Raw genomic sequence first — 57090 nt, 5'->3', positions numbered from 1 at the left:
CTGCCCGGGTCCACGGCGGCACTGAAGGACAAGGCGCTGACCACCCGCAGCCTGGACCTGCTGCGCCAGGACGTGCTGGACGGCACGCTGCCGCAGGTGTCGTGGATCTGCGCCACCAAGGCCGGATCCGAGCACCCCAGCCCGTCCAGCCCCGCCCAGGGCGCGGACTACACGGCCCGTGTGCTAGACGCGTTGACGGCGAATCCCGAGGTCTGGAGCAAGACCGTCCTGCTGCTGATGTTCGACGAAAACGACGGTTTCTTCGACCACATGCCGCCACCGGCGCCGCCATCTCGCGGCGCCACGGGCGAACTGGCCGGAGCCTCCACGGCCGACACCCGCGGCGAATACCACGAGCACATCGCGGGCGTGGAAAAGGACGACACGGCGGCGCACCTGCACGGCGCCTATGGCCTTGGACCCCGCGTGCCCATGTACGTGCTGTCGCCCTGGACCAAGGGCGGCTGGGTCAATTCCCAGGTCTTCGACCACACCTCGGTGCTGCGTTTCCTGGAGCAGCGTTTTGGCGTGGCCGAGCCCAATATCTCGCCCTGGCGTCTGGCCGTGTGCGGCGACCTGACGTCGGTCTTCGATTTCGCTGCGCCGGACCACCAGGACCGCCTGCGCGACCTGCCCGCCACCGCCGAGCGCGCGGCCCGTGCCGCCGCGCTGCCCGGCACCGTCAAACCGCCGGCGCCGCTATCGCCGGCCCTGGCCCGGCAGGAGCCCGGAACCCGGCCGTCGCGCGCGCTGCCCTATGCGTTGCACACCGATGCCCGCATACAGGACGGCGCCGTCTTGCTGCGCTTCGAGAACACAGGCACGGCCGGCGCCGTCCTGCATGTCTACGACCGGCTGCATCTGGAACGCGGTCCGCGGCGCTATACCGTGGAAGCCGGCAAGCAGCTTGACGGGTCCTGGGAACCCGCCAGCGACGGCCGCTATGACCTCTGGGTGCTGGGCCCCAACGGTTTTCACCGCCACTGCGCCGGACGCATCCCGCAGGCGGAGGCGCCGCCGCTGGAGGTCGCCGCCGGCTACGAAGGACCCGGCGTCCCGCTGCGGCTCTCGCTGCGCAACCAGCAAGCGCGGCCCCGCGCATGCCGCATCGCCGCCAACGCGTATGGCCTCCCGCGCGCGGCCGATGTCGAGGTGGCCGCCGGAGAGACACTGATCCTGTCCTGGGACATGGCCCAGACGGGCGGCTGGTACGACATCAGCGTGCACGACAAAGACGACCCATCCTTTCTGCGCCGGCTGGCCGGGCGCATCGAAACCGGTTCGCACTCCACGTCGGACCCCGCGATGGGACAGGACCTGATATTGCAGTGGACGCCCCAGGCATGAAGCCGCCCGCCCCTTACGAACACGCCGTGACCTTCCAGTTCGGGGATTCTCCCGAATTGGCCGACGAATTGCTCGCCCTGGTGCTCGCGGGCGCCAAGACGGCGACCTGCGGCGCGGTTCGCGACTTCGGCGGCCAGGAGCCTTTGCCGCAAATCGGCCGGCGCGACGTGGTGCTGGACGGACGGGGACAGCCCGCCTGCGTCATCGAAACCACCGGCGTGCTGGTCCAGCGCTTTGACCAGGTGGACGAGGCGTTTGCGCTGGCCGAGGGCGAAGGCCCGTACGCCGCATGGCGGGACGCGCATATTGCCTACTTCGAGCGCAACGGCGGGTACGCGCCGGACATGATGCTGGCGTGCGAGCGCTTTCGCGTGGTGCACGTGTTCGACCGCGGGACATGACAGGGGCGGTGCCCGCCGCGCCTTGCTTGCGGCCGGCCCAAATGAAAAACGCCGGCGCCTTGCGGCGTCCGGCGTCCTGGCGCGCGGGAGCGCCTGGGGGTCAATCGGCCGGGACGGCCTTGCCCAGGCCCAGATAGCTTTCGATGACCTTGGGGTCTCCAGCCAGCTCGCGCGCCGGGCCGTGCAGAATGACTTCGCCGGTTTCCAGCACGTAGCCGTAGTCGGCCACTTGCAGCGCCGCGCGGGCGTTCTGTTCGACCAGCAGGATCGCCACGCCGGTTTCGCGCAGGCGCGCGATGATGTGGAAGATCTCGCGCACGATGCGCGGCGCCAGGCCCAGGCTGGGCTCGTCGAGCATCAGCAAGGTGGGCTTGGCCATGAGCGCACGGCCCACGGCAAGCATCTGGCGTTCGCCGCCGGACAGGGTGCCGGCTTGCTGGGCGCGCCGTTCGCGCAAGCGCGGGAAAAGGTCGAACACTTCGTTCAGCGTGTCGCGCCAGCCGCTTTCGCGGGCCCGGTAGCGGCGGAAGCCGCCCAGCAGCAGATTGTCTTCCACAGACATGGTGCCGAACAGCTCACGGCGCTCGGGCACGAGCGACATGCCGGCCGCCACGCGGCGTTCGACCTGCCAGCCCGACACGTCGTTGCCCGCGTACTGGACGGTTCCGGCCGCGTGGCCGGTCTGGGGCAGAGATCCCATGATGGCGTTCAACATGGTGGACTTGCCGGCGCCGTTGGCGCCGATCACCGTGACGATGCTGCCAGCCGGCACGACCAGCGTGGCGCCCGCCAGCGCGCCGACCTTGCCGTAGCGGGCCGACAGCTTGCTGACTTCGAGGACGGGGGGAAGGGTCGTGCTCATCACACACCTCCCGCAGGCACGGACCTGGCCTGGTCCGCTTCGGGCAAGTCGTCGTCGATGCCGCCCAGGTAGGCTTCCAGCACCGCCGGGTTCTTTTGCACGTCGGCCGGCACGCCTTCGGCCAGCTTCGTGCCGAAATCCATCACCACGAGGTGGTTGGTCAGGCGCATCACAAAATCCATGTCATGTTCGACGAGCAGAATGCTCATGCCCTCGGCGCGCAACTGCTCCAGCACGCGCGCCAGGTCCTGCTTTTCCTTGTAGCGCAGGCCGGCGGCCGGTTCGTCCAGCAACAACAGCACCGGATCGGAAGCCAGGGCGCGGGCGATTTCCAGGATGCGCTGCTGGCCCAGCGCCAGGTTGCCCGCCTGCTCATACAGGTACTCGCCCAGGCCGACACGCTTGAGCTGCTGGGCGGCTTCGTGCAGGAGCTGGGCTTCGCGGGCCCGGTCCGTGTGCAAGGCGCCGGCCAGCACGCCCACGTCGGAGCGCAAGTGCGCACCCAGCGCCACATTCTCGAGCACGGTCATGCCGGGCAGGAGCTGCACGTGCTGGAACGTACGGCCCACGCCCATCTTGGCGATCTCGCGCGCCGAACGGTTGTCGATGCGCTGGCCCATGAAGGTGACGTGGCCGCGCGTCACGGGAAGCACGCCGCTGATCAGGTTGAAGGTGGTGCTCTTGCCGGCGCCATTGGGTCCGATCAGGCCCATGATCTCGCCGGAGCTGACCTTGAAGGTGATGTCGTTGACGGCGACCAGTCCGCCGAATTCCTTACGGATGGCGTCGACTTCAAGCACCACCTGACCGGGTTGCGGGCGCTCGCGCGCCGGCAGCGCGGGAGCCGGTGCGGGCGGCGCCAGATTGCGCCGCGATCCGTCCGCGCCGGTGATGCTGCTCCACCAGCCCGCGAGGATCGGCCACAGGCCGTTGCGGGCATACTGCAGCATCAGGATCAGCAGCACGCCGAAGACGATCATCTCGAAGTTCGCGTTCGTGTCCAGCAGCTTGGGCAGCAGGTTCTGTAGCTGGTCCTTCAGCACCAGGATGACGCTGGAGCCGAGCAACGCGCCCCAGACATAGCCGGCGCCGCCCACGACCGCCATGAACAGGTATTCGATACCGTAGTTCAGGCCGAAGGGGCTGGGACTGACGGCGCGCTGCATGTGGGCATACAGCCAGCCCGACACGCAGGCCAGCAGCGCGGCCCAGACGAAGATCACGATCTTGTAGGCGGCGGTGTTGACGCCCATGGACTCGGCCATGCCCGCCCCGCTCTTCAAGGCGCGGATGGCGCGGCCCGGACGCGAGTTCAGCAGGTTGCGCGTGGCCCACAGCGCCAGCAGCACAAACACCCAGATCAGGTAGTAGATGTGGCGGCCATTGGCCAGCGACATACCGAAGAGGCTGATGGGCTCGATGCCGGCGATGCCGTCATGCTTGCCCAGCCAGTCGATGTTGCCGAACAGGTAGTACAGCGACAAGCCCCAGGCGATGGTCCCCAGGGGCAGATAGTGGCCCGACAGGCGCAGCGTGATCGCGCCCAGCAGATAGGCCACGACCGCCGTCAGCACCAGGCCCGCGGGCAGCGCCAGCCACGGCGACACGTCGTACTGCGTCGTCAGGAAGGCGGTGGTGTAGGCGCCCAGGCCGACGAATGCCGCCTGGCCGAAGGACGTCAGGCCGCCAACGCCGGTCAGCAGCACCAGCCCCAGCACGACAAGACTGGCCAAGCCTATGTAGTTGAGTTGCGTGACCCAGAATTCGGGCGTGGCCGACACCAGCGGCAGGCCAGCCAGAACGACGAGGAATACGGCAAGCAGAATGCGGTTCATGGCGGTTATTCCTCTTCGTCCGCGTGATGGGTGCTGAACGAACGCCAGACCAGAACCGGGATGATCAGGGTGAAGACAATCACTTCCTTGTAGGCGCTGGCCCAGAAGGACGAGAAGGATTCCAGCACGCCGACGAGCAGCGAGCCGGCCGCCGCGATGGGATAGCTGGCCAGGCCGCCGATGATGGCGCCCACGAAGCCCTTCAGGCCGATCAGGAAACCGGTGTCGTAGTAGACGGTGGTGATGGGTGCGATCAGCATGCCGGACATGGCGCCGATGCCCACGGCCAGCGTGAACGTCAGCGAACCGGACATGTTGGTGCTGATGCCCACCAGCCGCGCGCCGCGGCGGTTCACGGCGGTGGCGCGCAGCGCACGGCCGTACAGCGTCTTGCCGAAGAACAGCCACAAGGCCAGGATCAGCAGCGCGCAGGTGGCAACGACGAACAGGCTTTGCGCCGACCAGGTCATGAAGCCCAGGTCGATCTGGCCGCTGACGAACGCCGGGGTGCGCCAGCCCTCGGCGCCGAAGAACACCAGCGCAAGGCCCATCAGCGCGAAGTGGACGGCCACGGAGACGATCAGCAGCACCAGCACGGTGGCTTCGGCCAGCGGCTGATAGACGATGCGATAGACCATCGGCCCCATCGGCACCACCAGGAACAGCGTCAGCAGCATGTTCAGCCACAGCGAATTGTCGGCAGCGGCATAGCTCTTGGTGAGCCAGAACAGGGCCAGCGGCAGGACGACGCAGGTGAGCAGCGCTTTGGGCAAGCCGGCCGCGCTACGGGCGCGCAGGGCGCGCAGCAGTTCGAGCGCGAGGCACACGATGCCCAGCAGCGGCAACAAATAGGCGGTGCCCGGCACCTTGCCGTCCACCAGCATGGCCAGGGTCAGGGCGCCGAACGCCACGAACTCGCCCTGGGGAATGAAAATGACGCGCGTAACGGCGAAAACCAGCACCAGAGCCATGCCCAGGAGGGCATAGATGGCGCCGTTGACGACACCGTCTTGCAGCAGGATCAGCGCAATTGATGAATCCATCTAACAACTACCTTGTGGTTTCTTTGTGTTCCGGCCCCACCCGGAACACTGATACGACACACCGGCCGGAAAGGCCGGTGCGAAGCACTGCTCGGGGGCCGCGCGGCGGACGCTTTACAGGCGCCGCCGCGCATCGCGCACCCGTGGATCGGGCAATCCTGGGGAATTACAGGCCGGGCTGATAGACCCACTTGCCGTTTTCCACCTTGACCATGACGCGCGAACGCTCGTCGAAGCCGGCATGATCGGTGGGCGACATATTGAACACGCCTTGCGAGACAGCCAGATCCTTCACGCCTTCCAGCGCGTCGCGCATGGCGGCGCGGAACTCGGGCGTGCCGGGCTTGGCGCCCGTTTTCAGGGCCACCGGCAGCGCGGCGACGACCAGTTGGCCGGCATCCCACATATGGCCGCCGAAGGTGTTGGTGGAACCCGCGCCGTTAGCCTTCTCGTAGGTTTCGACGTAGGCCAGGGCCGACTTCTTCACCGGATTGCTGTCGGGCAACTGGGCCGCGACCAGCAGCGGACCGGCCGGCAGGAGCATGCCGTCGCAATCCTTGCCGCAGACGCGCAGCACGTCGTTGTTGGCGGCGCCGTGGGTCTGGTAGATGGTGCCGCCGTAGTTGCGGGCCTTCAGTTCCTTTTGCGGCAGCGCGGACGGGGTGCCCGCGCCTGCGATCAGGATGGCGTCCGGCTTTGCGCCGACCAGCTTGAGCACCTGGCCCGTCACGCTGGTGTCGGTGCGGCCGTACTTTTCGACGGCGACGATCTCGATGCCCTTTGCCTTGGCGGCCTTTTGCATCACATCCAGCCAGCCGTCGCCGTAGGCGTCGGCGAAGCCGATGAAGCCGAGCGTCTTCACCTTGCCCTTGGCCATGGCGTCGGCCAGGGCGCCGGCCATCAGCGCGTCGTTCTGCGGGGTCTTGAAGACCCAGCGGCGCTTGTCGTCCACGGGCTCCACGATCTTGGCGCTGGCGGCCACGCTGATCATCGGGACCTTGGCCTCGGCGGCCACGTCCACCATGGCCAGGGATCCGGGCGTGATCGACGTGCCGATCAGGACGTCAACCTTGTCGTCGGAAGCGAGCTTGCGCGAGTTCTTCACGGCTTGCGTGGTGTCGGTGGCGTCGTCCAGGACGATCCATTCGATCTTCTGGCCGGCCACTTCCTTGGGAAGCAACGCCACGGTATTGCGTTCAGGAATACCGAGCGACGCGGCGGGGCCGGTGCTGGCAACCGTGACGCCGACCTTGACCTGTGCGCTCGCCAAGAGCGGCAGAGTCAGGGCTACAGCGGCAGCCGCCGCGGACAAGCCGAAGTGCTTGCGCATATTTTTGTCTCCTGTGGTGGCTCTTATGTGCCTCGAGCGAGGCGAAGCGAGCCTGTTTAAAGTTATACAGAAAAAAATATTATATGGTTAAAACAGTATCAGATGACTTCGCGCAACTACGGTAATTCCCTGATGTGCTACGGAAATCATGTTTCAGCGAACGCATTTGTTAATGGCGAACTTGTACTTGAAAGGGTGGCGGGCGTCAGTTGGGGGATTCCCTTGGGGACGGGCTGCGAAGCGGCTTGGCAGCCCAGCGATGCGTCAGCGGCCCAGCACCGGCCACACGCGCTCCACGCGCGAAGCCACCCAGGCCGCCACGACCGCCTTGATCAGGTCGCCTGGCAGAAAAACCGCCACGGCCATCGCGGCCTTGGCCAGATCCATCTTTGTCACCGCCGCCAGCCAGGGCACGCCGAAGGCATACACCACCGCGATTCCGCCGATGACGCAGGAGGCCACATAACCGGCCCACGCCATCCAGGAGCCCGAGGCGCGCACGGCCAGCCGGCGCGCCAGCCAGCCGGTGACGAAGGCGCCGGCCACCATGCCGACCAGAAAGCCGCCGGTGGGCCCAAAAAAGGCGCCAAGCCCGCCGCGGCCGCCGGGCAGCACGGGCAGGCCGACGGCCGCCAGCGTCAGATACAGCAGGCAGGCCAGCGCACCCCGCAATGGCCCCAGCATCGCGCCGGCCAGCATCGCGCCCAGCGTCTGCAAGGTGATAGGCACCGGAATGCCGGGCAACGGGATCGGCGGCATCAGGCTCAGGACGACGATCAGCGCTGCAAACAGCGCGACAAGCACCGTGTTATTGGATTTCATGGTTTCCCCCCTTCATTCAAGACCGGACGCGCCGCCGTCAGGGGCTGCGCGCGTCGATGGCTTCCGAGACTTCCTGGGCCCGCTTCAAGGTCAGCACGATCAGCGGCACGATCAGCGCGACGGGGTTGGCGCCCAGGCCGCGCGCGGCCTGGGCTTCACGGATTTCCTGGAAATTGCGCCAGATTTCAGGCACGAAGCGCAAGGTCAGGGCCAGCGCCAACGCCACTTTGCCTGCATCCAGCAAACCGATTCGCTCAAACGGCGCCAGCGCCCTCTCGCATACGGCGATCAGGTCAGACGTCCGGGTGGCGAGCGTCACCGCCAGCGCCAGGCCGACCATCGCCATCACGCGCAGCACCACGGCAAGCGCCTCGCCCACGCCCTGAAACCAGCCCGTGAACAGCGCCACGGCCAGCAGCACCCAGACCAGCCCCCGCACCTGGCGCCACACGGCCGCCCCGCCCACGCCCGTGGACCACACCAGCGCGGCCGAAACGGCGAATGCCAGCGCCAGCCAGCGCGGGTCGCCGAGCATGAACAGCCCCGCTCCCGCCGCCATCAGCGCCAGGAGCTTCAGCCCGGGCGGCAACCGGTGCAAGGGCGTGGCGCCCGCGACATACAACGGCTCCATCATGCGCAATGCTCCCGGTACCAGCGCAGGGCCGCGGCCGGCGTGTCGTCGGCCGCGATAATGCCGTCGCGCACGACCAGCACGCGGTCGAAATCGTCCAGCAGCTCCAGATCGTGGCTGACGACGATGGCGTCATGAGCCAGTCCGGCAATCGCCTCACGCACCCGGTTGCGGTTGCGCAGGTCTAGCTGGGTGGTGGGTTCGTCGAATACGATCAGCGCCGGCTCCATGACCAGCACCGCCGCCAGCGCGACCAGTTGGCGTTCGCCGCCGGACAGCGTATGGCTGCTGCGGTCGGCCAAATGGCCCACGCCCAGGCTGCCCAGCCCGGATTCGATCCGGGCCTCGCGCTGCTGCCGGTCTGGCGCCAGACGCTTCAGGCCGAAGGCCAGGTCCTCGCGCACGATGGGAAAGACGATCTGGTTTTCGGGATTCTGGAACACAAAGCCGACGCGCCCGCGCACGGCCTTCAGGTCGCGCCGCGTGTCCAGCCCATCCACCCGGACGCTGCCCGAGGACGGCATGACCAGCCCGTTGATCAGGCGCGCGAGCGTGCTCTTGCCGGCGCCATTGGGACCCACGATGCCGATGCGGCGTTCGGCCAGGGTCGCGCTCACCCCGCGCAACACTTCCGCCTGGGGCGTGGACACTACCGCCTGGTCAAACTCGATTAACATGGGGCGGGATTATGCCCGAACCAATTCGGGCATCGGGACTCCAAGAGCTCATATGGAAAAAGTACGCAAATCCGACGCCGAATGGCGGGCCCAGCTTTCCCCGGAAGAATACGTGGTCACCCGAGAAAAGGGTACTGAACGCGCATTCACGGGGCGCTACTGGGATACATTCACGCATGGCATCTACCGCTGCGTAGGCTGCGGCACGGCGCTGTTCGCTTCCGACACCAAATTCGACGCCGGCTGCGGCTGGCCCAGCTACTTTCAGGCGCTGGATCCCGAACTGGTGCGCGAAGAGCGCGACGTCACCCACGGCATGGTCCGCACCGAAGTCCTGTGCAACGTCTGCGACTCGCACCTGGGACACGTCTTTCCCGACGGCCCGCCGCCTACCGGCCTGCGCTACTGCATCAATTCCCTGTCGATGACGTTTGAACCCATAGAAGACTGAATGAAGAAGTTTCTGTTCGACCTGTTTCCGCTGTTCCTGTTCTTCATTGCCTACCGGTTCACGGACATCTTTATCGCCACGGGCGTCGCCATGGCTGCCGCGGTGTTGCAGATCGTCTGGCTGAAGGCGACCGGCCGCGCGACCGAAGCCATGCACTGGGTCAACCTGACCGTCATCCTGGTATTCGGCGGCGCGACCATCTGGCTGCACAGCGACGTCTTCATCAAGTGGAAGCCCACCGTGCTGTATTGGATGTTCGGCGGCGCGCTGGTGTTTGCCCGCGTGCTGTTCGGCCGCAACCTGATCCGCCGCCTGATGGAAAAGCAGATCCAGCTTCCAGACGCAGCCTGGGACAAGCTGAACCTGGTCTGGGCCGCCTTCTTCCTGGTTGCCGGCGCGCTCAACCTGTATGTGGCGTTTTCCGGCCATTTCACCGAGTCGCAATGGGTCAGCTTCAAGGCCTTCGGCCTGATGGGCCTGATGGTCGTCTTCGTGATCGGGCAGTCGCTGTGGCTGGGCAAGCACATCCAGCCCGAGGAAAACACCCCTTCTGGCACGGGCTCCACCCCGCCCGGCAAGCCCTGAGACCCCTTCCATGGCGCGCCAGCCTCCAGGCCGGCGCGCCGGAACTTCCCCCCGCCCGCCATGTCTGAATCCACCGACCGCATTACCCTGATCCGGGAACGGCTTGCCGTCCTGGAACCCGTCAGCCTGGACATTCTGGACGACTCGCATTTGCATGCCGGCCACGAAGGCAGTAAAAACGGCGCCGGCCACTATCGCGTGATCATCGTAGCGCCTTGCTTCGCGGGGCTCTCCGCCGTTGCGCGACATCGGCTGGTGTATCATCATTTGCAAGATTTGATCCCTTATCCGATTCATGCGCTTGCGCTAGAAGCCCAGGCTCCCAAATAGAAAGTAAAAGGATATTCATGAAACGCATCGTCATGCTGGCTGCGGCCTGCGTCATCGCCGTGCCTGCTTTTGCGCAAAACGTGGCCACCGTCAACGGCAAGGCCATTCCGCAAAAGAGTCTGGATCAATTCGTCAAGCTGCTCGTCGGCCAGGGCGCAACCGATTCGCCGCAACTGCGCGAACAGGTCAAGCAGGAAATGATCAACCGCCAGATCTTCGTGCAAGCCGCCGAATCCAGCGGAATCGCCAAGCAAGCCGACGTCCAGACCGAAATCGAACTGGCTCGCCAAGGCATCCTGGTCCGCGCCCTGATGGCCGACTACCTGGCCAAGAATCCGGTATCGGACGCCAAGGTCACGGCGGAATACGAGAAGATCAAGAAGGAACAGGCCGGCAAGATGGAGTACAAGGTCCGCCACATCCTCGTCGAAGACGAGAAGAAGGCGAATGACCTGTTGGCTCAGGTCAAGAGCAACAAGGGCAAGTTCGACGATCTGGCCAAGAAGAACTCCAAGGACCCCGGCAGCGCCGAAAAGGGTGGCGACCTGGGTTGGGCTCCCCCGACGAACTACGTTCAGCCGTTCGCGCAGGCCGTGACGCAGCTGAAGAAGGGTGAACTGGTGGACAAGCCGGTGCAGACGCAATTCGGCTGGCACGTCATCATGGTGGACGACACCCGCCCGGTGGAATTCCCGCCGCTGGATCAAGTCCGTCCGCAACTGGAAGAAATGCTGCGCCAGCAAACGCTGGCCGACTACCAGAAGCAGCTCCGCGACAAGGCCAAGATTCAGTAAGGCCTGACCAGACCCGAAACTGCCCGCGATTGCGGGCAGTTTTTTTTGGCGGAGTGGCAAAAGAAAAAGGGTGCGCTATTTGTCTCAGGGCGGCCCGGCCACAAAAATGGGCTGCGCGCCATCAGCGAGCAGCCCTCTTTCGTTTCCGTGGCGGGGAACCTAGGACAGGCCCAGCAGCGCCTTCAGGGCGTCCTCGTCCAGCACCGTCACGCCCAGTTCCTGGGCCTTGACGAGCTTGCTGCCCGAGTCCTCGCCGGCCACCAGGTAGGCCGTTTTCTTCGATACCGAACCGCTGACCTTGCCGCCGGCCGCCTGGATGCGCATGGACGCCTCTTCGCGCGTCCAGTTGGGCAGCGTGCCCGTCAGCACGAAGGTCTTTCCGGCCAGGGTCGTATCCTGCGGCACGGCTTCGGCAACCGGATTCACGCCCTGCGCCTTCAACTGCCCGATCACGTCGCGGTTGTGCTGTTCGGCGAAAAAGCGCCGGATCGATGCGGCCACCACCGGCCCCACATCGGGCACCGAGGACAAGGCGTCCTCGTCGGCGTCCATGATGGCGTCGATGCTGCCGAAATGACGCGCCACGTCGCGCGCCGTGGTCTCGCCCACGTGGCGGATGCCCAGCGCGAACAGCAGGCGGCCCAGTCCGGGCGCCCGCGCCTTTTCAATGGCGGCCACCAGATTGTCGGCGGACTTCTGGCCCATGCGGTCCAGGCCCACGAGTTCCAGGGGACGCAGGCTGTACAGGTCAGCCAGCGACTTGACGCGGCCGCTGTCGACCAGCTGATCCACGAGCTTTTCGCCCAGGCCTTCGATGTCCAGCGCCTTGCGGCTGGCGGCATGCCACAGCGTCTGCTTGCGCTGCGCGGCGCAGAACAGGCCGCCCGTGCAGCGCGCGATGGTCTCGTCTTCCAGGCGCTCGATGGCCGAGCCACAGACCGGGCAGGATGAGGGCATGACGAATTCCCTGGCGTCGTCCGGCCGTTTTTCCAGCACCGGCCCCAGCACCTCGGGAATCACGTCGCCGGCGCGGCGCACGATGACCGTGTCGCCGATGCGCACGTCCTTGCGCCGGATCTCGTCTTCGTTGTGCAGCGTGGCGTTGGTGACGGTGACGCCGCCCACGAACACCGGCTTCAGGCGGGCGACGGGGGTGATGGCGCCGGTGCGGCCCACCTGCACCTCGATGTCCAGCAAGGTGGTGGTGGCCTCTTCGGCAGCGAACTTGTGGGCCAGCGCGAAGCGCGGCGCCCGCGCCACGAACCCCAGCACCTTCTGGGCCGGCAGCGAATCCACCTTGTAGACCACGCCATCGATGTCGTAGGGCAAGCCGGGGCGCATCGCGCCCACCTTGGCGTAGAAGGCCATCAGACCCTCGGCGCCGGTGGCCCGGTGATTGTGCACCACGTTGACCGGCAGCCCCATCCCGGCCAGCCACTCCAGCATGGCGCCGTGCGACTTTTCAGGCAGTTGCGAGGCTTGCGCCGCGCCCGCCGAGGCTTCGTCGAACAGACCGCTCTGGGCGCCGGGCAATCCCTGGACCTCGCCCCAGCCGTACGCGAAGAACCGCAACGGCCGCTTGGCCGTGATGCGGGGATCCAACTGGCGCAGGCTGCCCGCCGCCGCATTGCGCGGGTTGACGAATACCTTCTCGTCGCGCTTGGCCTGGGCCTGGTTCAGCTTTTCGAAGTCGGCGCGGTTCATCAGGACCTCGCCGCGGACTTCCAGCACCTTGGGAACGGCGCCCTTCAACTGCAGGGGAATTGCCTTGATCGTGCGGATGTTGGATGTGACGTCCTCGCCCGTTTGACCGTCGCCCCGGGTGGCGGCCTGCACCAGGCGGCCGTCCTCGTAGCGCAGGCTGATCGCCAGCCCGTCGAGTTTCAGTTCACAGAAATAGTCCGGCTGCTGCGCTGGTCCCAGCAGACCGGCGCCGCGCAGCGTGTCGGAGACGCGGCGATCGAACGCCGCGACCTCTTCCTCGTCGAAGGCGTTGTTCAAGGACAGCATGGGCACGACGTGGCGCACGCTGCCGAAGGCGGACACGGGTGCCGCGCCCACCCGCTGCGTCGGCGATTCCGGCGTGACGAGTTCGGGATGCTCGGCCTCCAGGGCCTGCAATTCCCGCATCAGCCCGTCGTACTCGGCATCCGAAACGCTGGGCTCGTCGTAGACGTAGTAGCGGACGTTGTGCTGTTCGATTTCGGCGCGCAAGCGCGCCGCGGCTTGCGCCGCGTTGCCGCCACCTGCCTTGCTCATCACGCAAACACCCGTTGGGCGCGCTCGCTGCCGGCGGGCAGGCCCGCTTGTTCAAGCTGGCCGAACAACACCTGCAGGCGTTCGTCGATGACGGTTTCGGAACCGTCGGCCAGAGGCTTGCCCTGATCGTCGACCAGTTCCGCGCGCAGGCGCGCGGCCAGATCGCGGCCCACATCGACCATGCGCCCGAAGGCACGGCTGTCGGCCGGGCTGCACGGCACGTCCAGCAGCAGGTACAGACGTTCGATGCCGCCCATGCCGGCGTCGAAGGCGGCGCCGTCGGCGCGCGCCAGCGTGAAGCGGGCGACGCCATTTTCGGCGGGCCAGGCAAGGCGGTTGCCGTCGGCGACAAAGCCCGTATCGCGCGCGACCGACAGTACCTCGGCCGCGGGCTGGGCCGCGCCCAGCAGCAGGGTCAGGCCGACCTGGGTATCCAAGGCGGCGCAGGTGTCGTCCAGGCGGGCGCCCTGCTCCAGGACCGCCTGCTGATCAGGCCCTTCGATGGTGGCGTCGAAGCGTTCCGCCATGTCCTGGGCGCGGGCCCAGGCCTGCGACCACTCGATCGCGGTGAGCGGACCGCTGCGGTTGGCCAGCAATACCGCCAGTTGCATGGAGCCATAGGATTCGCCGGCGTGGATGCGCGCGCGGTGGCGGCGCTGGTCGGTTTCGGCGAACACGCGCATGGGCTTGCGCCCGACGCTGCGCAGGCTCTGCATATAGGGCAGCAGGTCGGCGCCGCGCACGGTTTCCGCGAAGTTGATCTCGATGACCACTTCGCAGGCGGGATCGGGTTCTTCGGTGTCGTCGGCATCGCTGCCGGGATCCACGGGCGCGGGCTGTCCGGACTGCGCGCGGGGCGCATCGCCGCCCATGCCGGGCTCGCGGCGAGCGGCCGCGGTGCTGGCGGTGACGCCCGACGCCGCGCCGGAGGAGGCGCCCGCGCCCAGCAGCGGATCCTGTTCGGAGGTGGGGAAATGGCTCTGCATCTTGCGCCGGACACGCCGGTCCTGCCACCAGTTGAATCCCAACACCAGCAGTATCAGCAAGACGCCCAGGGCTATCAGCCCGATCTGCAAATCACTCATGTGTAAATCCCGCGCCAGAAGGGCGGCGCCTTTCTAAATATTGGGTTTATGCCGCTTCGGAGGCCATCATTTGCACGGCCGAATCTATGTCTACCGCAACGATACGCGAAACCCCCTGCTCTTGCATGGTCACGCCGATCAATTGCTTGGCCATCTGCATCGCAATCTTGTTGTGCGAGATGAACAGGAACTGTGTCTGTTCGCTCATGTTGGCAACAAGATTCGCGTAGCGCTCGGTATTGGCGTCATCGAGCGGGGCGTCCACCTCGTCGAGCAGACAGAACGGAGCGGGGTTCAGCTTGAACAGCGCGAACACCAGCGCGGTCGCCGTCAGCGCCTTTTCGCCGCCCGACAGCAGGTGGATGGTGCTGTTGCGCTTGCCCGGAGGCTGGGCCATGACCTGCACGCCCGCGTCCAGGATTTCCTCGCCCGTCATGCTCAGCTTGGCCTCTCCGCCCCCGAACAGCTTGGGGAAGAGCTCGCCGAAGTGCCCGTTGACGATGTTGAACGTCTCTTGCAACAGTTCGCGCGTTTCGCGGTCGATCTTGCGGATGGCGTCTTCGAGGGTTTCGATGGCGGTCATCAGGTCCTGGTGCTGGGAATCCAGGAACCCCTTGCGCTCGCGCGAGGTGTTCAATTCATCCAGCGCGGCCAGGTTGACCGACCCCAGCGATTCGATCTGGCGCGAAATCCGCCCCACTTCCTGCTGCAGCCAGCTCGCGCGGCGCCATTCGTCGGGCTGGTTGGCCAGAAATTGGGCCAGTTCATCGCGATTGACTTCCCGCGCGTTGAGTTGCTCGGTGAATTGTTCTTCGGCCAGGCGTGCCGCCTGCTCCTGCAACTGCAGTTCCATGATGCGCGCGCGGCGCGGTTCCAGCGTCTGCTCCTGCTGCTGCCGGTCTTCGTCGGCGCCGCGCAGCAGCGCGGACAGGTTTTCCATTTCCTGGCGGGCGCGCGACAGCGCTTCCTCGCGCTCCGCGCGCATTTCCAGGGCGTCCTGCAAGCCGGCCTGGGATGCCGACGCATCCAGTTCGACCAGATCGCCCATCAATTGCTCCAGCTCGACCGTGCCGCGCTGGCTCTGGTCGGCGGCCAATTGCTGGTTGCGCTGCAAGTCGGTGATGCGAACCTGAATGCCGCGTTCGGCGAATTCGGCTTCCTGGGCAGCGCGTTCCAGCTCACGCAGGCGGGTGCGGGCGGCTTCGGCCTGGGCCGCCAGGGTTTCGCCGTCCATCTCGGCGTCCGAGAACTTGGACTGATGCTCGGCCAATTCCTCGTCCAGGGCCTCGAAGCGGGCTTCGGCCTCTTCGCGGGTAGCGCGCAGGTCTTCCTCGTGGACCTTGATTTCCTCAAGATCCTGGCGCAGCCGCGAGGCGCGTTCGCCGGACTGCTCGGCCTGCTGCTGCAGCCGCGAATGTTCAAGCTGGATGTCGTGCACGCGGCGCGTGACCTCGGCCACGCGTGTGCGCGCCGGGGAGATGGCCTGCGACACCTGCTGCCAGCCGGCCTCGGCGCGGGCGACCGCGGCGCGCGCCTGGTCGGCGATCAGCTGCTGCGCCTTGATCTCGCGCTGCAGGTTCTCGATTTCCTGCTGGCGGGCCAGCAGGCCTGCCTGTTCGGAGTCCGGCGCGTAGAAACGCACGCTGTGCGCATCGATCAGGTGGCCGGCCTTGACCACGCAGGCGCTGCCGGCAGGCAGCGTTGCCCGCAAGGCCAGGGCCTGGGTCACGTCGGCGCAGGTATAGATGCCGGCCAGCCACTCGTTCAGGAGCGTGCGCAGGTCCGGATCCGTGATGCGCAGCAGGCTCGCCAGCGGCGTCAGGCCGGCCGGCGCGGGCGGCGCGGGAGCCGCCGCGGGCAACTGATAGAACGCCAGCCGGGCAGGAGGCGCGTCCTCGGCGAACGCACGCGCCCAGTCCAGGTTGCGCACCTCCATCGAGGCCATCCGTTCGCGCAGCGCGGATTCCAGGGCGGTTTCCCAGCCCGGCTCCACGTGCAGCTTCTGCCAAAGGCGCGACAGCCCGGCGAGTTCGTGCTTGGCCAGCCACGGCTCCAGCGCGCCCTGCTTCTGCACGTCTTCCTGCAGCTTCACGAGCGCGGACAGGCGGGCTTCCAGGCGCGCCAGGTTCTGCGCTTCCGTCTGGGCGGCGCCCTGCGCGCGGCTGCGCTCGGCGTCGGCTTCGGGCACGCGGCCTTCCAGGGTGGCCAGCTCTTCCTGAGCGGCTTCAAGCTGGTCTTCGCCCGCGACGCGGTCGCCGGCCAACTGCTCCAGGCGCTCGGGGTCGGGGCTGTGCAATTCGCGCAGTTCCTGCTGTAGGCGTTCGCGGCGCTGATCCAGGGTCTGCATCTGGCGGTCGGCGTCGCGCTGGGTCTGCGCCACCAGCGCCAGGTTCTGCTCGACGCGGGCCAGGGCGGCGCGCATCTCGTCGCGGCCGGCCGCGGCCTCGCGCACGCGCTGCTCGACCGAGGGCAGGCCGGCCTGGGCGTCTTCGGCCGTGGCGCGCGCCTCTTCGGTGCGGGCGGCGGCGGTGGCCAGATCATCTTCGGCCTGGGCGATCTGTTCCGTGCAGTGCTCGCGCTGGGTGGTCCATTCGGCGATCTGCTGCTGGAGCTGGTCGCGGCGCGCCTGCAGGCGGTTGCGGGAGTCGACGACGTGCCGGATCTCGGCTTCCAGGCGGCTGACCTGGGCGTTGGCCTCGTACAGCGCGCCCTGGGCGGTGTGGACCGCGTCGCTGGCGGCGTAATGCGCCTGACGCCGGGACTCCAGGGCCGCTTCGCCCGCCCGCAAACCCGCGATGGCGGCTTCCAGCTCGTTCTGGGCCTGGGCCATTTCCTGGGCCTTTTTGGCGCGTTCTTCGCGCGCCCCGGTCTCTTTCAGGAACCACAGCGAATGCTGCTTCTTTTCGCCGTCGGCCTGAAGTTCGCGGTAGCGCGTGGCCACTTCGGCCTGCGCTTCCAGCTTTTCAAGCTGGCTGTTCAGTTCGCGCAGGATGTCTTCGACGCGGGTCAGGTTCTCGCGCGTGTCGGACAGGCGGTTCTCGGTCTCGCGGCGGCGTTCCTTGTAGCGCGACACACCGGCCGCTTCTTCCAGGAAGACCCGCAATTCTTCGGGGCGCGCCTCGATCAGGCGGTTGATCATGCCCTGGCCGATGATGGCGTAGCCGCGCGCGCCCAGGCCCGTGCCCAGGAAGATGTCGTGGATGTCGCGGCGCCGGACCTGCTGATTGTTGACGAAATAGCTGCTGGTGCCGTCGCGCGTCAGGACGCGGCGCACGGCGATTTCGGCGTAGGTGCTCCACTGGCCGGCGGCGCGCCCCTCGCTGTTGTCGAACACCATTTCCACGGAGGCCCGCGCGGCGGGCTTGCGGTTGCCGGAGCCGTTGAAGATGACGTCCTGCATGGACTCGCCGCGCAGTTCGGAGGCCTTGGCCTCGCCGAGCACCCAGCGCACGGCGTCGATGATGTTCGACTTTCCGCAGCCATTGGGACCCACCACGCCGACCAGTTGGCTGGGCACGGGAATCACGGTGGGATCGACGAAGGACTTGAAGCCGGCGAGTTTTAGCTGAGTAAGACGCACAGTACGATGACGACGGGGGGGGTTGAACGAAAGGCGTTAACGGACCTGCCGCATAGATTGCAAACCGGCCCCATAAGGGCCGGCTCTCATATGGGTCGTATGATACCGCAGGCAGTCTGTCCCCAAACGTTGGCAACGGTCAACCCACGGGCAAACGCGCAATGGCTCCCATCAACGGTCCGGCTATACTCCCTGACACTTTTTGGCACGACACATAATTTTCACGCGGACTGGCCGGAATCGGGCCAAAGAACGGGGACATTCTTGAAACGTGGTTTCTATCTGGTCATGGCCGCGCAGGCCTTCTCGTCATTGGCGGACAATGCGCTGTTCATCGCAGCCATCGCCTTGATACAGGAGCTGCACGGCCCCGACTGGTTGGCGCCCATGATGAAATGGTCGTTCGCGTTGGCCTACGTCGTGCTGGCGGCCTTTGTCGGCGCCCTGGCGGATTCCTTCCCCAAGGGCCGCGTGATGTTCTCCACCAACGCCCTGAAAGTCGCGGGCTGCCTGCTGATGTTCTCGTACGCCAGCATCGGCGTCGCCCCTGAATACCAGACCTACCTGGTTTGCGCGGCATACGCCGTGGTGGGCATCGGCGCGGCGGCCTACTCCCCCGCCAAGTACGGCATCGTCACGGAAATGCTGCCCCCGCACATGCTGGTCAAGGGCAATAGCTGGATCGAGGGCCTGACGGTCTTCTCCATCATCCTGGGCACGGTTCTGGGCGGGCTGCTCATTTCGTCCTCGGTTTCCACCGCCCTGCTCAGCCACCCCTCCATCGCCCATTTGGTGCATACACCGGCGGAAGCCGCGATCCTCGTCATCGCCTTCGTGTATCTGCTGGCGGCGCTCTGCAACCTGCTGATTCCGCGCACTCATGTGCGCTATCCCCCCCAGCAAAAGAACCCCGCCCGCCTCATCCGCACCTTCTGGGGCTATGTCTGCGTGCTCTGGAAAGACAAGCTCGGCCAGATCTCGCTGGCGGTCACCACCCTGTTCTGGGGCGCGGGCGCCACGCTGCAGTTGATCGTCATCGAATGGGGCCGCAGCCATCTTGGCTATCAGTTGGACAAGGCCTCGATGCTGATGGGCGTGGCTGCGCTGGGCACGGTGGTCGGCTCCATCCTGGCAGGCCGGATCCCGTTGCGCCGCGCGCTGGCCGTGCTGCCGGTGGGCGCCGCCATGGGCCTGGTCGTGCTGCTGATGCCGCTGGTCTACCAGCCCTGGAGCGTCTACCTGCTGCTGCTGCTGACCGGCGGCCTGGCTGGCTTCTTCGTCGTGCCCATGAATGCCCTGCTGCAGCATCGCGGCCATGTGCTGCTGTCGGCCGGCCATTCCATCGCCGTGCAGAACTTCAACGAACAGCTCAACATCCTGCTGATGGTGGCCATGTACACCCTGCTGCTGTGGCTGCAACTGCCGATCAACGTGATCATCGTGATATTTGGCAGCGTGGTCGCCGTGCTGATGGTGGTCTTCATGCGCTGGAGCAAGCGCAACATGCTGGCCAACCCCGACCTGCATGAGCAGATCGGCCAGGAAGGCCATGGCCGCGCGCTGGACTCATCGCACTAAGCCCTTGATATATCAATAAAAAAACCGGGCGGCCGCCCGGTTTTTTATTGTCCGCGCGGTGTTCAGAGCGCGCGGGCGGCCAGCTTCAAATCTTGCCACGCCCGCGCCTTCTCGGACGGGCTGCGCAGCAGATAGGCCGGGTGATAGCTCACGATCACCGGAATCTGCGCGCCCTCATCCGTCTTGAGCTGATGGATGCGGCCGCGCAGGCTGCCGATGGTGGCATCGGTGCCCAGCAGCGTCTGGGCCGCGAACCGGCCCAGCACCAGGATGCGCTCGGGCTTGAGCAGGGCGATCTGCCGCATCAGGTACGGACTGCAGGCGGCGATTTCCTCGGGCTTGGGATTGCGGTTGCCCGGCGGACGGCATTTGATGACATTGGTGATGAAAACATCCCGTTCCCGGCTCATGCCCACGGCGGACAGCATCGCATCCAGCAACTGGCCCGAACGGCCGACGAACGGTTGGCCCTGGCGGTCTTCCTGTTCGCCGGGGGCTTCGCCCACCACCAGCCAGCGCGTAGGCTGGGCGCCCTGGCCGAACACCGCATGCCTGCGCCCCTGGCACAGGCCGCAGGCCGTGCAGGCCACGACCTGCTGGCTCAATTGCTCGAGGTTGGCATCCTTGACCGCTTCGGCCACCGGAATGGGCGGCGGCGCGGTCTCGGCGATGTCGGCCTTGGGCACGGGCCGCGGCGGCGGACCGCTGCGGTTCAGGATCGAACTGGGCACGCCCGGGCGCCCGGCCGCGCGTTCCACCGGCGCGTCGGCAACCGCTCCCGGCGGGGCCGGCTGGACGGGGGCGGCCAGGGGTTGCGCCGCCGCGGGTTGCGCCATGGGTTGCGCCGCGACAGGCGTCGGCGCGGACGGAACCGGCGCGGCCGCCGAGGCCGGCGTCGCCGCCGGCGCGGCAAGCGGGAGGGCAGCAGGCGCGGGAGCCGGCCGCAGCCACAGCCGCTCCATGCCGATCTCGCGCAGCCAGATGCGCTGCAGCGGGTTCACACGAGGCGCGGAGCCGGGCCGCGCAGCGTCGAGCGCGCTCATGCCGGGGCTCCGGAAGGCGTCTCGAGGCGCTTCTGCATGACCAGCGCGTCCTCGCGGCCGCCCTTGTCGGCGGGGTAATAGGCCCGGCGCACACCGATCTGCAGGTAGCCATGCCGCTTATAGAAACTGATGGCCGAAGCATTGGACGGCCGCACCTCCAGCAGCACGCCCTCGAGGCCGCGCTCCCGGGCGCGCTGTTCGCACCAGTCCAGCAGCGCGCCGCCCAAACCCTGGCGATGCAAGTGCTTATCCACGGCGATCACGAGCAGATGCGCCACATCGGGCGCGAACATCACGATGCAAAACCCGGCCAGCTTCCCGTCGCGCCGCAGCGTCCAGGCGCCGTAGCCGGCGGCCAGCGCATCGGCGAAATTACCCCGGGTCCAGGGGAACGACTGCACGTGCGCTTCCAGCGCGACCACTTCGTCGAGGTCGGCATCGGTCAGCGGCTGCGGCACGGCGGGCGCCAGCGCTGGGTGGGCCTTGGGGTTGCCGCCCTCGCCGCGCATACGCTCGGCCGTGGTGAACGCCACCTTGTCGCGCACGTAAAGCGGCGCGGCGAGTTCGGGCGCCAGCGCCTCGCCCCGCAGCCAGCCCTGACGCGCAAGCCGCGCGACACTGGCCGCCTCCGGGCGCTGCGGACCGGCGGCGCGGCGCCATTGCGCCGGGTAGGCCATGTCGGCGGCATAGGCATCCCAGGCATCGCCGGCGAGCACCAGTTCCAGAGGCTGGCCCGCCTGCGCCGACCAGGCGGGCAGATGGTGCGCCGTCCATGGCACGACCTCGGCCGCCGCGATCAGCATCGGCGCCTGCAGGACTTCCCAGGCCGGCTCATCCTCGGACGCTTGCGCCTGGCGGTAAACCGCCAGGTAGACTTCATTCATGCGCGCGTCGAGCGCGACGACGACCGCCTCGCTGCGCTCGCTTTGGATCTGGGCCGCCACCGCCTGGTGCGAAACAATCGGCAGCACGGGAATTCCCAGGCCCAGGCCCATGCCCTGGGCCACGCCGCAGGCCACCCGCAGGCCGGTGAATCCGCCCGGGCCCTGCCCGAAGGCGACGGCGTGCAACGCGGCGGGCGCCAGCCCGGACTCGGCCAGCAGCTCGTTGGCCATGGGAAGCAGCCTTTCCGCGTGCTCCTGGGAGCCTTCGTGTTCCCTGACGCTGACTTCCAGGCGGCCGTCGACCGCCCGCAAAAGGGCCACGCCACAGCGGGACGAAGAAGTTTCCAAAGCCAGCAGGTTTAGTTCCATAGATGCAGATTGTACGAAATAAGCCAGCTTTGCCCCCGGTTGTAAGGGGGATTTCAACCAGGGATCGCAATGTGTAATATCTTGTGAACGCCCACTAGCCGCTGGTTCTTGTCACTGTTACATTTCCGGCCATGAATACGCAAAACACCACCCCCACCCGAAAAATCCTCGTCGTCGACGACGATCCGCGCTTGCGCGATTTGCTGCGCCGGTATTTGTCCGAGCAGGGATTCAACGTTTTCGTCGCCGAAGACGCCAAAGAGATGGGCAAACTCTGGCAACGCGAGCACTTCGACCTGCTCGTGCTGGATCTGATGCTGCCCGGAGAAGATGGCCTGTCCATCTGTCGCCGGCTGCGCGGTGGCCACGACAACACCCCCATCATCATGCTGACGGCCAAGGCGGAAGAAATCGACCGCATCGTCGGCCTGGAGATGGGCGCGGACGATTACCTGTCCAAGCCCTTCAACCCCCGGGAGCTGCTGGCTCGCATCAATGCGATCCTGCGCCGCCGCGGTACCGAAGAGCATCCCGGCGCCCCCAGCCAGGAAAACGAATCCATCGCCTTCGGCCCCTACGTGCTGAACCTGTCCACCCGTACGCTCACGCGCAACGGCGAACAGGTGCCCATCACCACGGGTGAATTCTCGGTCCTGAAGGTGTTCGCACGCCATCCGAAGATTCCCCTGTCGCGCGACAAGCTCATGGAGCTGGCCCGCGGCCGCGAATACGAAGCCTTCGATCGCAGCCTTGACGTCCAGATCTCGCGCCTGCGCAAACTGATCGAACCCAATCCGTCCAAGCCCGTATTCATCCAGACCGTCTGGGGTCTCGGATACGTGTTCGTGCCGGACGGTGGTAGCTGATCGACTCGCCCGCCCCGGGCAGGAGCGCAGCGTCGTGCCGCGCCTGCGGAGAACATTCAGGAACCTGACATCGCGTCTGCGGCTCGGTTTGTTCGGCCGCACGTTCCTGTTGCTTGCCGCGCTGATGCTGGTCAGCCTGGGAGCGTGGCTACAGGTGTTTTTCAGCATGGAGCTGGGACCGCGCGCCAACCAAATGGCGCAGCGGGTGATCACGGCCGTCAATATCACACGCACGGCGCTGATCTACTCGCATAACGGTGAACGCAGCAAGCTCCTCCTGGATCTGGCCACCAACGAGGGCATCCAGGTCTACCCCCGCGAAGTCACCGACTTTGCCGAAGCCCTTCCCGACGACGACTACTGGCAACGCGTTGCCCAGCACATCCGCACGCGCTTCGGCCCCGAGACCCAGATCGCCTGGGGCGTCAATCAGGTTCCTGGCTTCTGGGTGAGCTTCCAGATTGAAAAGGATCTCTATTGGCTGGTATTCGAAAGGGAGCAGATCGGCCTCACGGGCGGAATCGAATGGCTCGGCTGGGGCGCGACGGCGCTGCTGCTGTCCCTGGTAGGGGCGGCCGTGAGCGTGGGCTTCGTGAACCGGCCCTTGTCGCGGCTGGCGCGGGCGGCCCAGGTGCTTTCCCGCGGCGAGACGCCCGCTGCCCTGCCTGAGCAGGGCCCCCTGGAAATCCGCGACCTGAACGCCTCGTTCAACCGGATGGCCAAGGATCTCCGACAGGCCGAAGCGGACCGGGAACTGATGCTGGCCGGCATTTCGCACGACCTGCGAACGCCGCTGGCGCGCATGCGCCTGGAAATCGAACTCAGCGGCGTGTCCGAGGATGCCCGCCAGGCCATCGACGAAGACCTCGGCCAGATCGACCACAGCATCGGGCAACTGATGGAATACGCCCGCCCGGCGGGCACGCTGCCGCAACTGGCAACGGACATCTCCGCCGTTCTGGCCGAACTCTACGAACGCGAGCGCAGCCATACCTCCTCGCTGGGCGGAGAGCTGGACGCCACCCTGGAGCCGGGCTTGCGCGCCCGGATCACGGCGCTGGACCTCAAGCGCATCGTCAGCAACCTGATCGAAAACGCCCGGCGCTACGGCCGCTCCACCGACGGCATGGCGCACCTGGCCATGACGCTGCAAGCGGAAGGCAACATGATCGTCATCGAGGTCTGCGACCGCGGCCCGGGCATCGCCCCCGAAGACGTCGACCGGCTACTGCGTCCGTTCTCGCGCGGCGAAGCCGCGCGCACTGGCGTGAGCGGCGCGGGGCTGGGCCTGGCGATCGTCGAACGCCTGCTCAAGCACGTCGGCGGCTCCTTGCGCATGCTCCCGCGCGAGGGTGGCGGCCTGACCGCGCGGATAGAGTTGCCCAAAGCCAAGTTTAGGAATTATCAATTAGACAACGATAATCCATAGCGTAGAATTTATGGTTTGAGGCACTGCCTTATTTCCACCCAACAACTACTGGGAGTAAACATGAAAACTGTTGGCGACAAACTCGAGCCCTTCAAGGTCACCGGCGTCAAGCCCGGCTTCAACCAGCACGAAGAAAATGGCGTGTCGGCGTTTGAAGACATCACCGAAAGCTCGTTCCCCGGCAAGTGGAAGGTGATTTACTTCTACCCGAAAGACTTCACGTTTGTTTGCCCGACCGAAATCGTCGGCTTCAACAAGCTGGCCAAGGACTTCGAAGACCGCGACGCCGTCCTGCTGGGCGGCTCGACCGACAACGAATTCGTCAAGCTGGCATGGCGCCGTGAGCACCCGGACCTGAGCAAGCTGGGCCACTACCAATTCGGCGATACCACCGGTGCCCTGATCGACCAACTGGGCGTCCGTGAAAAGGGTGCTGGCGTTGCGCTGCGCGCCACCTTCATCGTCGATCCGGACAACACGATCCAGCACGTTTCGGTGAACAACCTGAACGTCGGCCGTAACCCGGAAGAAGTTCTGCGTCTGCTCGACGGCCTGCAAACCGACGAGCTGTGCCCGTGCAACCGTACGGTTGGCGGCGCCACGCTGTAATTTCCAGCCCGGTCCGGGACCTGTCCGCAGGTCCCGCCCCGGGCTTTAACTGCGCTAGATTATAGGTAAAAACTATGGAATTTCTTACGACCATTAAGGAACAGCTCCCGGATTGGGCCAAGGACATCCGCCTGAATCTGGACGCCGTGATCGCCCGTTCCACCCTGGCTCCCGAGGATGCGGTAGGCGCCGCGCTGTCGGCCGCGTACGCCGCGCGCAGCCCGGTGCTGGTGGAAGCCTTCAAGAGCGGCCTGTCGGAAGGCGATGCCAATGCGGCGCTGACGGCCTCGGCCCTCATGGGGATGAACAACACCTGGTACCCCTATGTGGAGATGACCGGCGACGCCCAGTTGAAGAGCCTGCCGGCCCAACTGCGCATGAACGCCTACGCCACCCATGGCGGCGTCGAAAAAAAGCGCTTTGAATTGTTCGCGCTGGTCGCCTCCATCATCGGCAAGTGCCACTTCTGCGTGGCCTCGCACTATGAAAACCTGAAAAACGACGGCCTGTCGACCGAACAGTTGCGCGACGCCGGCCGTATCGCGTCGGTGGTCAACGCCGCCGCCCTCGCGCTTGCTGCCCAGGGCAAGTAAGCCCGGCGGGAGGCAATGAAAGGCCCCTACAACCCTTTGCAGGGGCTTGCTCCGCAAGGGTGCTGCACCCGCCATGGGGGCTTCGCAGTAAAAAACCCGCCTTACGAAGGCGGGTTTTTTTATGTGGAACGACCGTAGCGCGGCAGCGGGACTTTCGTCCGCGCCGGTACCCGCCTGGGGATCAATCCTTGGCGGCCTTGACCGCCGCGGTCGGCAGGCCGTTCGCGACCCAGGCTTCCAGGCCGCCGCGATACCAATAGGTCGACCAGCCCAGCATTCCCGCCCGCAAGGCCGCGTTATAGGACGAGCGATCGGTCATGCCGCCGCCGAGGAACACGACGGGGACTTTCCGATCCCCCCCCGTCTTCTTTTGCAGCCAGGAATCCAGCGCCCCCTGCAATTGATCGGTGACGCTGCCATCGGAACCCGCATCGCTAAGCGGATAGGCGATCGGCAGTGTTTCGCGCATCCCGCTGGTATCGACGATCAGAACGCTCTTGTCATTCGTGATCAGCCTGACCAGCTCCGGCGTGGTTATCACCTGGGCCCGGGTGTGCTTGTTGGGGGTGGGTCCCTTGTAGGGCGCGGAGAACAACATGTTCGTTGCCGGCACGCCGCTGTCTTTCAGCTCATCGAAGGCGCCGCTGGGCAAGGAAGGCATGCCTTGTCCGGCGGGCGGCGGTTGGCGGGGCGATGCCGCGGGGGAACCGTCCTTTGCGACGACTTCTCCTCCCACGGTTCCCGTTTCGATATCCGAAATCATCACCGCGATATTTTCGATCAGCTCATAGCACATGGTGATCGTGCCTTCGCGCGGGCTGTACCAGGCGTTGAGCTGTCCGCAGTCTTTGAACACCACGTTCACCGGCCGTGGCAACACGTAGGTTTGCCCCAGAAGCTTGATATTGTTGGCGATCGCGTCGGAAAGGTTGTTCGCGAAGAGGTTGCCGATCTTGCGCTTCGAGGGCTCGAAGACCACATTCACCGGCGCGCCGGGCGCGTTGGCCGGCTGTTGGCCATCGGGTGTCCACGCGCCTACGCGGGTATGGGGCGCCAGAATCCTGCGCCAGGCCCGGTTCTGCTTCTGGAATTCGTCCGTGCAACGCGCCTTGGTCCGGTCTTCAAAGCCGACGTGCTTGGCCACCGGCTCGAAGACAGCGGGATTCCCGCCGTACATGATGCAGAGCATGTTGCGAAACCGCTTGAGATCGCCCGTATGCTCGTCCTGCCAGGCGGACGTTGCGGAAGCGCCCTTTCTTTCGGCAAGCTTGCCGCTGTAGTACCACTGCAAGGCGGCGTAGGTCGCGGCGTCCCGGGCCATGACGTTCACATCCTTGTCATCCGAGGGATACATGGTCGGCTCGACGATCTGCAGAGCCGAATAGATATCGACCGCGTCTTCTTCCGCGCCCGTCGAAGGCAGTTCCAATTCTCCGATCAGCGCATGCCCGAACTCATGCATGAAAATGCTGCGCATGATGCCGATGTAGACCCCGACGATACGCAGCGTATCGCCGCCGAATCTGGGATAGGGGCCGGCGCCGGGCAGCCCGGGGGCACTGTTGGCGGGCGCCGGGGCCGCCGTCTGGGGCTTCGGCGACGCGCCCGCGCCGCCGCTGTCCGCGCGCGCCGGCAGGCCGGCGGGCTGCGGACTGGCGCCGGACTGCTTGGGATTCAGATTGGAATTGATCGAAAAATCGGCGATGCCGAAGGTGCCTTGGTCGTAGGCCATGATGCCGATGTCCGCGCCCAGCGCGGGCACATTCTCGACATCGCCAATTTTCTGGCCGTTCACGAGAAACCGGGCGGCGCCCGGCACCTCGACCACCTTTATCCGGTCCGAGCCATCCAGCTTCGCCACATTAGGCACCGAGGCGATATCGGTGCGCTTGTCGCCCTGCAGGCAAAAGAGCAGCGTATTCTTGGCGGCCGTGATTTCAAGCAGGCACAGGCTGCTTCGCGCCCGGTTGTTCAGCACCACGCCGATGGACGCCTTCGGGTTCTTTGAATTCAGGACCACATTGACGTCGGTGATACGGCCCGAATCCGGCGCCGGCCCGACATTCACATAGAGGGTCTGTTCGCTGCCGGGCACCTCGCTGTTTCGCAATGTGAACCAGCCGTCCTTCTCGCCCGCCGTCCAGCCCTTCAATAACTGCGACTTGACCGTGCCGGCAAGCGGGCCGAGCAACTGTTCATATTGAGCATGCGCGGGTGAGCCATATGCAGCAAGAACGAAAAGCAGCGCGGCGCCACGTAGATACATCTGAGTGTCCCTGATTTGCCATTTGCAAGTGGCGCAGAGTATTCCAGATCAAAACAGGCTGCTTATGCATTTGTTAAAGATGTATGCCAAAGTAAATAACACCCGCGCAAGCATTGAAGCGCGCGTGCGCCCCCAGCCAGGCGCGCCAGGCGTAGCGGTGCACCCCGGTTTTGCCGCTCAGGATTCCGTGCGAGCCAGCAGGGCCACCACGGTCGCCGCGATGCCTTCCTTGCGGCCCAGGTAGCCGAGGCTTTCGTTGGTTTTGGCCTTGATGTTGATATCGGCCTCGGCCAGGCCGGTATCGGCCGCGATGTTCTTCTGCATGGCCGGCGCGTGCGGGCCGATCTTTGGCGCCTGCGCATGCACGGTGGCATCGATGTTCACCGGCGCCCAACCCGCCTTGCGGACCCGCGCCATCGCTTCGCGCAGCAGCACACGGCTGTCGGCGCCCTTGAAGGCCGGGTCGGTATCCGGAAAGTGCCGGCCGATATCGCCCAGGCCGGCCGCGCCCAGCAGCGCGTCGGTGATCGCGTGCAGCAGCACGTCGGCATCGGAATGGCCCAGCAGGCCGTGGGTATGGGGAATCGTGACCCCGCCGATGATCAGCGGCCGGCCTTCGACCAATGCGTGCACGTCGAAGCCCTGCCCGACGCGGAAAGGAATGCTCATAGCCATTTTTCCATCAGTTCGAAATCGTCCGGCCACGTCACCTTGAAATTGCGCATGGCACCCGGAATCAGCAATGGTGCATAACCGGCGGCCTCGATGGCCGAAGCCTCGTCGGTGACGATCACGCCATTCACGGAGGCCGCCGTCAGGGCGTCGCGCAGCACGCCGGCCCTGAACATCTGGGGCGTCTGCGCCAGCCACAAGCCATTGCGGTCCAGCGTGCGCTCCACGCGCGCTTGTCCCGCCTTGACGGTATCGGCCACCGGCAGGGCCAACAGGCCGCCCACCGGGTCGGCCAGGCATGCATCGATCAGGCGGCTCAGCGCGGCGGCGGGCAATCCCGGGCGCGCCGCGTCATGCACCAGCACCCAGGCGTCGTCCGCCACGCCGCTATCCGCCAGGGCGCCAGCGACGGTATCCGCGCGCGTGGCGCCGCCGCAGGCGCGCCACACCGTGCGAGGCAGGCCCGCCAGCGCCGCGTCCACCAAACCGTCGCCCGGCGTCACGGCCACGCGCACCTGGGATACCCGTTCATCCGCAAGCAAGGCGCACACCGCATGCCGCAGCATGGGCTGTCCGGACAGTGGACGATACTGTTTGGGAACGGCCTCGTGCCCGGGCCGTCCGGCGCGGGCGCCAACGCCCGCGGCGGGTACGATCGCAATGATTGAGTCAGACATGGTGCGGTGATTTTATAATCTTCCGCTTGATGTCCGCTCCCAGCCTGATGCCCACCCCCTCGACCCCCGCCACCGCCGCGCCTCCCGTCCCCGCCACGGCCCCCACCCTGTCCGCGCTGAAACCCGGCACGCGCTACGCACAGCCGCGGCCGCCGGGCTCGGGCGACGCGTGGCTGCTCGCGGATCTGGCACGCCAGGCAGACGGCCCGCTGGTGATCCTCACGGCCGAGCCGCTGGAAGCCCAGCGGCTGGCCGAAGAGATCCAGCTATTTGCCCCGGGCCTGCGCGTCAGGCAGCTGCCCGACTGGGAAACGCTGCCCTACGACGCCTTCTCGCCGCACCAGGACCTGATTTCCGAGCGCCTGCACACACTGCATTCGCTGATGACGAAGTCGGTGGATGTGCTGACGGTGCCCATCACCACCGCGCTCTACCGGCTGGCGCCGCCCTCGTTCCTGGCCGCCTACACGTTTTCATTCAAGCAAAAGGACAAGCTGAACGAGGCGGCGCTGCGCGCGCAGCTCACCCTGGCCAACTACAACCACGTCACCCAGGTGACGGCGCCCGGCGAATTCTGCCTGCGCGGCGGGCTGATCGATCTGTTTCCCATGGGTTCGGTGGTGCCTTACCGCCTGGACCTGTTCGACGACGAGATCGAAACCATCCGCAGCTTCGACGTGGATACTCAGCGCAGCCTGTACCCGGTACGCGAAGTCCAGCTCCTGCCCGGCCGCGAATTTCCCATGGACGAAGAGTCGCGCAACCGCTTCCGCGCGCGCTTTCGCGAGATCTTCGAGGGCGATCCATCGCGCGCGCTGCCTTACAAAGACATCGGCAACGGCATCCCGTTTGCGGGCGTCGAATACTACCTGCCGCTGTTCTTCGAAGAGACGGCCACCTTGTTCGACTACCTGACCGAAGGCACGGTCACGGTCACCGTCGGGGACATCGACGACGCAATCCAGCGCTTCAACCAGGACACGTCCAGCCGCTACAGTTTCCTGAAGAGCGACCGCGAGCGTCCGGTCCTGCCGCCGTCCGCCCTGTTTTTGGACAACGAGGCCCTGTATTCCCGGCTGAAGGAATTCAGCCGCCTGTCGCTGGCCTCGGGCCAGCCGCACCCAGACTTCCGCGCCGCGCCCGACGTCAGCGTGGCGCGCCGTTCCGAAGACCCCATCGCCAAGCTGCGCGCGCTGGTGCAGACCCGCCAGACCCGCGTGCTGCTGTGCGCGGACTCGGCCGGCCGCCGCGAGACGCTGGTGCAGATGCTGAACGAATTCGGCGTCACGCCGGACGCGCAGCCAGACACCATAGACGCCTTCCTGGCCTCGGACGCGCATTTCGGCATCGTCGCGGCGGCGTTGGGCACCGGCTTCGAACTGCCGGGCGCCAACCTCGCCTTCCTGACCGAAAACGATCTGTATCCCGGGCTGGCCGGCACCGGCCGGCGTGGCAAGCGCGATCAGGAACGCGCCAGCAACGTCGAAGCCATGGTGCGCGACCTGTCCGAATTGCGCGCCGGCGACCCCGTCGTGCATGCGCAGCACGGCATCGGCCGCTACCACGGCCTGGTCAACATGGACATGGGCGAAGGCGAGATGGAATTTCTCCATCTTGAATATGCCAATGGCAGCACCCTGTATGTGCCGGTGGCGCAGCTGCATGTCATCGCCCGCTACAGCGGCGCCGACCCGGAAGCCGCGCCGCTGCACCAGCTGGGTTCCGGCCAATGGGACAAGGCCCGCCGCAAGGCGGCCAAGCAGGTCCGCGACACCGCCGCCGAGCTGCTGGCGCTCTATGCGCAGCGCGCGGCGCGCGAGGGTTTCGCCTTCAACCTGCCCTTGAACGACTACGAAGCGTTCGCTGAGGGCTTCGGTTTCGAGGAAACGGCCGACCAGGCCGCCGCCATCGAAGCCGTGATCGGCGACATGACCTCCGGCCGTCCGATGGACCGGCTGGTCTGCGGCGACGTGGGCTTCGGCAAGACCGAAGTGGCGTTGCGCGCCGCCTTCCTGGCCGTGGCCAACGGCAAACAGGTCGCGCTGCTGTGCCCCACCACGCTGCTTGCCGAGCAGCACGCGCAGACCTTCTCCGACCGTTTCGCCGACTGGCCCGTGCGCGTCGTGGAGCTGTCGCGCTTCCGTTCGCCCAAAGAGGTGTCCGCCGCCATCGAGGGCATCAACGACGGCCGGGTCGACATCGTCATCGGCACCCACAAGATCCTGTCCAAGGACGTGAAGTTCAAGCGTCTGGGCCTGGTGATCATCGACGAGGAGCACCGCTTCGGCGTGCGCCAGAAAGAGGCGCTCAAGGCCCTGCGGGCCGAGGTGGACGTGCTGACGCTGACGGCCACCCCCATCCCGCGCACGCTGGGCATGTCGCTGGAAGGCATCCGCGATTTCTCCGTCATCGCCACGGCGCCGCAGAAGCGCCTGGCCATCAAGACCTTTGTGCGGCGCGAGGACGGCAGCACCCTGCGCGAGGCCCTGCTGCGCGAGCTCAAGCGCGGCGGCCAGTGCTACTTCCTGCACAACGAGGTCGAGACCATCCACAACCGCCGCGCCCGCCTGGAAGAGCTGGTGCCCGAGGCGCGTATCGCCGTGGCGCACGGCCAGATGCCCGAGCGTGAACTGGAACAGGTGATGAAGGGCTTCTATCAGCAGCGCTACAACGTGCTGCTGTGTACCACCATCATCGAAACGGGCATCGACGTGCCCAGCGCGAACACCATCGTGATCCACCGGGCGGACCGCTTCGGACTGGCCCAGCTTCATCAGTTGCGCGGACGCGTGGGACGTTCCCACCACCAGGCCTACGCCTACCTGCTGACGCCGGGCGAAGACGCCATCACGAACAACGCCAAGAAACGCCTCGAAGCCATTCAGGCCATGGAAGAGCTTGGATCGGGTTTCTATCTGGCCATGCACGACCTGGAGATCCGGGGCACGGGCGAGGTGCTGGGGGATTCGCAATCCGGCAATATCCAGGAAGTGGGCTTCTCGATGTACAACGAAATGCTCAACGAGGCCGTGCGCGCGCTGCGCGCGGGCGAAGAGCCCGACCTCGATGCGCCCTTCAATCTGGCCTGCGAGGTCAACCTGCACTCCCCGGCGTTGCTGCCGTCAGACTATTGCGCGGACGTGCATGCGCGCCTGGGCATCTACAAGCGCCTGGCGCACGCCGCCGACGAAGACGACCTCATCCACATCCAGGAAGAGCTGATCGACCGCTTCGGCAAGCTGCCGGAGGCGGCGCAGACCCTGCTCTCGACGCATCGCCTGCGCCTGGCGGCCCAGCCGCTGGGCATCGTCAAGATCGACGCCAGCGAAACGCAGGCGCTGCTCCAATTCGGCCCCAAGACCTCGGTCGACCCCGCCAAGATCATCGAACTCGTGCAACGCCAGCGCCACATCAAACTGGCGGGGCAGGATAAATTGCGGGTCGAGATCAAGGCGGCGCAAATTCCCGCCCGCTCCGACGCCGTGCGCGCCGTCCTGCGCGCCCTGAAGTAACTCACGCCACCTTCCCTGCCCCTTATGACTACCCATCACCTTGTCGTCCAATCCCCCGGCCTGAGCATCGACCAAGCGGAGCAGCTCGCCGCGCTGGCCCAGGCCCAGGGCGTGGCCCGCATCAGCAACACCGCCGCCCGCCTGCTCGATGTGCAGCATGACGCCGACACCCGCGACGAAGTCGCCGCCTGGGCCGACAGCCGCGGCGTCGATGCCGCCTTCGTGCCGGCCGGCCTGAAGCTGTCCGACTGCAAGGTGCTGGCCATGGACATGGACTCCACCCTGATCAACATCGAGTGCATCGACGAGATCGCGGGCGTGGCCGGCGTGAAGGACAAGGTGTCCGAAATCACCGAGGCCGCGATGCGCGGCGAGATCAAGGATTTCGCGGAAAGCCTGCGCCGCCGCGTCGCCCTGCTCAAGGGCGTGCCGGCCGGCGCGCTGGAGCAGGTCTATGCGGACAAGCTGCGCCTGAACCCGGGGGCCGAGCGCCTGATCACGACTGCGCAGTCCGCCGGCCTCAAGGTGCTGCTGGTATCGGGCGGCTTCACCTTCTTCACGGAACGCCTGCGCGACCTCCTGAAGCTGGACAGCGCGCACGCGAACACGCTGGAAATCGAGAACGGCCTGTTGACCGGCAAGGTGCTGGGCGACATCCTGGACGCCGACGCCAAGGCGGTCCACCTGCGCGAATTCGCCCGCGCGCACGGGGCGGCGCAGGACCAGATCATCGCCATGGGCGATGGCGCCAATGACCTGAAGATGCTGGCGGCCGCGGGCTTCCCGGTGGCCTATCACGCCAAGCCGCTGGTGCGCCAGCAGACTCGTTTTGCCTTGAACGTGTCGGGCCTGGACGGTGTGCTGAACTGGTTTGAAAGCTGAAGTCCGCCGGGCGGGTGCCTGGCGCCATGGCCAACAGCAAAAAGCCACCTCGCGGTGGCTTTTTGCTTTGCCGCGGCTGGCGGATCAGTAGCGTACGCGCAGGGACAGCAGCGCCGCCCGGCCCGTGCCCAACGCCGCATAGTGCGCCGCATAGGCCTTGGTGTAGTACGTCTCGTCGAAAATGTTCAGCACGTTCAACTGCGCCGAGATGTGCTCGTTGAATTCGTAGCCGGCCATGGCGTCGAAGCGCCAGTACGAAGGCACCCAGCGCGCCTTGGGCGTGCCGTCGGCGTTCTTGGTGGCATCCGAATTGCCGTACACCTTGTCCACGTAGTAGGCGCCGCCGCCCACCGTCAGCTTGGGCAGCACCTTGTAGGTAGTCCACAGGCTGAAGGCGTTGCGGGGGGTGTTGGGCAGGTCCTGGCCGACGGCGCCGCTGTTGTAGGCGCCCTTGGTCATTTCGCTGTCCATGAAGGTGTAGCCGCCGAACACATTCCACTTGGGCGTGATGGCGCCCGAGAAGCCCAGTTCGATGCCACGCACCTTGGCCTCGCCCACTTGCGCGACTTCGGTCGCGGACACGGCCACGCTGGTGTTCTTGCGGGTGTCGTGGAATGCGGCGGCCGACAGCGTCAGCCTGTTATCCAGCACCTCCCACTTGGTGCCCAATTCCACGGTGCGGCTCTTTTCCGGCTCGAGCGAGGACGTCGAGACCGAGGTCGCGTCGCTGATGGCGCTTGCGGCGATCGCCGACGGCGTGGAGGACGTGCCGTAGGTGGCGTAGATCGTGCCGTTGGGCGCCGGCTTGTAGGCCAGGCCAACCTGATAGTTGAACAGGTTGTCTTCGCGGCTGGTGCTGTAGAACGCCGGCGTGCTGGCCGGATCGCTGCGGCCCCGGGCGATATTGCTGCCGCTGGTCCGGTAGTTGTCCCAGCGCGCGCCCAGGCTGGCCTGCCATTGCTCGTTGAACTTGATGGTGTCGAAGCCGTAGAGCGCCACCGTGTCCGTGTTGTACCGAGCGGGGTTGTTGTTGCGGGTCAGCGTGCCGGTGTAGTCGTCGCCGGGGTTCGGATTCCACAAGGACGTGCAGAGCGCCGGATTGGATGCGTCCGTCGCGCTCACCTTGCAGTCCATCGGCCCCTTGGCGATGTTCTGGGTGTAGCTGTCCTTGTCCTGTTTGATATTGCTGTATTCGAAGCCCAGGTCGAACGAATGCTTCAGGCTGCCGGTTTCGAATTCGCCCGTCAGATCCGTCTGGTTCGCAAAGCTCTTGGTGACGTAGTAACCCGACTTGAGCGAACGATAGACCAGGCCATTGGGCACGTTACCCTTGCTGTCGTCCGGGTTCGTCGCCGCGAAATCGGTCGTACCGCGGCCATACCGGATCACGTTGCGCAACTGCAGCTTGTCGGAAAAATCGTGCTGGAAGTCAGCCGTCACGACGTCGTCGCGGGTTTTCATGAAATCCCGGCCGGTCAGTCCGTAGAACGACTTGCGGCTAACGCCCATCGTCTCCGTCACCGGCTGACCCGTGTTCGGGTCATACGGAATGGAGTAATCGGGCATGCTGTCGTCTTGATAGTGGTAATAGCTAAGCGTGATGCGCGTGGGCGTGCCCACCCCCAGCATCAGCGAGGGCGCCACGCCCCAGCGTTCGAAGTCCACGGCGTTGTCGCGGCCGGGCACGTCGCCCTTGTTGCCCATCACGTTCAGGCGGAACGCGGCCTTGTCGTCCAGGCGCCAGTTGCTGTCTATCGTGGCGCGGTAATTGTTGTCCGTGCCGATCTGCGCGGTAGCTTCGGTGAAATCCGTCGCCTTCGGCGCCTTGCTGACCATGTTGATGCTGCCGCCCGCACCGCCACGGCCGGAGTACACCGAGTCCGGCCCCTTGATGATCTCCACCTGCTCAAGGTTGAACGTATCGCGCACCTGCGTGCTGGAATCGCGGATACCGTCCAGGAAAATGCTGCCCGCGGAGTTCTGGCCGCGGATGATGGGCAGGTCGCCGCCCGGACGGCCGCCCTCGCCCGCGCCGAACGTGATGCCCGGCGAGTTGCGCAGCACGTCCTGCAGCGACGATGCGGCCTGGTCCTGGATCACCTGCCTCGGCACGACCTGAACGGTGCGCGGCGTGTCCAGCAGAGGCGCGGTCATCTTCGGCGACTGCGCCGTAGACGTCTGGTAGGAAGATCCCTCTCCCTCCACTCGGACCGGCGATAGCTGCGTCACGCCCGCGTCGGCGGACTGCGCCGCGGCGTAGGGGCTTATGAACAGGGCGGGCGCCGCGATGGCGGCGGCAAGGGAGGTAGTGAGCGTATTCAGCGAATACGAGTCTTGGGGCTTCAAACCAGCTTCTCCAAAATGTGAATAGCAACGATTCTTGTTTTTTTATCGTTTGCGATTGTGATCATGACGACTGAATGAAACCTGAACGAACGGCCCAAAACATGAAAAAAACAACACTTGTTAAGCCGTATTCCCAAAAAAAATAGGCGAATAGCGAAACCTGATAGGACTGGGTCGGCAGCCGCGGGATTAGTTGATTTTCCTTGCCGATTCCCGTTCTGCCTCGCCCCCCGGGGAAGCCCTTAAAACGCCCTCCAGAACGTTTGGACGGCGGTCTGGCTGAATCCTTGAACAGACAAAAAAAACGCCCCTGGCGGGGCGTTTATGGCATTGGCGGGCCTTCAGGCACGCAAGCGTGGGTGCCGCTTGAACAAATAGCGATACACGAAGCCCGGATACGCCAGCACGAGGAACAGGCTGAGCGTGATCGCGTAGAACTCCCAGGTCTGGGCAAAGCGGTTGCCCAACGTGGATTCGAACGCAAATCCCAGCGCGCCGACGATGGCGTAGAACGCCAGCACCTCGATCAGCCGCATCCAGAGCGGTTTGACCGCCGCCGCCCCGCCCTGCTTCCAGGGCAACACGGCGAACACCCGTTCGGTCAGGAAAGGAAGATTCGCGCTGACGAGCGCCAGCGCGATCAACAGCCATACCGCCAACGTCTGGTTCATGGCTGCTATCCGTCCCTTACAGGCTGAGCGACGAGCGGATGGCCTGCACGCACAGCGCCATCAGGCCGCCAGGCAACAGGCCCAGCACCAGGATCAAGGCGCCGTTGACCGACAGCACGCCGCGCTGGGCGCAGGTCGCCACCATGGGCGCGGCGTCGGCCGCCGGCTCGTCGAAGTACACGACCTTGACCACACGCAGGTAGTAGAACGCACCGATCAGCGAGAACATCACCGCGATCACGGCCAGCGTGACGTGGCCGGCGCTGATCAGCGCCTGCAGCACCGCCAGCTTGGCGTAGAAGCCCACCAGCGGCGGAATGCCGGCCAGCGAGAACATCAGCAGCAGCACGATGGCGGCATGCCACGGGCTGCGGCGGTTCAGGCCCTTCAGGTCATCGATGTGCTCGCACTCGAAGCCCTGGCGCGACAGCAGCAGCACGATGCCGAAGCTGGCAAGCGTGGTCAGCACGTAGGTCAGCATGTAGAACAGCGACGCGCCGTAGGCGGCCGAAGACAGTTCCGGCTTGCCCGCCACCGCGCCCGACATCAGGCCCAGGAGCACGAAGCCCATGTGCGAGATGGTCGAGTAGGCCAGCATGCGCTTGAAGTTGGTCTGCGCAATGGCGGTCAGGTTGCCGATGGCCAGCGACAGCACCGCCAGGATCATCAGCATCGGCTGCCAGTCGGCGGCGAGGCCGTGCAGGCTGTCGACCAGCAGGCGCAGCGTGATGGCGAAGGCCGCCAGCTTCGGCGCGCCGCCCAGGATCAGCGTGACCGCGGTCGGCGAGCCCTGGTAGACGTCCGGCACCCACATGTGGAACGGCACTGCGCCCAGCTTGAACGCAAGGCCGGCCACCAGGAACACAATGCCGAACACCAGCGCCATCTTCTCGGCACGGCCGGCGGCGATGACCTTGGACACTTCGGTCAGGTCGAGGTGACCCGTGGCGCCGTAGATCATGGACATGCCGTACAGCAGGAAGCCCGAGGCCAGCGCGCCCAGCACGAAGTACTTCATGGCGGCTTCGGTGGCCACGACATCGTCGCGGCGCAATGCGATCAGCGCGTACAGCGCCAGCGACATGAGCTCCAGGCCCAGGTAGATCGAAATGAGGTTCCCGGAGGAAATCATGACCATCTGGCCCAGCAGCGCGAACAGCGTCAGGACGTAGAGTTCGCCGCCCTTGAGCATGTCACGCACCTGCGCATAGACGCGGCCGTAGATCAGCGTGACCGCCACCGCGATATAGGAAGCGATCTTCAGCAGATGCGACAGGTCGTCGGTGACGTACAGGCCGTTGAAGGTCGAGCCCGCAACGCCATTCTTCCACTGCACGGCCGACACGACGGTCAGCACGCCCAGGGCAAGCATGGTCAGCAGGAACGTCGGTTTGCGCTCGGGGTGATTGCTGACCGCGTCGACGAGCAGGATAGCCAGGCCGAAAACCAGCAGGAGGATTTCCGGCGTCGCCAGGGCGAAATCGATTTGGGATTGCATCATTGTCTTGTCTTACAGTTTCGAGACGGCAACGTGTTGCAGCAGGGCCTCGACCGACACATGCATCACGTCGGTAAAGGGCTTGGGATAGATCCCCATGTACAACACGGCGATCGCCATCACGCCAAGAATCACGAATTCGCGGCGGTTGATATCGGTCAGTGCGCGCACGTGGTCATTGGCGACATCGCCCAGGACCACACGCTTGACCATCCACAGCGAATACGCGGCGCCCAGGATCAGGGCGGTGGCGGCCAGCAGGCCGATCCAGAAATTGTGCTGCACCGCGCCCATGATCACCATGAATTCGCCGACGAACCCGCTGGTGGCCGGCAGGCCGCTATTGGCCATCGAGAACAGGATGAAGAACGTCGCGAAGCGCGGCATCACGTTGACCACGCCGCCGTAGTCGGCGATGCGGCGCGAGTGCATGCGGTCATACAGTACGCCGATACACATGAACATGGCGCCGGACACGAAGCCGTGGGAGATCATCTGCACGATGGCGCCTTCGACGCCCGCCGTGTTGAAGATGAAGAAACCCAGCGTCACGAAGCCCATGTGGGCGACGGACGAATAGGCCACCAGTTTCTTCATGTCGTCCTGGACGATCGCGACCAGGCCGATGTAGATCACGGCGATCAGCGACAGCGTGATCATCATGCCGGCCAGGCTGTGCGAGGCGTCGGGGGCGATCGGCAGCGAGAAGCGCAGGAAACCGTATGCGCCCAGCTTCAGCATGATCGCGGCCAGCACGATGGAGCCGCCCGTGGGCGCTTCCACGTGAGCATCCGGCAACCACGTGTGGACCGGCCACATCGGCACCTTGACGGCGAAGGCCGCCAGCAGCGCCACGAAGATCAGGACCTGCGGGGTGAAGCCCAGCTTGGTCTGCTGCCACGTCAGGATGTCGAACGAACCGCCCGAGGCATGCCAGAGGTAGACGAAAGCAACCAGCGTCAGGAGCGAGCCCATCAGCGTGTACAGGAAGAACTTGAACGCCGCATACACGCGGTTCGCGCCGCCCCAGACGCCGATGATGATGTACATCGGGATCAGGGTGGCTTCGAAGAACACATAGAACAGCATGCCGTCCAGCGCGCAGAACACGCCCACCATCAGACCCGAGAGGATCAGGAAGGCGGCCATATATTGGGCGACGCGGCTGGTGATGACTTCCCAGCCGGCCAGCACCACGATGATCGTGATGAAGGCGGTCAGAAGGACGAACCACATCGAGATGCCGTCGATGCCCAGGTGGTAATTGACGTTGAAGGCCTCGATCCAGGAGGCCTTCTCCACGAACTGCATGGCGGCCGTGGAAGAATCGAAACCGGTGTAGAGCGGGATCGTGACGACGAAACCGGCGATTGCGCCGACGAGCGACAGGCCGCGCGTCAGGCCGGGACGGTCGTCACGGCCCACCGCCAGCACCAGCAGGCCGAATACGATCGGGACGAAGATCGCAAGCGTGAGCCAGGGGAAAGTGTTGGATGCCATCTCGCTTGCCATCATTGGGGAATCAGCACAAAGAAAGTCACCAGCGCCATGACGCCGATGATCATTGCGAACGCGTAGTGATAGATGAAGCCGGACTGCAGGTGACGGCTGACCGCTGCCACCCAACCCACCAAGCGGGCGCTACCGTTGATCAGGAGGCCGTCGATGATGCCGCGGTCGCCGGTCTGCCACAGGCCGCGGCCCAGGCAACGCATGCCGCGCGCGATGACCTGCTCGTTGACCCAGTCCACGTAGTACTTGTTCTCAAGCACCTTGTTCACGAATGACAGGCGCGACTTGATCGCGGCCGGAACCTTCGGATTGATCAGATAGCAGTACCAGGCAATGACGAACCCGGCGACGACCAGCCAGAACGGCAGCGTACGGAAGGCGTGCAGGCCATAGGCCACCCAGCCGTGCCATTCCTCGCTCAGCACGTGCATGGCGGGATGCTGCAGCGGCAGCACCTTGATGGCGCCGTCGAAGAACTTGCCGAACAGCATCGGGTCGACCGCCCAGGCGCCGATCAGCACCGACGGGATCGCCAGCAGAACCAGCGGCAGCGTGACCACCCAGGGCGATTCATGCGGCTTGCCGCCATGATGGCCGTGGCCATGGTCGTCGTGGCCATGGTCGTCGTGACCGTGCGCATCGTGGCCGTGGCCATGATCGCTGGTGTCGAAACGTTCCTTGCCGTGGAAGACCAGGAAGTACACGCGGAACGAGTACAGCGAGGTCACGAACACGCCGATCAGCACGGCGTAGTAGGCAAAGCTCGCCCCCCATACCGTTGCGTGGCCAGCGGCTTCGATGATGTTTTCCTTCGAGTAGAAACCCGAGAAGAACGGCGTGCCGACCAGCGCCAGCGTGCCCAGCAGGAAGGTGATCCAGGTGATGGGCATGTACTTGCGCAGGCCGCCCATGTTGCGGATGTCCTGGTCATGGTGCATGCCGATGATCACCGAACCCGCGCCCAGGAACAGCAGGGCCTTGAAGAACGCGTGGGTCATCAGGTGGAAGATCGCCACCGAGTAGGCCGAGGCGCCCAGCGCAACCGTCATGTAGCCCAGCTGCGACAGCGTGGAGTACGCGACGACGCGCTTGATGTCGGTCTGGATGATGCCCAGGATGCCCAGGAACAGTGCGCCGATGGCGCCGATCACGATGATGAACGACAGCGCCACGTCCGACAGCTCGAACAGCGGCGAGAAACGCGCGACCATGAAGATGCCGGCCGTCACCATGGTGGCGGCGTGGATCAGCGCGGAGATCGGGGTCGGGCCTTCCATCGAGTCGGGCAGCCAGGCGTGCAGCGGAACCTGAGCCGATTTGCCCATGGCGCCGATGAACAGGCAGATGCAGGCAACCGTCAGCAGCATCCAGTCGGAACCCGGCAAGGTCATCGTGGCCAGCTTGTCGGCCTGCGCGAAGACTTCACCGTAGTGCATCGTGCCGGCATAGGCGAACAGCAGGCCGATGCCCAGGACGAAGCCGAAGTCGCCGACGCGGTTGATCAGGAATGCCTTCATGTTGGCGAAGATCGCCGTGGGGCGCGTGTACCAGAAGCCGATCAGCAGGTACGACACCAGGCCCACCGCTTCCCAGCCGAAGAAAAGCTGCACCATGTTGTTCGACATCACCAGCATCAGCATGGAGAACGTGAACAGCGAGATGTACGAGAAGAAGCGTTGATAGCCGGGATCATCCGCCATGTAGCCGATGGTGTAGATGTGCACCATCAGCGACACGGAGGTCACCACGACCATCATCATGGCCGACAGCGGATCGATCAGGAAGCCGATTTCCAGCTTGGTCTGGCCGATCAGGCTCCAGGTGTAGACCGCGCCGTCGAAGCGCAGGCCATTGAGCACGTCGGCCAGCACCACCACCGAACCGATGGCGGAGATGAGCACGCCCAGAATGGTGATGACGTGCGAGGCGCGGCGCCCGATGGGCCGGCCAAGAAAGCCGGTGCCAAAAAGGCCCGCGAGGATTGCTCCGGCCAGCGGTGCCAGCGCGATGAGCAGGTAGAGATTGGGTGAGCTAGACATTTTCTTCCAATACCCCGTCAGCCCTTCAGGCGATCGAGTTCGTCAACGTTGATCGTGTTCAGGTTGCGGAACAGCAGCACCAGGATGGCCAGGCCGATCGCCGCTTCGGCGGCGGCCACGGTCAGGATGAAGAACACGAACACCTGGCCGGCGGTGTCGCCGAACCAGCTGGAGAACGCCACGAAGTTCATGTTGACGGCCAGGAGCACGAGCTCGATGGACATCAGGAGAATGATCAGGTTGCGGCGGTTCAGGAAGATGCCGAAGATCCCGATCGCGAACAGGATCGCCCCGAGGATCAGATAGTGGGCCAGCGTCAGCGTCATTCTTTTTCTCCTTGGGGCGCGGCGATGCCGTTCGAGGCGTCACGCTTGGCCTGGGCACGCTCGCTCTGGGCGGGCATGCTCACCATGCGGAAGCGGTCCTTCGAGCGGACGCGGACAGCGGCGACCGGGTCGTTGTACTTCACGTCGCGGCGGCGGCGCAGGGTCAGCGCGATCGCGGCGACCATGCCGACCAGCAACAGGGCGGCACCGACTTCAACGGCGTAGACGTACTGCGTGTACATCGCCTCGCCCAGTGCGCGGGCGTTGTTGTAGTCGCTGGCGACCGGCGCCTGCGGACCCGCGCCATACCAGATGGAGCCCAGCACGAAGGACACCTCCAGCACCAGCACGAGACCGATCACCAGGCCGAGCGGCAGGTAGGTCTTCATGCCGACGCGCAGGGTATCCATGCGGATATCCAGCATCATCACGACGAAGAGGAACAGCACCATCACGGCGCCCACGTAGACCAGCACCAGCAGCAACGCGAGGAACTCGGCGCCCAGCAGCATCCACAGCATGGCTGCGTTGGAGAAGGCCAGGATAAGGTGCAGGACCGCGGTGACCGCGCTGCGCGCGGTGATCACGCGGAAGGCCGCGATCACCAGCACGGCGGCCAGTATGTAAAAAAGGACAGTGGTAAAAGTCATGGATCAGACCCTGGGCTTCAACGGTAAGGAGCGTCTTCGGCCCGGCGGCGGGCGATGTCGGCTTCGTAGCGGTCGCCCACGGCGAGCAGCATGTCTTTGGTGAAATACAGGTCGCCGCGCTTTTCGCCGTGGTATTCGTGGATATGCGTTTCCACGATCGAGTCCACGGGGCAGCTTTCCTCACAGAAGCCGCAGAAAATGCACTTGGTCAGGTCGATGTCGTAACGCGTGGTGCGGCGGGTGCCGTCATCGCGCTGGTCCGACTCGATCGTGATCGCCAGCGCCGGACACACCGCTTCGCACAGCTTGCACGCGATGCAGCGCTCTTCCCCGTTGGGGTAGCGGCGCAAGGCATGCAGCCCACGAAAACGCGGCGACGCCGGCGTCTTTTCCTGGGGGTAGCGCAAGGTGACCTTACGCTTGAAAAAATACTTGCCCGTCAGGCGCATGCCCTTGAGCAATTCGGTCAGCATCAAACTGCCGAAGAAATCCTTGATCGCTTCCATATCCTGCCTCTGCTTGGCGGCTTAGCGCCAAATGTTCCAGGGCGTCTGCATCCAGATCGCCACCACGACCAGCCAGACGCCGGTCAGCGGGATGAAGATTTTCCAGCCCAAGCGCATGATCTGGTCGTAGCGGTAGCGCGGGAACGAAGCCCGGAACCACACAAACAACGAGACCACGAAGAATGTCTTGAGACCCAGCCAGATCCAACCCGGAATCCAGGTCAGCGGCGCGATATCGATCGGGGAAGCCCAGCCGCCCAGGAACATGATCGATGCCATGCACGACAGCAAGATCATGTTGGCGTATTCGCCCAGGAAGAACAGCGCGAACGCCATGCCCGAGTACTCGACCATGTGGCCGGCCACGATTTCCGATTCGCCTTCCACCACGTCGAACGGGTGGCGGTTGGTTTCGGCAACGGCCGAAATCACGTAGATCACGAACAGCGGCAAGAGCGGCAGCCAGTTCCAGGACATGAACGTCAGGCCCTTGTCGGCAAACCAGCCGCGGTTCTGGACATTCACGATCTCGGACATGTTCAGGCTGCCGGACACCAGCAGCACCGTCACCAGCACGAAGCCGATGGCCAGTTCATACGACAGCATCTGCGCCGAGGCGCGCAGCGCGCCCAGGAAGGCGTACTTGGAGTTCGATGCCCAGCCGGCGACGATCACGCCGTACACGCCGATGGACGTGATGGCCATGATGTACAGCAGGCCGGCGTTGACGTTGGCCAGCACGATGTCCGGGCCGAAAGGCACCACCGCCCAGGCAGCCAGCGCGGGCATCAGCGTGACCACGGGGGCCACGACGAACAGCACCTTGTTGGCCTGGCTGGGAACGATGACTTCCTTGGTCAGCAGCTTGAACACGTCGGCAAACGGCTGCAAGAGCCCCCTGAAACCGACGCGGTTCGGACCCAGGCGCACGTGCATGGCGCCAATCATCTTGCGTTCCCAATACGTCAGGTACGCCACGCACAAAATGATGGGCACGGCGATGACCACGATCTTGATGAGGGTCCAGAGGACCATCCAGACCGTCGGGCCCAGCAATGCCTGACCGTGGCTTTCAAGAACATTGAGCCATTCCATCAGGCACGCTCCACGCTGATTTGACCGAATGCGCCACCCAGGGCTGCGGTGTTTTCAAAGGCTGCGGAGATACGCACGGCGCGATCGGCCACGGCATCGTCCTGCACGGTTTCGAGTTCGACGGCGCCCTGTCCGTCCGACACGCGCACCTTGACGCCGGCCGTCAGGCCAAGGCTGGTGAGCGTGCGGCCGTTCATGGCGGCAGCCGGTTTCTTCGATGCCGGGGAGGCTTGCAGCGGCTCGGAACGGCGGACCATTGCGTCGGTCCGGTAGATCGGCACATCGGCCACGCGTTCCAGGCCGGTGGCGGCCTGGCCCAGGCCAAGCGGAGCCTTGATGTCGTTCGACAGGCGGCCTTCGATGCCACCGGCCAGCGCGGCATCGCGCACGGATTCGGAGGTTTCGTCGTCGAAGCCAGCCAGATGCAGGACGTTGCCCAGCACGCGCAGGACCTTCCAGCCCGGACGAGTCTGGCCAAACGGCGTGACCGTGCCCTTGAAGCTCTGGGCCAGGCCTTGCGCGTTGACGAAGGTGCCCGAAGTTTCGGTGAAAGGCGACACCGGCAGCATCACGTCGGCCCACTCGGCCGCGGCCGAACGGTAAGGCGTGAGCGCCACCGCGAACTGCGCGCCGCGCAGCGCGGCGATGGCCTGCTGGCCATTGTCGGCGTCCAGCAGCGGCTCGGCATGCAGCACCACGTAGGCCTTGAGCGGCTCGGCCAGCATGGCGGCGGCGGTCTTGCCGCCCTTGCCCGGCACGGCGCCGGCGAGATAGCCGCCGACGGTGTTGCCACCCGAGGTCAGGAAGCCGAACTTGCCACCGGCCAGATCGGCCACGGCGCGGCCGTTGGCGGCCAGCGTCGATGCCTGGGCGCTGGCGACGGCCAGATTGCCCACCAGCACGGCGGTGTTGGCGCCGGAAGCCAGGCTGGCGGCGATGAGCTTGGCGTTTTCGCCGGGCGTGACCGAGGCGAACTCGGCCGGCACGGACTGGTCCTTGGCTTGCGCCAGGGCGACGGCCACTTCGGCCAGCGCGCGCGCCAGTTCGGAGGGCGCCACCGTGACGCGAGCGGTCACGGGCATCAGGGGATCGTCGGCGGCGCTGTCGACCATCAGGATCTGCGTGCCGCGCTTGGCGGCCTGACGCAGGCGCTGGGCCATCAGCGGATGATCCTTGCGCAGGAACGAGCCCACGACCAGGACGCGGTCCAGGTTGTCGAGTTCGGCGATGGGCATGCCCAGCCACGGCGCGCCCGTGAGCGCGGCATCAAAGGCCGGGTCGGTCTGACGCAGGCGGAAGTCGATGTTCTCGGAACCCAGCGCGCGGACCAGGCGGCCCAGCAGCGCGTACTCTTCAGTGGTGGCGTATTCGGACGCCAGCGCGCCGATCTGGCCGGCGCCGAAGCTGTCGCGAACGCGCGACAGACCCTGGGCAACGGCCTGCAGGGCGTCGGCCCAGGAGGCTTCCTGCCACTTGCCGTCGGTGCCCTTGATCATCGGCGCGGACAGGCGGTCTTCGCTGTTCAGGCCTTCATACGAGAAACGGTCGCGGTCGCTGATCCAGCATTCGTTGACGGCTTCGTCTTCGAACGGAACCACGCGCATCACGCGGTCGCCCTTGACCTGGACCACCAGGTTGGCGCCCAGGCTGTCGTGCGGGCTGACCGAACGGCGGCGAGCCAGTTCCCAGGTGCGCGCGCTGTAGCGGAAGGGCTTGGAGGTCAGCGCGCCCACCGGACAGATGTCGATCATGTTGCCCGACAGTTCGGACTCGATCGAGCGGCCCACGAAGGTCGTGATCTCGGAGTGTTCGCCACGGCCCAGCATGCCCAGTTCCATCACGCCGGCGATTTCCTGGCCGAAGCGCACGCAACGGGTGCAGTGGATGCAGCGGCTCATTTCCTCGGCGGAAACCAGCGGACCCAGGTCCTTGTGGAAGACGACGCGCTTTTCCTCTTGGTAACGCGAGGAAGAGCCGCCGTAGCCCACGGCCAGATCCTGCAACTGGCATTCGCCGCCCTGATCGCAGATCGGGCAGTCGAGCGGGTGATTGATGAGCAAGAATTCCATCACCGACTTCTGAGCGGCGCGGGCCTTCTCAGAGCAGGTGTGGACGACCATGCCGTTGGTCACGGGCGTGGCGCAGGCGGGGAGCGCCTTGGGCGCTTTTTCCACTTCAACCAGGCACATCCGGCAGTTCGCCGCGATGGACAGTTTCTTGTGGTAGCAGAAATGCGGCACGTAAAGCCCGACTTTCTGGGCGGCATGCATGACCATGCTGCCTTCGGGCACTTCGACCTTGTTGCCGTCGACGGTTAGTTCAACCATTGCTGTTCCTGAGACCTACAGATATTGCGGGACCACACAAGACTTATGCTCGATGTGGTGCGCGAATTCGTCGCGAAAATGCTTGAGGAAGCCACGGACGGGCATGGCGGCGGCGTCACCGAGGGCGCAGATGGTGCGGCCCATGATGTTCGCTGCCACGTTGTCCAGCAGTTCCAGATCTTCCGGACGGCCATGACCGTTTTCGATGCGGTGCACCATGCGGTAGAGCCAGCCGGTGCCTTCGCGGCAAGGCGTGCACTGGCCGCAGCTTTCCTCGAAATAGAAGTACGACAGGCGCAGCAGCGACTTCACCATGCAGCGCGTTTCGTCCATGACGATCACGGCGCCCGAGCCCAGCATCGAGCCGGCCTTGGCGATGGAGTCATAGTCCATCGTGCATTCCATGATGACGTCGGCAGGCAGAACCGGCGCGCTCGATCCGCCAGGGATCACCGCCTTCAGCTTCTTGCCGCCGCGCATGCCGCCCGCCAGTTCCAGCAGGGTCGAGAACGGCGTGCCCATCGGGATCTCGTAGTTGCCCGGACGCTCGACGTCGCCGGTGATCGAGAACAGCTTGGTGCCGCCGTTGTTCGGCTTGCCGACTTCGAGGTAGGCCTGGCCGCTGTTGCGGATGATCCACGGCACGGCCGCGAACGTTTCCGTGTTGTTGATCGTGGTGGGCTTGCCGTACAGGCCGAAGCTGGCCGGGAACGGCGGCTTGAAGCGCGGCTGGCCCTTCTTGCCTTCCAGCGACTCCAGCAGCGCGGTTTCTTCGCCGCAGATGTAGGCGCCATAACCGTGGAACGCGTGCAGCTGGAAGCTGTAGTCGGAACCCAGGATCCGGTCGCCCAGGAAACCGGCGGCGCGCGCCTCTTCCAGGGCTTCCTCGAAGCGCTCGTAGACTTCGAAGATTTCGCCGTGGATGTAGTTGTAGCCGACGCTGATGCCCATGGCGTAGGCCGCGATCGCCATGCCTTCAATCACGATGTGCGGATTGAAGCGCAGGATGTCGCGATCCTTGAACGTGCCGGGCTCGCCTTCGTCGGAGTTGCAGACCAGGTATTTCTGGCCCGGGAACGCGCGCGGCATGAAGCTCCACTTCAGGCCGGTCGGGAAACCCGCGCCGCCACGGCCGCGCAGGCCCGAGGCCTTGACTTCGGCGATCACGTCTTCCGGCTTCATGCCGGTGGTCAGGATCTTTTTCAGGGCTTCGTAGCCGCCGCGCTTGACGTAATCGGCCAGGCGCCAGTTGGCGCCGTCGACGTCGGCCATGATCTGCGGCTGGATGTGCCGGCCGTGCAGGCACATCGAATTGGAGGGGTCGTTCAGCGGGTCGGGATCCAGCCCTTGCGCGAACTGCTTGTAAAGGTCGGGCGCGTTCATGCCGACTCTCCTTCAACCTTGAGGGCCGCGACCAGCGCGTCCAGCTTCTCGTCGGTCATGCGCACGCACATATGCTTGTTGTTCACGATCAGCACGGGGGAATCGCCGCAAGCGCCCATGCACTCGCCTTCGACCAGGGTGAACTGGCCGTCGGCGGTCGTCTGACGATAGTCGACGCCCAGCTTGCGCTTGAGGTATTCGCCGGCACGGTCGCCATCGCGCAAGGCACAGGGCAGGTTCGTGCAGACGGCGATCTTGTTCTTGCCGACGGGCTTGACGTCGAACATGTTGTAGAAAGTGGCGACTTCCTGGACCGCGATGGGCGGAACGCCAATGTAGTTGGCCACATCTTCAATGACTTCGGTAGCCAACCAGCCCTTCTCTTCTTGCGCGATGGCAAGCGAGGCCATGATGGCGGACTGCCGCTGGTCGGCCGGGAACTTCGCGAGTTCACGGTCGATTTTCTGGTAGGCCTGTTCGGAAAGCAGCATAGTTTGAATCCGGGTTATGCGGGCGTGCTCGTGACTGTCTGGGCGGATCAGCGATCGATTTCGCCGAAAACGATGTCCTGCGTACCAATGATGGTGACGGCGTCGGCGATCATGTGACCGCGCGACATTTCATCCAACGCTTGCAGGTGGACAAAGCCGGGGGCCCGAATCTTCAGGCGGTAAGGCTTGTTGGCGCCATCCGACACCAGATAGATGCCGAATTCGCCCTTCGGGTGTTCCACCGAGGCGTAGGCCTCGCCCGGGGGCACGTGGAAGCCTTCAGTGAAGAGCTTGAAGTGATGAATCAGCTCTTCCATGTTGGTCTTCATGGCGGTGCGCGACGGCGGGGCGATCTTGTGGTTCTCGATCATGACCGGGCCGGGGTTGTTGCGCAGCCATTCCACGCACTGGCGGATGATGCGATTGCTTTCGCGCATCTCGGCGATGCGGACCAGATAGCGGTCGTAGCAGTCGCCGTTGACACCCACGGGGATGTCGAAATCGAGCAGATCGTAGACTTCGTAGGGTTGCGTCTTGCGCAAGTCCCAGGCCACGCCCGAGCCGCGCAGCATCGGGCCGGTGAAGCCCAGTGCCTTCGCGCGTTCGGGATCGACCACGCCGATGCCGACCAGGCGTTGCTTCCAGATGCGGTTGTCGGTCAACAGCGTTTCGTATTCGTCGACGCAAGCCGGGAAGCGGTTGGTGAAGTCTTCGATGAAGTCCAGCAGCGATCCCGAACGCGCGTCGTTCATGATGCGCATTTCCTTGTCGCCCCGGAACTTGCTGGAGTCGCCGTACTGCGGCATGGTGTCCGGCAGGTCGCGGTAGACGCCGCCCGGGCGGTAGTACGCAGCGTGCATGCGCGCGCCCGAGACCGCTTCGTAGCAGTCCATCAGGTCTTCGCGTTCACGGAAGGCATACAGGAACACCGCCATGGCGCCCACGTCCAGCGCGTGCGAACCCAGCGACATCAGGTGGTTCAGGAGACGGGTGATCTCGTCGAACATCACGCGGATGTACTGCGCGCGCAACGGGGCTTCGACGCCCAGCAGCTTCTCGATGGCCATGACATAGGCGTGCTCGTTGCACATCATGGACACGTAGTCCAGGCGGTCCATGTAGGGCAGCGCCTGGATGTAGGTCTTGTGTTCGGCCAGCTTCTCGGTGGCGCGGTGCAACAGGCCGATGTGCGGATCGGCGCGTTGGATCACTTCGCCGTCAAGCTCCAGCACCAGACGCAGCACGCCGTGCGCGGCCGGGTGTTGAGGACCGAAGTTCAGTGTGTAGTTCTTGATATCTGCCATGATTCAACGCCCCATGCCGTAGGTGTCTTCGCGCACCACGCGCGGGGTGATCTCGCGCGGATCGATCGTGACCGGCTGGTAAATGACGCGCCGCTGTTCGGGGTCGTAGCGCATTTCGACGGTGCCCGACAACGGGAAGTCCTTGCGGAACGGATGGCCGATGAAGCCGTAGTCGGTCAGGATGCGGCGCAGATCCGGATGGCCTTCGAAGACGATGCCGTACAGATCGAAGGCTTCGCGCTCGAACCAGCCCACGGTCGGCCAGCATTCCATCAGCGAGGCCACGATGGGGAATTCGTCGTCGGCGGCCCAGGTGCGCACGCGCAGGCGCCAGTTGTTCTCGATGGAGAGCAGATGCGCCACCACGGCATAGCGCGAGCGGTGGATCCGGACGTTCGCTTCCTCGGGGAGCTGGCGCGTGCCATTGCCCCACGTCAGGTAATCGACGCCGCAGAGGTCGATACAGGTTTCAAAGCGCAGGCCGGCTTCGGTGCGCAGCTTGTTGCAGACGGCGAACCATTGTTCCGCCGGCACTTCGAGCGTCAGCTCGCCCAACGCCTCGGTCAGCGCGATATCCGCGCCGAGGGTGGTCTGCAAATTGTTTTTCAGGGATTCGAGCCTGGTCATCATCTTGTACGCTTAGGTGAACCGATACGCTGGTTTCGAAAGGTCCGCGGCGGCTGAGCCTGCCATCGGACCGGACGAACGATCAGCGCGCAATCGTGTTGGTCAGACGGATCTTGTTCTGCATTTGCAGCAAGCCGTAGACCAGCGCCTCGGCCGTGGGCGGGCAGCCCGGCACGTAGACGTCTACCGGTACGATGCGATCGCAGCCACGGACCACCGAATACGAGTAGTGGTAGTAGCCGCCGCCATTGGCACAGGAGCCCATGGAAACCACCCAGCGCGGCTCGGGCATCTGGTCGTAGACCTTGCGCAGCGCCGGCGCCATCTTGTTGCACAGCGTGCCGGCGACGATCATCAGATCGGACTGGCGGGGGCTGGGCCGGAAGATGATGCCGAACTGGTCCAGGTCATAGCGGGCCGCGCCCGCGTGCATCATCTCGACCGCGCAACAGGCCAGACCGAAGGTCATGGGCCACATGGAGCCCGTCTTAGCCCAGTTAAGGAACTTGTCGGCGCTGGTGGTGATGAACCCTTGCTTGAGAATGCCGTCTATAGCCATATTCGTCTCTGATAGCGTGCTGTGAAAAAACCCGGCGGGTTATTCCCAGTCCAGCGCGCCCTTTTTCCATTCGTAGATGAAGCCGACGGTCAACACGGCTAGGAAAACCATGACCGTCCAGAAACCGACGAGTCCGACCGTGCCCTGGGCAATGGCCCACGGGAACAGGAACGCGATTTCCAGGTCGAAAAGAATGAACAGAATCGCCACCAGGTAGTAGCGCACGTCAAACTTCATGCGAGCGTCTTCGAAAGCTTCGAAGCCGCACTCATAGGGCGACAGCTTCTCAGCGTAAGGACGCCGCGGGCCAAGGAGGGAGCCGGCCGTTAGAAGCGCGAACCCGATAAGGGTGGCCACTACGATAAACAGCAGGACGGGAAAATACTGTTGCAGGTTCATTCAGGCGTCCGTCAAATGCGCAAACCTTAGGATTGTAGCATTCGCGTGGTTACTTCCGGCTGAACTCTGTAGCTTGAATAGCGGGTGAAAGACTGCATTCCTCAAATGGAACAATCGCAGCTTTCGAGAGCGATGCCGCAGCTTACAGCACGCGGCTGACATGCACCTTCCGGAAGCAAAAAAACCAAGCCGCGAATAAAAAAAACCACCCCGGAGGGTGGTTTATGCGAACGGACCGAGGCCCGTTCGCACGCTTTCGCTTTGAATAATCCAGACAGGGCTTGCGCCCTGCATTGGATTAGAAGCGGTGGCGGATACCGACGCCGACGGCGGTCGACTTGATGTCGTCCAGGAAGGCGTAGTTGGTGGCATACGAACCGTAGGCGTACAGGTTCGTACGCTTGGACAGGTCGTAGGTGTAGCCCAGCGAGTAGACGTTCATCGTCTCAGCACCGTTGATACGGTCGTTGCTGGGGTCAACCATTTGCCACGAACCGAACAGCTTGCTTGCGCCGCCGATCGGTGCGGACAGGCCGACCATGTACGAGTTGGCCTTGAAGCCATCAGCAAAGATGTTGGTGCCGATGCTCAGGGAACCGGTGCCGGTGTTCGTGCCTTGACCAGCGAACCAGCCGTCGGTCGTGCGAGCATAGGCCAAGGCCAGCTTCACAACTTCGAAGTCATACGAAGCGCCGAGCGCGTACATACGCGGGGTGGCGTCTTGGTCAGCAAACACCGACTTGTTCGCGGCATTCAGCTGATCGTACGAGAAAGCGACGTTCAGAGGACCGTTCACGTAACGCAGACCGGTCGTGATGGCGCGGGTGTTGTCAGCCGTTTTCCAGCCGGTTTGATCCGCATTCTGGTCATCAGCATTGAACGAGTAACCAATGCCGAACTGGAAGCCGCTGAACGACGGGGTCTGATACATGACCATGTTGTCGTAGCGGTTCGTGTTGGCAGCGCTCAGCGAAACGCCGATGTTAGCTTGACCGAAGCCAGCGCCGAACGGGTCGATCGAGCCGAAGTACTTCGACGCGATGTTGGTTTGGCGACCGAAGTCCAGTTGGCCCCAGCTGTCGCTGGCCAGACCGACGGTGGCTTGACGGCCGAACAGGCGGCTGTTTTGGCCGGACTTGCCGTTACCCGAATCAAAGCCGGATTCCAGTTGGAAAACAGCGCGCAGGCCGTCACCCAGGTCTTCCGAACCACGCAGACCCCAGCGCGAACCGTTCTGGACGCCGTTGATCATGCCGAAACGGCTACCGTTCAGAGCGTCGGGACCACCGCTGATCTTGTTGTAGCCGAGGCCCGTGTCGATGATGCCGTACAGGGTGACAGACGTTTCTGCCTGGGCGACACCGGCAAAACCGGCGAGCAGGGCGGCAGCGAGCAGAGTCTTTTTCATTTAAGAAATCTCCGTTGATTTGAGTGACAAGAGCAGCAATCCAGCAAACCAGCCTGCCGCCCCCCTAACTCCGCGAAGGGAAGTTGACGCTATTGCATCAAAAATCAGGGGGGATGGCTACGGTCGGCGTCAGAAAAGTGCTTGTTTGCGACAGGCTTGTTGGGATCTTGCAACATCGCGCTGATGCTTCTCGATCGAGGCTAGGGCTTTCCCTAGTCAAACAAGCCGAGGCCGCAACCATGCGACTTTCAGCCCTGCCCCCAATTATTGAGGCCATTTGGAAGCCGATCTTTCAAACCTCTTTCACTATCGGCTTTGTCGGGATTTGGCGACAAACCGGTGCGGCAACGGCCGGCCGGTCCCTGTGTTCCATCGTATACACGGGACGGTCAAATAACATTGTTATTAATAAAAATCGTCGATATTATTGGGCTCATCGACATCCCGATATGCGCCATGCCCTCCCCCACGCCTCGATCCGACCGCAATGAACGCCTGAGTGCGCTGCGCCGCCAGATCATCCTCGACGCCGCGCGGCGCGCCTTCGAGCGCGACGGGCTGGAAAAAACCACCATTCGGGCAATCGCCAAAGAGGCAGGCTGCACCACGGGCGCCATTTATCCGTGGTTCGCGGGCAAGGAAGCGCTCTATGGCGTGCTGCTGGGCGAATCGCTGCAACGGCTGCATGCGCACCTGGCGGACGCGGTTTCCGCTGGCGCGCCCGAATCGGCCGCGCGCAACGCCATCTGCGCCTTCTTCCGCTATTACGCCGAGCGGCGGACGGACTTCTCGCTGGGCATGTACCTGTTCCAGGGGCTGGGCCCCCGCGGGTTGGGCCGCGACATGGATGAAAAGCTCAACTCCCGGTTGCGGCAATGCATCGACCTCATCGGCCTGGCCTTGAAGCGCACCAAATCCTGGGAGCCCGCGGCCATCGAGGCGGAACAGATGAACACCTTCACCTATCTGATGGGCCTGTTGCTGCTGCTGCATACCCACCGGCTGAAATCCCTGGGCCAGCAAGCCGACTCGCTGCTGGACAACTACTGCGACGCCTTGGAGCAACGATGACCGCAACCGCCCTCGCCTCCCAGCCCGGCGCGCCTCTGATCAGCCTGACCGACTTTCACATCCTGCTGGCCGACCAGCATCCGTTCTCGTTGCTGCTGGGCATCGACGTGCTGGAAATCGGCCGTGGCACGGCGCACGCGGTGCTGCCCGCGCGGGACATGCACCAGCGCCTGGGCGGCATCGTCGCCGGCCCCATGCTGATGGGGCTTGCGGACCTGGCGATGTATGCGGCGGTGGTGGGAGCGACCGGACAGGCCCACGCGGTCACGGCCAGCCTGACCATCAATTTCCTGCGCAAGAGCCCGGCGGGCGCGATTCACGCCCATGCCCGGCTGTTGAAGGTTGGGCGGCTGTCCGCCGGAGAGGTTGTCCTGACCGGAGAAGGCTCGGACGAGCCGGTGGCCCATATCGTGAGCACGTGGTCGGTGCCCAAGCCATGAGCCTGCGCGTCAGCATCGTCGGCATGGGCGCTCTTGGCACGCGGGCCGCGCGGCGGCTGCTGGCGGCCGAGCCGGACATCGCATTGACGCTTTACGACATCGAGGCCGGGCGCTGCGAGGACTTCCGTGGCAGCGCCACGCTGGCCACGTCCGCGCGCGAAGCCTTGGCGGAGTCCGACACCATCGTGCTGGCGCTGCCCCACGAACGGGAGATCGACCGCACGCTGGAACGATTCAGCGACGGCGAGGTGACCGCCCCCATCGCCGGCAAGCTGATTGTCGACCTGGATCCGCCGTCCGTCGAGCGTGCGCTCCGGCTGGACCGTGCGATCACCCGGGCGGGCGGACGGTACGCGCCGGCGCCCTGGCCGGTCAGCAGCAATGTCGGCGCCGAAGCCCGGTTATTGGATGCCTTGAGCCGTTCCGCCTGACGGGCGCACGCGTTCCACCACGGCGACGCAAAGCGCCATCCACCCCAGGCTGACGGCCAGCCCCGCCGCCACGTCGCTCGCAAAATGCACTTGCAGCAGGATGCGGCTCAGGCCGATCGCCATGATCAGCGCGGCCGCGATGGCCACGCACGGCATGCGCCAGGCCGGCGGTGCCAGGCGCCACAGCAGGTAGCAGGCAGTGCCGTACACGGCCATGGAGGCCGACGAGTGCCCGCTGGGAAAACTCCATCCCGCCGCGCTGGCGTAGCCGTGGTCATGCTCCGGGCGCACACGCTCGAAGGTGTGCTTGAGCAGCCAGTTGAGCGCGCCGCCCATGCCGGTCGCGATGGCGCAGAACAGCGCCAGGGGCCATTGGCCGCGCCAGAGCAGGTAGACCGTCATCAGCACGCTCAGCACCGTCAGAAGATTGCGGTCGCCCAGGTAAGTGAACCAGGACAGCAGCCATAGCAGCGATGTCGACATCGACATGCTCAGGGCATTGGCCAGCGCGCCGTCGAACGCCACCACCGCGCCCCGGCTCTCCACCGCCTGGGCCAGCACGAGAAAGAGCGCGAACGAAGCGCACGTGGCCGTCGCGAACAGGATGCCGCGGCCGCCCGCCGGCAGCCTGAGGTAGCCGCGGACGAAAAGCAGCGCCAGCGCGCCGGTCAGAAGCGGCAGCGCCACAAAGAGATGCGGGGCATGGGCCGCGGCCCATGCCGTGTAGACGTCGATCATGAATTGCCATCAATAAGAAAAGTGCGCCCGGCCGCCGGCAAAGCGCTACAGCGTGACCAGGGTCTTGTCGACCGGCGTGAACGCATGCGTGCCGGCTGCGTAATCCCAGCGCTCGACATGGCACACCGGCGTCCCGTCCTGGTCCTGACGGGTGATCACACCCAGCGAATTGGGTATGCTGCCCCGCACGCGGTGCGAGCAGGCCGTGCCGGCCTGGACGATCCACCCGGCCGGACCCGAAGCAGTGGTCAGCGGCAGCACGTAGGGCAAGTGTATGTGACCGCCCAGCACCAGGTCGACGCCCGCCCGCGCCCACGCCGCCAGCGCGCGCTCGCGACCGATCAGCAGATTGGACAGATCCGATTCCACCTTGGCGCGCACCGGATGATGCGCCACCACGATTCGCAACTGACCGGGCCGCGCCTGGCGCAGCCGCTGGGCCACCCGATCGATCTGCGCGTCGGATATCTCTCCATCCTTGTGGCGGCGCGGACGCGTGGAGTTCACGCCGATGGCCAGCACGCCCGCGTTCTCGAACACGGGTTCGAGGATCGGACCTAGGGCCCGCTTGTAATTGCCGTAGGGGTTCAAGGCGCGCGCGAACACATTGAACAGCGGGATGTCGTGATTTCCTGGCACCGCCAGCACGGGCAGCGACAGGCGCTCGATGAACCTGCGGGCGGCGGCGAACTGCCCGCGCCGGGCCCGCTGCGTGATATCGCCGCTGAGTACGACCAGATCCGGCGCCAGCGAACGGGCAAGATCCAGCACGGCCTCGACCACGGGTTTGCGTTCCGTGCCGAAATGGGTATCGGATATATGCAGGATGCGCGTCATGAGCGATCCATCACGAGCGATCCAGATAGTCGGAGTCCGCCGGCACCACCAGCGGCAGCGATCCGGCGGCCACCTTGAATTCGAGCGGCGTATCCATCCAGGAAATCTCGCCATCCATCGCCACCTTGACCCTGCGCCGGCCGCGGACATGCACGGTCAAGCGGTCGAAGGCAAAGCTGATCACATGCTCGGCATCGCCCAGCCGGCTGAGCAGGCCGCGCAGCAGCAGGCCATACAGGGCCAGCGTGCCGACCGGCCGCGCGGCCATGGCGACCAGCCGGTTGCGGTCGAGTTCTTCGGAGGGGATGCCGATGTGTTCGAGCTGAAGCTTGTTGTTGCCCACCACCAGCGTGGGCGAGCGCAGGCTGCGCGCCTGCCCCTCGTATTCGAGCTGCAGACCGAGCTGGCGCGCCCCGCGCAGCAGCGTGACCAGTCCCGACCACAGCGCCACCCAGCGCCTGCGGCCGAAGCGCTGCTTGTAGGCTTCGCGGTCTTCGAGCAATTGCGGATACAGGCCCAGGCTGGCGTTGACAAGGAACAGCCTGCCGTTGAGCAGGCCGACTTGCACGGGCCGCACGCTGCCTTGCAGGAAACCGGTCAGCGCCTCTTGGGTATCCTGCGAAATCCCGTAGCGGCGGCCAAAATAATTGAAGGTGCCCTGCGGCAGGATGCCGAACGGCACGCCTTGGCCCAGCACCGTGCCCGCCACGGCATTCAGCGTGCCGTCGCCGCCTGCCGCGATGACCACGCCCTGCTCTTTCTGCGCGCGCGCGACGGCCTGGCGGGCCACGTCGGTCAGCCGGGACGGATCGTCCACGGGCATCAGTTCGTAGCGCCTGCCGGCTTCATCCAGGATGCGGCGGATCGTGTCCTGCAGGACCTGCGCGTCGCCGCGCCCCGATCCGGTATTGAGGACGATAAAAAGAGGTTCCTGTCCCGTGAGGGAGCGAGCCGCTGTTGCCGGACTCTGGTGGGATGGCGTCATGGGACAAACATACCCTATGCGGGCAGAGCGCCGCA

At 65.1% G+C, this 57090-nt stretch carries 51 protein-coding genes (1 of these 51 cut by a window edge); 16 read left to right on the top strand and 35 right to left on the bottom strand.

Annotation, left to right across the window (positions count from 1 at the left end; all coding sequences use genetic code 11):
- Positions 1–1347: the 3' portion of a phosphocholine-specific phospholipase C gene (locus tag ASE30_RS13135; RefSeq protein WP_057284746.1), read on the top strand. It extends 804 nt beyond the left edge of the window; 1347 of the gene's 2151 nt are visible here — the last part of the coding sequence; the start codon falls outside the window, past its left edge; its stop codon occupies positions 1345–1347.
- Positions 1344–1748: an ASCH domain-containing protein gene (locus ASE30_RS13130; RefSeq protein ID WP_057284745.1), complete on the top strand. Its 405-nt coding sequence runs from the start codon at positions 1344–1346 to the stop codon at positions 1746–1748. Before ASE30_RS13135 ends, ASE30_RS13130 begins: the two co-directional genes overlap by 4 nt.
- Positions 1749–1848: 100 nt before the next feature.
- Here the strand turns inward: ASE30_RS13130 and ASE30_RS13125 are convergent, their stop codons facing one another.
- The 7 genes from ASE30_RS13125 to ASE30_RS13095 all read right to left on the bottom strand — a co-directional run bounded on the left by ASE30_RS13125 (position 1849) and on the right by ASE30_RS13095 (position 8948).
- Positions 1849–2610, bottom strand: coding sequence for an ABC transporter ATP-binding protein (locus ASE30_RS13125; RefSeq protein WP_057284744.1), 762 nt, complete (start codon positions 2608–2610; stop codon positions 1849–1851).
- Entirely contained in the window at positions 2610–4445 is a 1836-nt protein-coding gene (locus tag ASE30_RS13120; RefSeq protein WP_057284743.1) for an ATP-binding cassette domain-containing protein, read from the bottom strand. Before ASE30_RS13120 ends, ASE30_RS13125 begins: the two co-directional genes overlap by 1 nt.
- A gap of 5 nt (positions 4446–4450) precedes the next feature.
- Positions 4451–5488 (bottom strand): branched-chain amino acid ABC transporter permease, encoded by a 1038-nt coding sequence (locus ASE30_RS13115; RefSeq protein WP_057284742.1) that lies wholly within the window; start codon positions 5486–5488, stop codon positions 4451–4453.
- A gap of 166 nt (positions 5489–5654) precedes the next feature.
- Positions 5655–6818 (bottom strand): ABC transporter substrate-binding protein, encoded by a 1164-nt coding sequence (locus ASE30_RS13110; RefSeq protein ID WP_057284741.1) that lies wholly within the window; start codon positions 6816–6818, stop codon positions 5655–5657.
- Between the two features lie 264 nt (positions 6819–7082).
- Complete coding sequence (locus tag ASE30_RS13105; protein ID WP_057284740.1) at positions 7083–7640, bottom strand: biotin transporter BioY; 558 nt, start codon at positions 7638–7640, stop codon at positions 7083–7085.
- A gap of 37 nt (positions 7641–7677) precedes the next feature.
- Positions 7678–8274 carry an energy-coupling factor transporter transmembrane protein EcfT gene (locus ASE30_RS13100; protein WP_057284739.1) on the bottom strand — a complete coding sequence of 199 codons (597 nt, stop codon included), beginning with the start codon at positions 8272–8274 and terminating at the stop codon, positions 7678–7680.
- Positions 8271–8948 carry an energy-coupling factor ABC transporter ATP-binding protein gene (locus ASE30_RS13095; protein WP_057284738.1) on the bottom strand — a complete coding sequence of 226 codons (678 nt, stop codon included), beginning with the start codon at positions 8946–8948 and terminating at the stop codon, positions 8271–8273. Before ASE30_RS13095 ends, ASE30_RS13100 begins: the two co-directional genes overlap by 4 nt.
- A gap of 52 nt (positions 8949–9000) precedes the next feature.
- On the opposite strand from ASE30_RS13095, the gene msrB reads away from it, so the two are divergent.
- From msrB to ASE30_RS13075, 4 genes are read left to right on the top strand one after another with little or no spacing between them, the layout of a single operon-like run.
- Positions 9001–9399 (top strand): peptide-methionine (R)-S-oxide reductase MsrB, encoded by a 399-nt coding sequence (gene msrB, locus ASE30_RS13090; protein ID WP_057284737.1) that lies wholly within the window; start codon positions 9001–9003, stop codon positions 9397–9399.
- A complete protein-coding gene (locus ASE30_RS13085) occupies positions 9400–9984 on the top strand; it encodes a septation protein A (RefSeq protein ID WP_057284736.1) in 585 nt (194 codons plus the stop codon).
- Between the two features lie 60 nt (positions 9985–10044).
- Entirely contained in the window at positions 10045–10314 is a 270-nt protein-coding gene (locus ASE30_RS13080) for a BolA family transcriptional regulator (protein WP_057284735.1), read from the top strand.
- A gap of 17 nt (positions 10315–10331) precedes the next feature.
- Positions 10332–11108, top strand: coding sequence for a peptidylprolyl isomerase (locus ASE30_RS13075; RefSeq protein WP_057284734.1), 777 nt, complete (start codon positions 10332–10334; stop codon positions 11106–11108).
- Positions 11109–11267: 159 nt separating this feature from the next.
- On the opposite strand, the gene ligA is transcribed toward ASE30_RS13075, so the two are convergent.
- The 3 genes from ligA to smc are packed head-to-tail and all read right to left on the bottom strand — an operon-like array spanning position 11268 to position 18032.
- A complete protein-coding gene (gene ligA, locus ASE30_RS13070) occupies positions 11268–13367 on the bottom strand; it encodes an NAD-dependent DNA ligase LigA (RefSeq protein ID WP_057284733.1) in 2100 nt (699 codons plus the stop codon).
- Positions 13367–14452: a cell division protein ZipA C-terminal FtsZ-binding domain-containing protein gene (locus tag ASE30_RS13065; RefSeq protein ID WP_057284732.1), complete on the bottom strand. Its 1086-nt coding sequence runs from the start codon at positions 14450–14452 to the stop codon at positions 13367–13369. The genes ligA and ASE30_RS13065 overlap by 1 nt, the downstream gene beginning before the upstream one ends.
- A 46-nt stretch (positions 14453–14498) precedes the next feature.
- The gene (gene smc, locus ASE30_RS13060; protein WP_057284731.1) at positions 14499–18032 is read right to left on the bottom strand and encodes a chromosome segregation protein SMC; all 3534 of its coding nucleotides are present in this window, start codon (positions 18030–18032) and stop codon (positions 14499–14501) included.
- A 264-nt stretch (positions 18033–18296) separates the two neighbouring features.
- Here smc and lplT point away from each other — a divergent pair, with 264 nt between their 5' ends.
- On the top strand, positions 18297–19610 hold the full coding sequence (lplT, locus tag ASE30_RS13055; protein WP_057284730.1) for a lysophospholipid transporter LplT: 1314 nt from the start codon (positions 18297–18299) through the stop codon (positions 19608–19610).
- A 62-nt stretch (positions 19611–19672) separates the two neighbouring features.
- Here lplT and ASE30_RS13050 read toward each other — a convergent pair whose 3' ends face one another.
- Entirely contained in the window at positions 19673–20653 is a 981-nt protein-coding gene (locus tag ASE30_RS13050; RefSeq protein ID WP_057284729.1) for a uracil-DNA glycosylase, read from the bottom strand.
- The gene (tsaB, locus tag ASE30_RS29815) at positions 20650–21906 is read right to left on the bottom strand and encodes a tRNA (adenosine(37)-N6)-threonylcarbamoyltransferase complex dimerization subunit type 1 TsaB (protein ID WP_057284728.1); all 1257 of its coding nucleotides are present in this window, start codon (positions 21904–21906) and stop codon (positions 20650–20652) included. The genes ASE30_RS13050 and tsaB overlap by 4 nt, the downstream gene beginning before the upstream one ends.
- 131 nt (positions 21907–22037) lie before the next feature.
- Here tsaB and ompR point away from each other — a divergent pair, with 131 nt between their 5' ends.
- The 4 genes from ompR to ASE30_RS13025 all read left to right on the top strand — a co-directional run bounded on the left by ompR (position 22038) and on the right by ASE30_RS13025 (position 25403).
- Complete coding sequence (ompR, locus tag ASE30_RS13040) at positions 22038–22772, top strand: two-component system response regulator OmpR (RefSeq protein ID WP_003813882.1); 735 nt, start codon at positions 22038–22040, stop codon at positions 22770–22772.
- 34 nt (positions 22773–22806) lie between these two features.
- Entirely contained in the window at positions 22807–24201 is a 1395-nt protein-coding gene (locus ASE30_RS13035) for an ATP-binding protein (protein WP_057284727.1), read from the top strand.
- Positions 24202–24261: 60 nt separating this feature from the next.
- The gene (locus ASE30_RS13030; RefSeq protein ID WP_057284726.1) at positions 24262–24810 is read left to right on the top strand and encodes a peroxiredoxin; all 549 of its coding nucleotides are present in this window, start codon (positions 24262–24264) and stop codon (positions 24808–24810) included.
- 74 nt (positions 24811–24884) lie between these two features.
- Positions 24885–25403, top strand: a complete 519-nt coding sequence (locus ASE30_RS13025) for a carboxymuconolactone decarboxylase family protein (protein WP_057284725.1) — start codon at positions 24885–24887, stop codon at positions 25401–25403.
- 181 nt (positions 25404–25584) lie between these two features.
- Here ASE30_RS13025 and ASE30_RS13020 read toward each other — a convergent pair whose 3' ends face one another.
- The 3 genes from ASE30_RS13020 to ispD all read right to left on the bottom strand — a co-directional run bounded on the left by ASE30_RS13020 (position 25585) and on the right by ispD (position 29018).
- Positions 25585–27669: a DUF4344 domain-containing metallopeptidase gene (locus ASE30_RS13020; protein WP_057284724.1), complete on the bottom strand. Its 2085-nt coding sequence runs from the start codon at positions 27667–27669 to the stop codon at positions 25585–25587.
- Positions 27670–27846: 177 nt separating this feature from the next.
- The gene (gene ispF, locus ASE30_RS13015) at positions 27847–28338 is read right to left on the bottom strand and encodes a 2-C-methyl-D-erythritol 2,4-cyclodiphosphate synthase (protein ID WP_057284723.1); all 492 of its coding nucleotides are present in this window, start codon (positions 28336–28338) and stop codon (positions 27847–27849) included.
- Positions 28335–29018 carry a 2-C-methyl-D-erythritol 4-phosphate cytidylyltransferase gene (gene ispD, locus ASE30_RS13010; RefSeq protein ID WP_057284722.1) on the bottom strand — a complete coding sequence of 228 codons (684 nt, stop codon included), beginning with the start codon at positions 29016–29018 and terminating at the stop codon, positions 28335–28337. Before ispD ends, ispF begins: the two co-directional genes overlap by 4 nt.
- 29 nt (positions 29019–29047) lie before the next feature.
- On the opposite strand from ispD, the gene mfd reads away from it, so the two are divergent.
- A complete protein-coding gene (gene mfd / locus ASE30_RS13005) occupies positions 29048–32530 on the top strand; it encodes a transcription-repair coupling factor (protein ID WP_162259924.1) in 3483 nt (1160 codons plus the stop codon).
- Between the two features lie 24 nt (positions 32531–32554).
- On the top strand, positions 32555–33412 hold the full coding sequence (gene serB / locus ASE30_RS13000) for a phosphoserine phosphatase SerB (protein ID WP_057284721.1): 858 nt from the start codon (positions 32555–32557) through the stop codon (positions 33410–33412).
- Between the two features lie 84 nt (positions 33413–33496).
- On the opposite strand, the gene ASE30_RS12995 is transcribed toward serB, so the two are convergent.
- From ASE30_RS12995 to ASE30_RS12915, 17 genes are all read right to left on the bottom strand, one after another.
- Positions 33497–35758 (bottom strand): TonB-dependent siderophore receptor, encoded by a 2262-nt coding sequence (locus ASE30_RS12995; RefSeq protein WP_057284720.1) that lies wholly within the window; start codon positions 35756–35758, stop codon positions 33497–33499.
- 341 nt (positions 35759–36099) lie between these two features.
- A complete protein-coding gene (locus ASE30_RS12990; protein ID WP_057284719.1) occupies positions 36100–36429 on the bottom strand; it encodes a DUF2818 family protein in 330 nt (109 codons plus the stop codon).
- A gap of 16 nt (positions 36430–36445) precedes the next feature.
- Positions 36446–37930, bottom strand: coding sequence for an NADH-quinone oxidoreductase subunit NuoN (gene nuoN, locus ASE30_RS12985; protein WP_057284718.1), 1485 nt, complete (start codon positions 37928–37930; stop codon positions 36446–36448).
- Positions 37931–37939: 9 nt separating this feature from the next.
- On the bottom strand, positions 37940–39442 hold the full coding sequence (locus ASE30_RS12980) for an NADH-quinone oxidoreductase subunit M (protein ID WP_057284717.1): 1503 nt from the start codon (positions 39440–39442) through the stop codon (positions 37940–37942).
- Positions 39439–41478, bottom strand: coding sequence for an NADH-quinone oxidoreductase subunit L (nuoL, locus tag ASE30_RS12975; protein ID WP_057284716.1), 2040 nt, complete (start codon positions 41476–41478; stop codon positions 39439–39441). The genes ASE30_RS12980 and nuoL overlap by 4 nt, the downstream gene beginning before the upstream one ends.
- Before the next feature lie 17 nt (positions 41479–41495).
- Complete coding sequence (nuoK, locus tag ASE30_RS12970) at positions 41496–41804, bottom strand: NADH-quinone oxidoreductase subunit NuoK (RefSeq protein WP_006217969.1); 309 nt, start codon at positions 41802–41804, stop codon at positions 41496–41498.
- Positions 41801–42454: an NADH-quinone oxidoreductase subunit J gene (locus tag ASE30_RS12965; protein ID WP_057284715.1), complete on the bottom strand. Its 654-nt coding sequence runs from the start codon at positions 42452–42454 to the stop codon at positions 41801–41803. The genes nuoK and ASE30_RS12965 overlap by 4 nt, the downstream gene beginning before the upstream one ends.
- Before the next feature lie 17 nt (positions 42455–42471).
- Complete coding sequence (gene nuoI, locus ASE30_RS12960; RefSeq protein ID WP_008161196.1) at positions 42472–42960, bottom strand: NADH-quinone oxidoreductase subunit NuoI; 489 nt, start codon at positions 42958–42960, stop codon at positions 42472–42474.
- A gap of 21 nt (positions 42961–42981) precedes the next feature.
- Positions 42982–44055: an NADH-quinone oxidoreductase subunit NuoH gene (nuoH, locus tag ASE30_RS12955; protein WP_057284714.1), complete on the bottom strand. Its 1074-nt coding sequence runs from the start codon at positions 44053–44055 to the stop codon at positions 42982–42984.
- Positions 44055–46382 carry an NADH-quinone oxidoreductase subunit NuoG gene (gene nuoG / locus ASE30_RS12950; protein WP_057284713.1) on the bottom strand — a complete coding sequence of 776 codons (2328 nt, stop codon included), beginning with the start codon at positions 46380–46382 and terminating at the stop codon, positions 44055–44057. Before nuoG ends, nuoH begins: the two co-directional genes overlap by 1 nt.
- A 15-nt stretch (positions 46383–46397) precedes the next feature.
- On the bottom strand, positions 46398–47765 hold the full coding sequence (gene nuoF, locus ASE30_RS12945; RefSeq protein WP_057284712.1) for an NADH-quinone oxidoreductase subunit NuoF: 1368 nt from the start codon (positions 47763–47765) through the stop codon (positions 46398–46400).
- Positions 47762–48256, bottom strand: coding sequence for an NADH-quinone oxidoreductase subunit NuoE (gene nuoE / locus ASE30_RS12940; RefSeq protein WP_057284711.1), 495 nt, complete (start codon positions 48254–48256; stop codon positions 47762–47764). Before nuoE ends, nuoF begins: the two co-directional genes overlap by 4 nt.
- A 47-nt stretch (positions 48257–48303) precedes the next feature.
- Positions 48304–49560 (bottom strand): NADH-quinone oxidoreductase subunit D, encoded by a 1257-nt coding sequence (locus ASE30_RS12935; RefSeq protein ID WP_057284710.1) that lies wholly within the window; start codon positions 49558–49560, stop codon positions 48304–48306.
- Between the two features lie 3 nt (positions 49561–49563).
- The gene (locus ASE30_RS12930) at positions 49564–50190 is read right to left on the bottom strand and encodes an NADH-quinone oxidoreductase subunit C (RefSeq protein ID WP_057284709.1); all 627 of its coding nucleotides are present in this window, start codon (positions 50188–50190) and stop codon (positions 49564–49566) included.
- Between the two features lie 79 nt (positions 50191–50269).
- A complete protein-coding gene (locus ASE30_RS12925) occupies positions 50270–50746 on the bottom strand; it encodes an NADH-quinone oxidoreductase subunit B family protein (RefSeq protein WP_006217960.1) in 477 nt (158 codons plus the stop codon).
- 39 nt (positions 50747–50785) lie between these two features.
- On the bottom strand, positions 50786–51145 hold the full coding sequence (locus ASE30_RS12920; protein WP_006217959.1) for an NADH-quinone oxidoreductase subunit A: 360 nt from the start codon (positions 51143–51145) through the stop codon (positions 50786–50788).
- 298 nt (positions 51146–51443) lie between these two features.
- Positions 51444–52553, bottom strand: a complete 1110-nt coding sequence (locus tag ASE30_RS12915; RefSeq protein WP_057284708.1) for a porin — start codon at positions 52551–52553, stop codon at positions 51444–51446.
- Positions 52554–53009: 456 nt separating this feature from the next.
- Between ASE30_RS12915 and ASE30_RS12910 the strand changes: the two genes are divergently transcribed.
- The 3 genes from ASE30_RS12910 to ASE30_RS12900 are packed head-to-tail and all read left to right on the top strand — an operon-like array spanning position 53010 to position 54495.
- Complete coding sequence (locus ASE30_RS12910) at positions 53010–53624, top strand: TetR/AcrR family transcriptional regulator (RefSeq protein WP_057284707.1); 615 nt, start codon at positions 53010–53012, stop codon at positions 53622–53624.
- Positions 53621–54064 carry a PaaI family thioesterase gene (locus ASE30_RS12905; protein WP_057284706.1) on the top strand — a complete coding sequence of 148 codons (444 nt, stop codon included), beginning with the start codon at positions 53621–53623 and terminating at the stop codon, positions 54062–54064. Before ASE30_RS12910 ends, ASE30_RS12905 begins: the two co-directional genes overlap by 4 nt.
- On the top strand, positions 54061–54495 hold the full coding sequence (locus ASE30_RS12900; protein ID WP_057284705.1) for an NAD(P)-binding domain-containing protein: 435 nt from the start codon (positions 54061–54063) through the stop codon (positions 54493–54495). The genes ASE30_RS12905 and ASE30_RS12900 overlap by 4 nt, the downstream gene beginning before the upstream one ends.
- Here the strand turns inward: ASE30_RS12900 and ASE30_RS12895 are convergent.
- The 3 genes from ASE30_RS12895 to ASE30_RS12885 are packed head-to-tail and all read right to left on the bottom strand — an operon-like array spanning position 54466 to position 57055.
- On the bottom strand, positions 54466–55233 hold the full coding sequence (locus ASE30_RS12895) for a phosphatase PAP2 family protein (RefSeq protein ID WP_057284704.1): 768 nt from the start codon (positions 55231–55233) through the stop codon (positions 54466–54468). The two genes, ASE30_RS12900 and ASE30_RS12895, sit on opposite strands and share 30 nt — an antisense overlap.
- A gap of 45 nt (positions 55234–55278) precedes the next feature.
- On the bottom strand, positions 55279–56070 hold the full coding sequence (locus tag ASE30_RS12890) for a metallophosphoesterase (RefSeq protein WP_057284703.1): 792 nt from the start codon (positions 56068–56070) through the stop codon (positions 55279–55281).
- Positions 56071–56080: 10 nt separating this feature from the next.
- Positions 56081–57055, bottom strand: coding sequence for a diacylglycerol kinase family protein (locus ASE30_RS12885; protein WP_057284702.1), 975 nt, complete (start codon positions 57053–57055; stop codon positions 56081–56083).
- Positions 57056–57090 lie beyond the last annotated feature (35 nt).

Source organism: Achromobacter sp. Root83 (genome assembly GCF_001428845.1).
Classification (GTDB): Bacteria; Pseudomonadota; Gammaproteobacteria; order Burkholderiales; family Burkholderiaceae_B; genus Achromobacter.
The sequence above is the reverse complement of the archived record's forward strand: the minus strand, read 5'-3'. Positions and strand labels throughout refer to the sequence as shown.

Bases quoted from the DNA above. Each gene is read 5' to 3' on its own strand.
- ASE30_RS12890 (WP_057284703.1), bottom strand. From the start codon at position 56,070: ATGACGCGCATCCTGCATATATCCGATACCCATTTCGGCACGGAACGC.
- ASE30_RS12885 (WP_057284702.1), bottom strand. From the start codon at position 57,055: ATGACGCCATCCCACCAGAGTCCGGCAACAGCGGCTCGCTCCCTCACG.
- ASE30_RS13075 (WP_057284734.1), top strand. From the start codon at position 10,332: ATGAAACGCATCGTCATGCTGGCTGCGGCCTGCGTCATCGCCGTGCCT.
- ASE30_RS12925 (WP_006217960.1), bottom strand. From the start codon at position 50,746: ATGGCTATAGACGGCATTCTCAAGCAAGGGTTCATCACCACCAGCGCC.
- mfd (WP_162259924.1), top strand. From the start codon at position 29,048: ATGTCCGCTCCCAGCCTGATGCCCACCCCCTCGACCCCCGCCACCGCC.
- msrB (WP_057284737.1), top strand. From the start codon at position 9,001: ATGGAAAAAGTACGCAAATCCGACGCCGAATGGCGGGCCCAGCTTTCC.
- nuoG (WP_057284713.1), bottom strand. From the start codon at position 46,382: ATGGTTGAACTAACCGTCGACGGCAACAAGGTCGAAGTGCCCGAAGGC.
- ASE30_RS13100 (WP_057284739.1), bottom strand. From the start codon at position 8,274: ATGATGGAGCCGTTGTATGTCGCGGGCGCCACGCCCTTGCACCGGTTG.
- ASE30_RS13030 (WP_057284726.1), top strand. From the start codon at position 24,262: ATGAAAACTGTTGGCGACAAACTCGAGCCCTTCAAGGTCACCGGCGTC.
- ASE30_RS12990 (WP_057284719.1), bottom strand. From the start codon at position 36,429: ATGAACCAGACGTTGGCGGTATGGCTGTTGATCGCGCTGGCGCTCGTC.
- ASE30_RS12905 (WP_057284706.1), top strand. From the start codon at position 53,621: ATGACCGCAACCGCCCTCGCCTCCCAGCCCGGCGCGCCTCTGATCAGC.
- ASE30_RS13085 (WP_057284736.1), top strand. From the start codon at position 9,400: ATGAAGAAGTTTCTGTTCGACCTGTTTCCGCTGTTCCTGTTCTTCATT.
- ASE30_RS13025 (WP_057284725.1), top strand. From the start codon at position 24,885: ATGGAATTTCTTACGACCATTAAGGAACAGCTCCCGGATTGGGCCAAG.
- ispD (WP_057284722.1), bottom strand. From the start codon at position 29,018: ATGTCTGACTCAATCATTGCGATCGTACCCGCCGCGGGCGTTGGCGCC.
- nuoH (WP_057284714.1), bottom strand. From the start codon at position 44,055: ATGGAATGGCTCAATGTTCTTGAAAGCCACGGTCAGGCATTGCTGGGC.
- ASE30_RS12910 (WP_057284707.1), top strand. From the start codon at position 53,010: ATGCCCTCCCCCACGCCTCGATCCGACCGCAATGAACGCCTGAGTGCG.
- ASE30_RS13105 (WP_057284740.1), bottom strand. From the start codon at position 7,640: ATGAAATCCAATAACACGGTGCTTGTCGCGCTGTTTGCAGCGCTGATC.
- nuoK (WP_006217969.1), bottom strand. From the start codon at position 41,804: ATGACGCTGACGCTGGCCCACTATCTGATCCTCGGGGCGATCCTGTTC.
- ompR (WP_003813882.1), top strand. From the start codon at position 22,038: ATGAATACGCAAAACACCACCCCCACCCGAAAAATCCTCGTCGTCGAC.
- ASE30_RS13120 (WP_057284743.1), bottom strand. From the start codon at position 4,445: ATGAACCGCATTCTGCTTGCCGTATTCCTCGTCGTTCTGGCTGGCCTG.
- ASE30_RS12980 (WP_057284717.1), bottom strand. From the start codon at position 39,442: ATGATGGCAAGCGAGATGGCATCCAACACTTTCCCCTGGCTCACGCTT.
- nuoE (WP_057284711.1), bottom strand. From the start codon at position 48,256: ATGCTGCTTTCCGAACAGGCCTACCAGAAAATCGACCGTGAACTCGCG.
- ASE30_RS12895 (WP_057284704.1), bottom strand. From the start codon at position 55,233: ATGATCGACGTCTACACGGCATGGGCCGCGGCCCATGCCCCGCATCTC.
- ASE30_RS13095 (WP_057284738.1), bottom strand. From the start codon at position 8,948: ATGTTAATCGAGTTTGACCAGGCGGTAGTGTCCACGCCCCAGGCGGAA.
- ASE30_RS12915 (WP_057284708.1), bottom strand. From the start codon at position 52,553: ATGAAAAAGACTCTGCTCGCTGCCGCCCTGCTCGCCGGTTTTGCCGGT.
- nuoN (WP_057284718.1), bottom strand. From the start codon at position 37,930: ATGATGCAATCCCAAATCGATTTCGCCCTGGCGACGCCGGAAATCCTC.
- ASE30_RS13080 (WP_057284735.1), top strand. From the start codon at position 10,045: ATGTCTGAATCCACCGACCGCATTACCCTGATCCGGGAACGGCTTGCC.
- ASE30_RS13050 (WP_057284729.1), bottom strand. From the start codon at position 20,653: ATGAGCGCGCTCGACGCTGCGCGGCCCGGCTCCGCGCCTCGTGTGAAC.
- ASE30_RS13065 (WP_057284732.1), bottom strand. From the start codon at position 14,452: ATGAGTGATTTGCAGATCGGGCTGATAGCCCTGGGCGTCTTGCTGATA.
- ASE30_RS13130 (WP_057284745.1), top strand. From the start codon at position 1,344: ATGAAGCCGCCCGCCCCTTACGAACACGCCGTGACCTTCCAGTTCGGG.
- ASE30_RS12930 (WP_057284709.1), bottom strand. From the start codon at position 50,190: ATGATGACCAGGCTCGAATCCCTGAAAAACAATTTGCAGACCACCCTC.
- serB (WP_057284721.1), top strand. From the start codon at position 32,555: ATGACTACCCATCACCTTGTCGTCCAATCCCCCGGCCTGAGCATCGAC.
- ASE30_RS12935 (WP_057284710.1), bottom strand. From the start codon at position 49,560: ATGGCAGATATCAAGAACTACACACTGAACTTCGGTCCTCAACACCCG.
- ASE30_RS13115 (WP_057284742.1), bottom strand. From the start codon at position 5,488: ATGGATTCATCAATTGCGCTGATCCTGCTGCAAGACGGTGTCGTCAAC.
- ligA (WP_057284733.1), bottom strand. From the start codon at position 13,367: ATGAGCAAGGCAGGTGGCGGCAACGCGGCGCAAGCCGCGGCGCGCTTG.
- ispF (WP_057284723.1), bottom strand. From the start codon at position 28,338: ATGAGCATTCCTTTCCGCGTCGGGCAGGGCTTCGACGTGCACGCATTG.
- ASE30_RS13110 (WP_057284741.1), bottom strand. From the start codon at position 6,818: ATGCGCAAGCACTTCGGCTTGTCCGCGGCGGCTGCCGCTGTAGCCCTG.
- tsaB (WP_057284728.1), bottom strand. From the start codon at position 21,906: ATGGAACTAAACCTGCTGGCTTTGGAAACTTCTTCGTCCCGCTGTGGC.
- nuoI (WP_008161196.1), bottom strand. From the start codon at position 42,960: ATGGAAGCGATCAAGGATTTCTTCGGCAGTTTGATGCTGACCGAATTG.
- nuoF (WP_057284712.1), bottom strand. From the start codon at position 47,765: ATGAACGCGCCCGACCTTTACAAGCAGTTCGCGCAAGGGCTGGATCCC.
- nuoL (WP_057284716.1), bottom strand. From the start codon at position 41,478: ATGTCTAGCTCACCCAATCTCTACCTGCTCATCGCGCTGGCACCGCTG.
- ASE30_RS13020 (WP_057284724.1), bottom strand. From the start codon at position 27,669: ATGTATCTACGTGGCGCCGCGCTGCTTTTCGTTCTTGCTGCATATGGC.
- ASE30_RS13125 (WP_057284744.1), bottom strand. From the start codon at position 2,610: ATGAGCACGACCCTTCCCCCCGTCCTCGAAGTCAGCAAGCTGTCGGCC.
- ASE30_RS12900 (WP_057284705.1), top strand. From the start codon at position 54,061: ATGAGCCTGCGCGTCAGCATCGTCGGCATGGGCGCTCTTGGCACGCGG.
- ASE30_RS12920 (WP_006217959.1), bottom strand. From the start codon at position 51,145: ATGAACCTGCAACAGTATTTTCCCGTCCTGCTGTTTATCGTAGTGGCC.
- ASE30_RS12965 (WP_057284715.1), bottom strand. From the start codon at position 42,454: ATGACTTTTACCACTGTCCTTTTTTACATACTGGCCGCCGTGCTGGTG.